The sequence below is a fragment of the Yoonia sp. genome, from assembly GCF_014859355.1.
GTDB lineage: Bacteria > Pseudomonadota > Alphaproteobacteria > Rhodobacterales > Rhodobacteraceae > Yoonia.
On the sequence record NZ_JACUUJ010000015.1, the window covers coordinates 1 to 57443 of the forward strand.

The 57443-nt window shown below is 58.9% G+C and carries 54 protein-coding genes and 1 pseudogene (1 of these 55 running past the window's edge); 26 read left to right on the plus strand and 29 right to left on the minus strand.

The features are described from left to right. Positions 1–238 (plus strand): annotated as a pseudogene (locus tag IBX59_RS07235) (hypothetical protein); the annotation flags it as partial. 10 nt (positions 239–248) lie between these two features. Here IBX59_RS07235 and IBX59_RS07240 read toward each other — a convergent pair. Continuing rightward, entirely contained in the window at positions 249–806 is a 558-nt protein-coding gene (locus IBX59_RS07240) for a YSC84-related protein (RefSeq protein ID WP_296373943.1), read from the minus strand. A 152-nt stretch (positions 807–958) separates the two neighbouring features. After that, positions 959–1957, minus strand: a complete 999-nt coding sequence (gene hemB, locus IBX59_RS07245; RefSeq protein WP_296373944.1) for a porphobilinogen synthase — start codon at positions 1955–1957, stop codon at positions 959–961. Positions 1958–2079: 122 nt separating this feature from the next. Here hemB and IBX59_RS07250 point away from each other — a divergent pair, with 122 nt between their 5' ends. Further along, complete coding sequence (locus IBX59_RS07250; protein WP_296373946.1) at positions 2080–2604, plus strand: hypothetical protein; 525 nt, start codon at positions 2080–2082, stop codon at positions 2602–2604. Between the two features lie 40 nt (positions 2605–2644). Next, entirely contained in the window at positions 2645–6091 is a 3447-nt protein-coding gene (gene mfd, locus IBX59_RS07255) for a transcription-repair coupling factor (protein ID WP_296373948.1), read from the plus strand. Between the two features lie 54 nt (positions 6092–6145). Here mfd and IBX59_RS07260 read toward each other — a convergent pair whose 3' ends face one another. The 3 genes from IBX59_RS07260 to IBX59_RS07270 are packed head-to-tail and all read right to left on the minus strand — an operon-like array spanning position 6146 to position 9514. Continuing rightward, positions 6146–7372: a multidrug effflux MFS transporter gene (locus tag IBX59_RS07260; RefSeq protein WP_296373950.1), complete on the minus strand. Its 1227-nt coding sequence runs from the start codon at positions 7370–7372 to the stop codon at positions 6146–6148. Further along, a complete protein-coding gene (locus tag IBX59_RS07265; RefSeq protein WP_296373952.1) occupies positions 7369–8013 on the minus strand; it encodes a DsbA family oxidoreductase in 645 nt (214 codons plus the stop codon). The genes IBX59_RS07260 and IBX59_RS07265 overlap by 4 nt, the downstream gene beginning before the upstream one ends. After that, positions 8000–9514: a class I adenylate-forming enzyme family protein gene (locus IBX59_RS07270; protein WP_296373954.1), complete on the minus strand. Its 1515-nt coding sequence runs from the start codon at positions 9512–9514 to the stop codon at positions 8000–8002. Before IBX59_RS07270 ends, IBX59_RS07265 begins: the two co-directional genes overlap by 14 nt. A 65-nt stretch (positions 9515–9579) precedes the next feature. Between IBX59_RS07270 and IBX59_RS07275 the strand changes: the two genes are divergently transcribed. Then, on the plus strand, positions 9580–10203 hold the full coding sequence (locus tag IBX59_RS07275; RefSeq protein WP_296373956.1) for an XRE family transcriptional regulator: 624 nt from the start codon (positions 9580–9582) through the stop codon (positions 10201–10203). A 49-nt stretch (positions 10204–10252) separates the two neighbouring features. On the opposite strand, the gene IBX59_RS07280 is transcribed toward IBX59_RS07275, so the two are convergent. After that, positions 10253–12061: an extracellular solute-binding protein gene (locus tag IBX59_RS07280; RefSeq protein ID WP_296373958.1), complete on the minus strand. Its 1809-nt coding sequence runs from the start codon at positions 12059–12061 to the stop codon at positions 10253–10255. Positions 12062–12334: 273 nt separating this feature from the next. Between IBX59_RS07280 and IBX59_RS07285 the strand changes: the two genes are divergently transcribed. Beyond that, positions 12335–13108, plus strand: a complete 774-nt coding sequence (locus IBX59_RS07285) for a 3-hydroxybutyrate dehydrogenase (protein WP_296373960.1) — start codon at positions 12335–12337, stop codon at positions 13106–13108. Here the strand turns inward: IBX59_RS07285 and IBX59_RS07290 are convergent, their stop codons facing one another. The 5 genes from IBX59_RS07290 to IBX59_RS07310 all read right to left on the minus strand — a co-directional run bounded on the left by IBX59_RS07290 (position 13109) and on the right by IBX59_RS07310 (position 17166). Further along, positions 13109–13711, minus strand: coding sequence for a LysE/ArgO family amino acid transporter (locus IBX59_RS07290; RefSeq protein WP_296374059.1), 603 nt, complete (start codon positions 13709–13711; stop codon positions 13109–13111). Positions 13712–13714: 3 nt separating this feature from the next. Continuing rightward, positions 13715–14437: a DUF502 domain-containing protein gene (locus tag IBX59_RS07295; RefSeq protein ID WP_296373962.1), complete on the minus strand. Its 723-nt coding sequence runs from the start codon at positions 14435–14437 to the stop codon at positions 13715–13717. A gap of 81 nt (positions 14438–14518) precedes the next feature. Further along, positions 14519–15424 (minus strand): pseudouridine-5'-phosphate glycosidase, encoded by a 906-nt coding sequence (locus IBX59_RS07300; RefSeq protein WP_296373964.1) that lies wholly within the window; start codon positions 15422–15424, stop codon positions 14519–14521. After that, positions 15421–16314: a PfkB family carbohydrate kinase gene (locus tag IBX59_RS07305; RefSeq protein WP_296373966.1), complete on the minus strand. Its 894-nt coding sequence runs from the start codon at positions 16312–16314 to the stop codon at positions 15421–15423. The genes IBX59_RS07300 and IBX59_RS07305 overlap by 4 nt, the downstream gene beginning before the upstream one ends. A gap of 51 nt (positions 16315–16365) precedes the next feature. After that, positions 16366–17166: a DUF4198 domain-containing protein gene (locus IBX59_RS07310; RefSeq protein WP_296373968.1), complete on the minus strand. Its 801-nt coding sequence runs from the start codon at positions 17164–17166 to the stop codon at positions 16366–16368. Here IBX59_RS07310 and IBX59_RS07315 point away from each other — a divergent pair. The 6 genes from IBX59_RS07315 (at position 17165) to IBX59_RS07340 (ending at position 23302) form a co-directional block, all read left to right on the plus strand. After that, positions 17165–18541 carry a HupE/UreJ family protein gene (locus IBX59_RS07315; protein WP_296373970.1) on the plus strand — a complete coding sequence of 459 codons (1377 nt, stop codon included), beginning with the start codon at positions 17165–17167 and terminating at the stop codon, positions 18539–18541. The genes IBX59_RS07310 and IBX59_RS07315 overlap by 2 nt on opposite strands. 217 nt (positions 18542–18758) lie before the next feature. Continuing rightward, on the plus strand, positions 18759–19535 hold the full coding sequence (gene rpsB, locus IBX59_RS07320) for a 30S ribosomal protein S2 (protein ID WP_296373971.1): 777 nt from the start codon (positions 18759–18761) through the stop codon (positions 19533–19535). A 67-nt stretch (positions 19536–19602) separates the two neighbouring features. Then, entirely contained in the window at positions 19603–20475 is an 873-nt protein-coding gene (gene tsf / locus IBX59_RS07325; RefSeq protein WP_296373973.1) for a translation elongation factor Ts, read from the plus strand. 201 nt (positions 20476–20676) lie between these two features. Beyond that, positions 20677–21126 (plus strand): type II 3-dehydroquinate dehydratase, encoded by a 450-nt coding sequence (gene aroQ, locus IBX59_RS07330; protein ID WP_296373975.1) that lies wholly within the window; start codon positions 20677–20679, stop codon positions 21124–21126. Further along, positions 21119–21880: a LuxR family transcriptional regulator gene (locus IBX59_RS07335; RefSeq protein WP_296373977.1), complete on the plus strand. Its 762-nt coding sequence runs from the start codon at positions 21119–21121 to the stop codon at positions 21878–21880. Before aroQ ends, IBX59_RS07335 begins: the two co-directional genes overlap by 8 nt. A 432-nt stretch (positions 21881–22312) precedes the next feature. Further along, positions 22313–23302, plus strand: coding sequence for a calcium/sodium antiporter (locus IBX59_RS07340; RefSeq protein ID WP_296373979.1), 990 nt, complete (start codon positions 22313–22315; stop codon positions 23300–23302). An 18-nt stretch (positions 23303–23320) separates the two neighbouring features. On the opposite strand, the gene IBX59_RS07345 is transcribed toward IBX59_RS07340, so the two are convergent. From IBX59_RS07345 to IBX59_RS07360, 4 genes are all read right to left on the minus strand, one after another. Further along, a complete protein-coding gene (locus IBX59_RS07345; protein ID WP_296373981.1) occupies positions 23321–24358 on the minus strand; it encodes an ATP-binding protein in 1038 nt (345 codons plus the stop codon). Between the two features lie 79 nt (positions 24359–24437). Next, positions 24438–24959: a gamma carbonic anhydrase family protein gene (locus IBX59_RS07350; protein WP_296373982.1), complete on the minus strand. Its 522-nt coding sequence runs from the start codon at positions 24957–24959 to the stop codon at positions 24438–24440. Continuing rightward, positions 24956–25594, minus strand: coding sequence for a guanylate kinase (gene gmk, locus IBX59_RS07355; protein ID WP_296373984.1), 639 nt, complete (start codon positions 25592–25594; stop codon positions 24956–24958). The genes IBX59_RS07350 and gmk overlap by 4 nt, the downstream gene beginning before the upstream one ends. Before the next feature lie 4 nt (positions 25595–25598). Continuing rightward, positions 25599–26489 carry a YicC/YloC family endoribonuclease gene (locus IBX59_RS07360; protein ID WP_296373986.1) on the minus strand — a complete coding sequence of 297 codons (891 nt, stop codon included), beginning with the start codon at positions 26487–26489 and terminating at the stop codon, positions 25599–25601. A gap of 187 nt (positions 26490–26676) precedes the next feature. Here IBX59_RS07360 and IBX59_RS07365 point away from each other — a divergent pair, with 187 nt between their 5' ends. Further along, positions 26677–27318: a PAS domain-containing protein gene (locus IBX59_RS07365; RefSeq protein WP_296373989.1), complete on the plus strand. Its 642-nt coding sequence runs from the start codon at positions 26677–26679 to the stop codon at positions 27316–27318. A gap of 1 nt (position 27319) precedes the next feature. On the opposite strand, the gene IBX59_RS07370 is transcribed toward IBX59_RS07365, so the two are convergent. Beyond that, complete coding sequence (locus IBX59_RS07370; RefSeq protein ID WP_296373990.1) at positions 27320–28690, minus strand: class II 3-deoxy-7-phosphoheptulonate synthase; 1371 nt, start codon at positions 28688–28690, stop codon at positions 27320–27322. Positions 28691–28872: 182 nt separating this feature from the next. Between IBX59_RS07370 and IBX59_RS07375 the strand changes: the two genes are divergently transcribed. From IBX59_RS07375 to IBX59_RS07410, 8 genes are all read left to right on the plus strand, one after another. Beyond that, the gene (locus IBX59_RS07375; RefSeq protein WP_296373992.1) at positions 28873–29874 is read left to right on the plus strand and encodes a GlxA family transcriptional regulator; all 1002 of its coding nucleotides are present in this window, start codon (positions 28873–28875) and stop codon (positions 29872–29874) included. A gap of 167 nt (positions 29875–30041) precedes the next feature. Then, entirely contained in the window at positions 30042–31238 is a 1197-nt protein-coding gene (locus IBX59_RS07380) for an ABC transporter substrate-binding protein (RefSeq protein ID WP_296373994.1), read from the plus strand. An 88-nt stretch (positions 31239–31326) separates the two neighbouring features. Further along, positions 31327–32109: an ABC transporter ATP-binding protein gene (locus IBX59_RS07385; protein ID WP_296373996.1), complete on the plus strand. Its 783-nt coding sequence runs from the start codon at positions 31327–31329 to the stop codon at positions 32107–32109. Next, positions 32106–32267 carry a hypothetical protein gene (locus IBX59_RS07390; RefSeq protein ID WP_296373998.1) on the plus strand — a complete coding sequence of 54 codons (162 nt, stop codon included), beginning with the start codon at positions 32106–32108 and terminating at the stop codon, positions 32265–32267. Before IBX59_RS07385 ends, IBX59_RS07390 begins: the two co-directional genes overlap by 4 nt. After that, a complete protein-coding gene (locus IBX59_RS07395; RefSeq protein ID WP_296374000.1) occupies positions 32264–32977 on the plus strand; it encodes an ABC transporter ATP-binding protein in 714 nt (237 codons plus the stop codon). Before IBX59_RS07390 ends, IBX59_RS07395 begins: the two co-directional genes overlap by 4 nt. A gap of 49 nt (positions 32978–33026) precedes the next feature. Next, complete coding sequence (locus tag IBX59_RS07400; RefSeq protein WP_296374002.1) at positions 33027–34037, plus strand: branched-chain amino acid ABC transporter permease; 1011 nt, start codon at positions 33027–33029, stop codon at positions 34035–34037. Beyond that, positions 34034–35335 (plus strand): branched-chain amino acid ABC transporter permease, encoded by a 1302-nt coding sequence (locus IBX59_RS07405; protein ID WP_296374004.1) that lies wholly within the window; start codon positions 34034–34036, stop codon positions 35333–35335. The genes IBX59_RS07400 and IBX59_RS07405 overlap by 4 nt, the downstream gene beginning before the upstream one ends. Positions 35336–35389: 54 nt before the next feature. Next, positions 35390–37852 carry a penicillin acylase family protein gene (locus IBX59_RS07410; protein WP_296374006.1) on the plus strand — a complete coding sequence of 821 codons (2463 nt, stop codon included), beginning with the start codon at positions 35390–35392 and terminating at the stop codon, positions 37850–37852. Between the two features lie 98 nt (positions 37853–37950). On the opposite strand, the gene hflX is transcribed toward IBX59_RS07410, so the two are convergent. The 9 genes from hflX to dusB form a co-directional block, all read right to left on the minus strand. Beyond that, on the minus strand, positions 37951–39225 hold the full coding sequence (gene hflX, locus IBX59_RS07415; protein WP_296374008.1) for a GTPase HflX: 1275 nt from the start codon (positions 39223–39225) through the stop codon (positions 37951–37953). A 2-nt stretch (positions 39226–39227) separates the two neighbouring features. After that, the gene (hfq, locus tag IBX59_RS07420; RefSeq protein ID WP_296374011.1) at positions 39228–39461 is read right to left on the minus strand and encodes an RNA chaperone Hfq; all 234 of its coding nucleotides are present in this window, start codon (positions 39459–39461) and stop codon (positions 39228–39230) included. Between the two features lie 102 nt (positions 39462–39563). Then, positions 39564–41084, minus strand: a complete 1521-nt coding sequence (locus tag IBX59_RS07425; RefSeq protein WP_296374013.1) for a TrkH family potassium uptake protein — start codon at positions 41082–41084, stop codon at positions 39564–39566. Then, positions 41084–42460 (minus strand): Trk system potassium transporter TrkA, encoded by a 1377-nt coding sequence (gene trkA, locus IBX59_RS07430; RefSeq protein ID WP_296374015.1) that lies wholly within the window; start codon positions 42458–42460, stop codon positions 41084–41086. The genes IBX59_RS07425 and trkA overlap by 1 nt, the downstream gene beginning before the upstream one ends. Beyond that, entirely contained in the window at positions 42457–43860 is a 1404-nt protein-coding gene (locus tag IBX59_RS07435) for a sigma-54 dependent transcriptional regulator (protein ID WP_296374017.1), read from the minus strand. The genes trkA and IBX59_RS07435 overlap by 4 nt, the downstream gene beginning before the upstream one ends. An 8-nt stretch (positions 43861–43868) precedes the next feature. Next, complete coding sequence (locus IBX59_RS07440; RefSeq protein ID WP_296374020.1) at positions 43869–46091, minus strand: PAS domain-containing sensor histidine kinase; 2223 nt, start codon at positions 46089–46091, stop codon at positions 43869–43871. A gap of 127 nt (positions 46092–46218) precedes the next feature. After that, positions 46219–47592: a sigma-54 dependent transcriptional regulator gene (locus IBX59_RS07445; RefSeq protein ID WP_296374022.1), complete on the minus strand. Its 1374-nt coding sequence runs from the start codon at positions 47590–47592 to the stop codon at positions 46219–46221. After that, complete coding sequence (locus IBX59_RS07450; RefSeq protein ID WP_296374024.1) at positions 47592–48668, minus strand: ATP-binding protein; 1077 nt, start codon at positions 48666–48668, stop codon at positions 47592–47594. The genes IBX59_RS07445 and IBX59_RS07450 overlap by 1 nt, the downstream gene beginning before the upstream one ends. Then, positions 48665–49666 carry a tRNA dihydrouridine synthase DusB gene (gene dusB, locus IBX59_RS07455; RefSeq protein WP_296374026.1) on the minus strand — a complete coding sequence of 334 codons (1002 nt, stop codon included), beginning with the start codon at positions 49664–49666 and terminating at the stop codon, positions 48665–48667. Before dusB ends, IBX59_RS07450 begins: the two co-directional genes overlap by 4 nt. Before the next feature lie 183 nt (positions 49667–49849). Here dusB and IBX59_RS07460 point away from each other — a divergent pair, with 183 nt between their 5' ends. From IBX59_RS07460 to IBX59_RS07470, 3 genes are read left to right on the plus strand one after another with little or no spacing between them, the layout of a single operon-like run. Further along, positions 49850–50983: a bifunctional 2-C-methyl-D-erythritol 4-phosphate cytidylyltransferase/2-C-methyl-D-erythritol 2,4-cyclodiphosphate synthase gene (locus tag IBX59_RS07460; protein ID WP_296374028.1), complete on the plus strand. Its 1134-nt coding sequence runs from the start codon at positions 49850–49852 to the stop codon at positions 50981–50983. Further along, positions 50980–51468, plus strand: coding sequence for a phosphatidylglycerophosphatase A (locus IBX59_RS07465; protein WP_296374030.1), 489 nt, complete (start codon positions 50980–50982; stop codon positions 51466–51468). The genes IBX59_RS07460 and IBX59_RS07465 overlap by 4 nt, the downstream gene beginning before the upstream one ends. Continuing rightward, on the plus strand, positions 51465–51947 hold the full coding sequence (locus IBX59_RS07470; protein WP_296374032.1) for a CinA family protein: 483 nt from the start codon (positions 51465–51467) through the stop codon (positions 51945–51947). Before IBX59_RS07465 ends, IBX59_RS07470 begins: the two co-directional genes overlap by 4 nt. Here the strand turns inward: IBX59_RS07470 and IBX59_RS07475 are convergent. Both IBX59_RS07475 and IBX59_RS07480 read right to left on the minus strand, forming a co-directional pair. Further along, the gene (locus IBX59_RS07475; RefSeq protein ID WP_296374035.1) at positions 51944–53188 is read right to left on the minus strand and encodes an MmgE/PrpD family protein; all 1245 of its coding nucleotides are present in this window, start codon (positions 53186–53188) and stop codon (positions 51944–51946) included. The genes IBX59_RS07470 and IBX59_RS07475 overlap by 4 nt on opposite strands. Beyond that, complete coding sequence (locus tag IBX59_RS07480) at positions 53185–53628, minus strand: type II toxin-antitoxin system RatA family toxin (protein WP_296374037.1); 444 nt, start codon at positions 53626–53628, stop codon at positions 53185–53187. Before IBX59_RS07480 ends, IBX59_RS07475 begins: the two co-directional genes overlap by 4 nt. A gap of 83 nt (positions 53629–53711) precedes the next feature. Between IBX59_RS07480 and hpt the strand changes: the two genes are divergently transcribed. The 3 genes from hpt to IBX59_RS07495 all read left to right on the plus strand — a co-directional run bounded on the left by hpt (position 53712) and on the right by IBX59_RS07495 (position 55733). Next, positions 53712–54260 (plus strand): hypoxanthine phosphoribosyltransferase, encoded by a 549-nt coding sequence (hpt, locus tag IBX59_RS07485; RefSeq protein WP_296374039.1) that lies wholly within the window; start codon positions 53712–53714, stop codon positions 54258–54260. 109 nt (positions 54261–54369) lie between these two features. Further along, positions 54370–54843: a cytochrome c gene (locus IBX59_RS07490; protein ID WP_296374041.1), complete on the plus strand. Its 474-nt coding sequence runs from the start codon at positions 54370–54372 to the stop codon at positions 54841–54843. A gap of 2 nt (positions 54844–54845) precedes the next feature. Continuing rightward, positions 54846–55733, plus strand: coding sequence for a cytochrome c (locus tag IBX59_RS07495; protein WP_296374043.1), 888 nt, complete (start codon positions 54846–54848; stop codon positions 55731–55733). A gap of 4 nt (positions 55734–55737) precedes the next feature. Here the strand turns inward: IBX59_RS07495 and lipA are convergent, their stop codons facing one another. Both lipA and IBX59_RS07505 read right to left on the minus strand, forming a co-directional pair. After that, positions 55738–56697, minus strand: coding sequence for a lipoyl synthase (lipA, locus tag IBX59_RS07500; RefSeq protein WP_296374045.1), 960 nt, complete (start codon positions 56695–56697; stop codon positions 55738–55740). Positions 56698–56803: 106 nt separating this feature from the next. Then, positions 56804–57443: the 3' portion of a DUF6456 domain-containing protein gene (locus IBX59_RS07505; RefSeq protein ID WP_296374048.1), read on the minus strand. The gene runs 482 nt beyond the window's last position; 640 of the gene's 1122 nt are visible here — the last part of the coding sequence; its start codon lies beyond the right edge, outside the window — the gene reads right to left on this strand; its stop codon occupies positions 56804–56806.

The window sequence follows — 57443 nt, forward strand, 5'->3', positions numbered from 1 at the left end:
TGACATGATCAAAGATGGTTTTACGCCGATTGCCCGCGACGGTGCTCATCTGATCGAAGTGCAACTGGCCTTGCAAAAATCGCTTTCGCATCTTGCCCGCCATTCCGACGGCCCATTGCCGCGGTCTGCGCCGAAACTGATGCAGGAAAGTTTTGAAAACGCCATGCAGGCGATGCAATTTGATATTAATCGAAACCGATTGCGTGCGGCGGTCCCGATGGTTGTCGTCATGGGCTGACGCGGCAGGTTTAGGGGATGATTCGCGTGTATTTTGTGCCTTCCAGCGTTGCACCAATCCGCAGACCTGTCTGCGCAAAAATCACAGCCAGCACAGGCGACAGGGATGTCGTGGTTTCTGCCCGCAAGGTTTCGCCCTGGTCGTTCAGCACATATTCAATATCGGCCCCGGCCGCCCAACCCTGCGACCTGCGGAATTCCATCAAGGCTTCGTTGGTCATGAAAAACAGCACATAGCTATACTGCTGCGCACCGATCTGTAATCCGGCACTGCCAGACGTGACCGAATAATAGTCTACCGTAGTCTGCCCGACCCGCAGCGCGCCGCGCCCGAACGACCCACCAAGCCCAAGGCCCGCCTTTGTCACCAAGGGCATGACGAACATACCCGCAGAACGTTCCGCCAGATCGCGCGTGCCGGGATAGGTCTGATACATGAAATTCAGGGTGCTATCGACACGCGCGTCGATCATTGCTGCACCCCCGCTGCCAATACCGTTACCGCACGCTGCAAGGGTCGTTGTGGCGCATGCACCAAGTGCAAAGTGACGCCGGGAAAGAATGCGCATGAAATTCTCCGCCTTATCTGCCTGATCGAGGCTTTGATGCCTCTTGTCGTCGGAAATATAGGCGAAAGCCTGTCGCCTGTCACGCGTTGGATTTTCTACACATATGACAGGGTTGGGGATATGGGCCGCCCACAGGGCAGTTGCCTTTGGCATCAACCCTGTAACAGCCGTGCAGCAGCCGGGGCAAAGTAGGTCAAAATCCCGTCACAGCCCGCCCGTTTGAAGCCTAGCAGACTTTCCAACATGACCTTGTCGCCATCCAGCCAGCCGTTTTGCGCGGCGGCTTGCAACATGGCGTATTCACCAGACACCTGATAGGCAAATGTTGGCACGCCAAAGGCGTCTTTCACCTGTCTGCAAATATCAAGATAGGGCATGCCCGGTTTGACCATCACCATATCCGCGCCTTCGGATAGATCCCGCGCGACCAGACGCAAGGCTTCATCAGCATTACCGGGATCCATCTGATAGGTTTTCTTGTCGCCCGTCAACGCCGCCGATGCGCCAACCGCATCGCGGAACGGCCCGTAAAACGCCGATGCATATTTCGCCGCATAGCTAAGGATGGTGACATTCTGATGCCCTTCGGATTCCAGCGCTGCGCGAATGGCCCCGATCCGCCCGTCCATCATGTCTGACGGGCCAAGAATATCGGCCCCCGCTGCGGCCTGCGCCAGCGCCATTTTGACCAGCGCATCAACAGTGCGGTCATTCACGATTTCACCGTTTTCGACAAATCCGTCGTGACCGTTGATATTATAAGGGTCCAGCGCGATATCGGTCATCACGGCAATGTCGGGTGCTGCGTCCTTGATTGCGCGGATCGTCTGGTTGGTCAGGTTGTCGGGGCTCCATGCCATGGCGCAGTCTTCGGTGCGCGCCGCCATCGCGGTGTAGGGAAAGATGCAGATCGCGGGAATGCCGAGGCTCTGCGCCTCGACAGCGGCCTTGGCCACGCGGTCGACCGTGCGGCGCACAACGCCGGGCATTGATGCAACGGGCGTTTCATCATCGCGCCCGTCCATTACGAAAACCGGCCAGATCAGGTCATCGACTGTCAGCGTATTTTGCCGCGCCAGCGCGCGCAGGGCAGGTGACTGGCGCATGCGGCGCTGGCGGCTGGCCGGAAAGGGGGCAAGGATCGGTGTCATAGTCTGGCCTTTCGCAAAAATCTTCGTCTTGGTCGCACTTATTTTCCCGCTTCACAAGTCTGGGCAAGGCAGGAACAGAACGCTAAGGTCCGCAGGCCATACCAACGCGAAAGATCCTGCCTGTGACATTGAATGCCACCATATTGCAAATTATTGATTTCGATACGTTTACCAACATTTGGTATTGGCTTGCTGTTGCCGTGGCATGGTCAACGGTCAGTCATTGGATCATCGGTGTCCCCTATGACATGATTCATCGTGCCAGACGACACGAGGGCGTTGCCGCGGCGGATCTTGATCTGCTGGTCGCCATCAATGTGCGCAGGCTTGGCGCGATCCATGCAGTGGCGAGCGTCTGGTTGACAGGCTTTGCGGGTTTCATCCTGGCCGGCTTGTTTACAATGGGTTTTTATTATGGGTTTGATCTGGCGCAAGGCATGTTTTTACTCGCCTTCCCGCTGACCTTTGTCGGGGTGCTGAACATGCGCGCAACGCAACGGTATGCGGACCAGCAACCAACCGGTGGCGCACTCGCCAAAGATTTGCTGCGGCTGCGATTCAGGATCCAGGCCATCGCGGTGGTGTCGATCTTTGTCACAGCGATGTATGGTATGTTTTTCAGCCTTTCCCGTTTGTTCATCTTTTGATAGCTTGACACGCCGATGCGGCGGGGTAGGTGACTGCCACATGTCTGATCCCAAACATATCACCGTCTGCGGCGCGCCCGAAGGGTTTGATGCCCGGCTGATCCTGGCCGAGGTTGCCAAGGGCGGCCCCGTCATGCACGTTGCCCGCGATGACAAGCGGCTGGCGGCGATGCAGGCCGCACTGGCATTTTTCGCGCCCGACATGCCTGTTTTCAGTTTTCCAGCGTGGGATTGCCTGCCCTATGACCGGGTGTCGCCCAATGCCGATATTTCGGCGGCGCGCATGGCAACGCTGGCGGCATTGACACATGGCATGCCCGACCGCTTTGTGCTGCTGACGACGCTATCTGCGGCAACCCAGCGCGTGCCCGCGCGCACCTTGCTGCGCGAGGCCGCCTTTACCGCGACGGTCGGCAGCCGCGTGGACGAGGGCGCGTTGCGCAATTTCCTTGTGCGCATGGGATTTACCCAAAGCCCCACAGTGATGGAACCGGGCGATTACGCCGTGCGCGGCGGGATCATCGACATTTACCCGCCGGGCGAAAGCGGGCCGGTGCGGCTGGACCTGTTCGGCGATGTGCTGGACGGGGCACGCCGGTTTGATCCTGCCACGCAGCGCACCACCGAAAAATTGGCACAGGTCGAACTGGCCCCCGTGTCCGAGGTGATCATGGATGAGGCCGCAATCACACGGTTTCGCCAGAATTACCGCATCGAATTCGGCGCCGCCGGCACCGATGATCCGCTGTACGAGGCCGTAAGCGCGGGGCGCAAACATGCCGGTGTGGAACATTGGCTGGGGTTCTTTCAGGATGATCTGGAAACCCTGTTCGATTATCTGCCGCAGGCCACTGTCACGTTGGACGACCAGATGACCCCGATGCGGATTGCCCGCTGGGAAAGTATCGCAGACCAATATGGCACACGGATGCACGCACTGTCGCAAAAGGGGCGGATGGATAGCGTGTATAAACCGGCGCCGCCCGGTTTGCTGTATCTGGATGATGGGGCCTGGAACGCGGCTGTTGCGGGCAAACGCGTGCTGCAATTTGCCCCGCTGAAACAGGCGACCGGGCCGGGGGTGGTTGACGCGGGCGGGCGGATCGGGCGCGATTTTGCGCCGGAACGCCAGCAGGAAAAAACCAACCTTTTCGGGTCTTTGGCGGATCATATTCGTGCCCAAATGGACAAGGGGCCTGTTGTCGTCGCGTCCTATTCCGATGGCGCGCGCGAACGCCTTGAAGGGCTGATCGAGGACGAAGGCATCGCCGAGGCGATCCCCGTCACAGATTTCACCCGCGTCGGCAAACGCGGGGTTCATCTGGCGGTCTGGCCGCTGGACCACGGGTTCGAGGCACCGGACCTGACGGTGATTTCCGAACAGGATGTGCTGGGTGACCGGCTGATCCGACAGACGAAACGCAAGCGGCGTGCGGAAAATTTCCTGTCTGAAGCAAACAGCCTGACCCCCGGTGATCTGGTGGTGCACGTGGATCACGGCGTCGGGCGTTTTGTCAGGCTGGAGGTGGTGAGCGCATTGGGCGCGGCCCATGAATGTCTGCTGCTGGAATATGCTGAAAACTCCAAACTTTACCTGCCTGTTGAAAACATCGAACTGCTGTCGAAATACGGCCATGAAACCGGCCTGTTGGACAAATTGGGCGGCGGCGCATGGCAGGCGAAAAAGGCCAAGCTCAAGGAACGGATCCGCCAGATCGCCGAACGGCTGATCCGGGTCGCTGCCGAACGCGCCCTGCGCACGGCACCAGTGCTGGAACCCCCCGATGGGTTGTGGGATCAGTTTCTTGCGCGGTTTCCTTATGTCGAAACCGATGACCAGCTTGCGGCGATCAAAGACGTGCTGCACGATCTGGCCAGTGGGCAGCCGATGGACAGGCTGATTTGCGGCGACGTTGGCTTTGGCAAGACCGAGGTGGCGATCCGCGCGGCATTCGTCGCGGCCCTATCTGGCGTGCAGGTGGCGATTATTGCGCCGACGACGTTGCTGGCGCGCCAGCACTATCAGGAATTTGCCGAACGGTTTCGGGGTTTTCCTGTCACGGTGCGGCCCTTGTCGAAATTCGTGTCGGCCCGTGATGCGGCGTTAACCCGTGACGGGATCACCAAGGGCACGGTGGATATCGTCGTGGGCACCCACGCGCTGCTGGCGAAAGCGGTGCGGTTCAAGAACCTTGGCCTGCTTGTTATTGATGAAGAACAGAAATTCGGCGTTCAGCACAAGGAACGGCTGAAACAGTTGCGCACGGACGTGCATGTGCTGACCCTGACCGCGACGCCAATTCCGCGCACGCTGCAACTGTCGCTGTCGGGAGTGCGCGATCTGTCGATCATCGGCACGCCACCCATCGACCGGCTGGCGATCCGCACCTACGTGTCGGAATTCGACACAATAACCGTGCGCGAGGCGCTGTTGCGCGAACATTATCGCGGCGGGCAAAGTTTTGTCGTGGTTCCGCGCATCAGCGACATGCCCGAGATGGAAGAATTTCTGAAACACGAGATCCCCGAGGTGACATATATCACCGCCACTGGCCAGATGGCGGCGGGCGAGCTTGATGACCGGATGAACGCCTTTTACGACGGCAAATACGATGTCTTGCTGGCCACAACGATTGTTGAATCCGGGCTGGATATTCCGACCGCCAACACGATGATCGTCTGGCGCGCGGATATGTTCGGATTGTCCCAGCTTTACCAGATCAGGGGCCGCGTGGGCCGGTCGAAAACCCGTGCCTATGCCTATCTTACGACGAAACCCCGCCAGAAACTGACCGATGCCGCGCAAAAACGCCTGCGCGTGCTGGGGTCGATTGATACGCTGGGCGCGGGGTTCACCCTGGCCAGTCAGGATCTGGATATTCGTGGCGCGGGCAATCTGCTGGGCGAGGAACAATCGGGCCAGATGCGCGAGGTCGGATACGAGTTGTATCAACAGATGCTGGAAGACCAGATCGCCGCGATCCGGTCGGGGCAGGCCGAAGGTATCGTGGATGATGGCCAATGGGCACCGCAGATCAACCTGGGCGTGCCTGTTCTGATCCCCGAAGATTACGTGCCCGATCTGGATGTGCGGTTGGGGCTATACCGCCGCCTGTCCGACCTGACCACCAAGGTCGAGTTGGAAGGGTTCGCCGCTGAACTGATCGACCGTTTCGGCAAATTGCCGAAAGAGGTGAATACCCTGATGCTGGTCGTGCGGATCAAGGCGATGTGCAAACGCGCGGGCATTTCGCATCTGGATGCGGGGCCAAAGGGGGCCACGATAAGGTTTCACAACGACAAATTCGCATCGCCGGCGGGGTTGGTGGATTTCATCAACGATCAGCGCGGTCTGGCAAAGGTCAAGGATAACAAGATCGTGGTACGCCGCGACTGGACCCGCGAACGCGACAAGATACAGGGCGCGTTCAACATCGCGCGCGATTTGGCCGCGAAGCTGGCCGATGAAAAGAAAAACGCGGGATAAACCCTGCGTTTTTCTTGCCTACGCCGGGGATAATGCTGCGCAGAAGAAGCGGGGCTATGCCTCTCCGGGGCGGCGGATGAGGCTTGTCAGCCAGAGCGCAAGGCTGGCGCAGATCAGCACGCCGATTGCCATGGGCATGGGTGTGCCATCGAACAGCAGGGCAACGGGGGCCGCGATCACAACCGCACCCACGGTCGCAACAGACGCAATGACAGATGCGGCAAGGCCCGCGATATGGCCCATTTCCTCCATCGCCAGCGCATTCAGGTTGCCAATGGTCAGCCCGGCCTGAAAGAAATTCGCCGTCACCCAGAACACATAGATGCCGAAGGCCAGCCAAAAGGGGCCGTTGGCAAGGGTGATCACGATCATCAGCAGGGTGATGCCGATCTGGGCGGTCAACATGCCCTTGATAATGGCCCGCATCCCGACCCGCACGACGATTCTGGCGTTCAGCAAGCTGGCCGAGGCCGCGATGATGGCGATCCCGCCGAACCACAGATGAAAATGCGCCCCTTGGCCAAAGGTCACGTCAAACACCTGCTGGGTGGATGACAGCACGGTAAACAGCATCCCGAAGGTCAGCATCTGGATGATGATCGAAAGCCGCGCCGTGTGGTGGGTGAACATTTCCACCACCGCCCGCCCCAGGGCGCTGATGCTAAGCGGGCGACGGTTTTCCGGGGTCAGCGTTTCGGGTTGGCGCAGCATCAGCCAGATCACGGATATGGCGGAAAAGACCATGAAAGCCGCAAAGATCGCCCGCCAGCCAAAGCCTGCGATGATGTAATAACCCAGCGTCGGCGCAAGTGCTGGCACCAGTGAAAATACAACCATGACAAAGGACATGATCCGCGCCATATCGCGCCCGGCATAAAGATCGCGCACCAGCGCCATGACCACCACGCGCGGCCCTGCGGCCCCAAGCCCTTGCAAGACCCGCGCCGCCAGCATCATCTCAAGGCTTTGCGCGGCCCATGCCAGCGTGCAGGCACAGATATAAAGCGCCGCACCGCCCACCATCACCGTCTTGCGCCCGAATGCATCGGACAAAGGCCCCGCAAACAGCGTGCCAAACCCCATCCCCAACACGAAACTGGTGATGATCAACTGCGCATTGTTCAGATTGGCGGGCGACAGGTCTTGCCCGATTTCAGGCAATGCAGGCAGCATTGCGTCGATGGAAAAGGCGACCGTCGCCATCAGCATCGCCAAAAGGGCAATGAATTCGGCCTGCGGCAATCGTTTGACCGGGTCGGCAACCGGGGCGGTATCGGTCATGTGTCGGGGGCGATCTGCGCCATGATGTCAGTGATCACTTTCGCCCACATTTCGGGCGGTTGCGCACCCGGCACGGCATGTTGACCGGCCACGATAAAGGTTGGCACGGAATTCACCCCCATTTTGCGGCTATGGGCGTCGCGGGCTCGGATGTCAGCGGTGTCGGCATCAGATCCCAGAAGTTTCGTAACCAAGGCGGCATCCATTTCGGCGGTGTCGGCGATATCGGCCAGCACCTCGTGGCTGCCGATGTCGCGGCCATCGACGAAATAGGCCTTGAAGATCAGATCGACGACAAGGTTTTGCCGCGCTTCGATCCCGGCCCAATGGATCAGGCGGTGTGCGTCGATGGTGTTGGGGGTTTTTTCGATCTTGTCGAAATTGATCAGCGCGCCGGCCTTTTCGGCTTGCTCCACCACAGGCGCATAGGCTTTGACGGCTGCGTCCTTGCCGCCGAACTTGGTTTCCAGATAGGTGCGGCGGTCCATGCCTGCTGCGGGCATGTCAGGGTTCAGCTGGAACGGGTGCCATTCGATCGTGAACGGATGATCGGGGATCTGATCCAATGCGCGGTCCAGATTGGTCTTGCCGATATAGCACCACGGGCAGATCGGGTCAGAAATAATATCAAGCTTGACCATTGGCTGTCTCCCATTCCTGACGCAAGACGCGCCGCAGAAGTTTGTTGTTCGCCCCGCGCGGCAGCGCATCGTGGGCCACATAGATGCGCGGGCATTTATAGCCTGCCAGACGGGCTGCCATGAAATTGCGCAATTCCTGTTCGTCTATCACATCGGTGGCGACGTAAAAGGCCGCAATCACCGACGTCCCTGTGCGGATCTGCACGGCGCAGGCGGCGGCCTCGGTGATGTGGGGGTGGGCGGTCAGCGCGTCTTCGACTTCGACCGGGCTGACGCGGTAGCCGCCGGCGTTCATCATATCGTCGGCGCGACCGGCATAGGTGATGGCGCCGTCATCGGCCATGATCCCGATATCGCCGGTCAGAAACCAATCGCCCTGAAAGCGCGCGGCGGTTTCATCGGGCGCGCCCAGATAGCCCAGCATCAGCCCCGGATCGCTGCGGTGGATAGCGATAGTGCCCGGCGTGCCGCGTTCCACAGGCCCATCCGGCCCGATCAGCGCAACCTTGCGCCCCGGTTGCGCATAGCCGGAACTGCCCACTGGCGCGGGGCGCGCCGGGCTGCCGGAAATAAAGGTGGAACATTCCGACATGCCAAAGGCCTCGAATATCGGGGTGCCGGTCTGGGTTTCCCAATCGCTGCGGTAATCTTCGGCCAGTTTTTCGCCCGCCGACAGCCCGTGGCGCAGATGGGGCAGGGGTGGCAGACCGGCGCGCAGCACACGGCGATAGACACCGGGAGCGGCGGCAAAGATCGTGGCCTTATGCGCGGCCAACAGGGCGGGCAATTGGTCGGCGCTAACCCCATCTGCCGGGATCAGGGCGGTTGCGCCAACCGACCATGGGTCCATCAGCCCGGTGCCCAGCGTATAGGTCCAGTTGAAGGCACCGGCATGCATCAGCCTGTCGTCCTCGCGCAGGCCATACCAGCCGTCCCACATCATCTGGCGTGCCCAGATCGCGCGGTGTGCGTGGACGACAGGGCGCGGTTTGCCCGAGGTGCCGGATGTATAGATAATATATGCGGGCCTGTCGGGATCGCCCATCGCGAACGGCGCCGGCGGCAAGGCCCTGAAATCATGCAAGATACTGGCATCTTCTGTGCGGCCTGTGGCTGCAGCCATGCCGGGCGCGCGGATCGTCAGCGCAGGCTGGATGGTGGCGACAATCGCTGCGACCTCTGGCGCGGTCAGTTGCGATGACACCGGCACGGGGATGATCCCTGCGGCAATGGCACCCAGATAGGTGATGGGAAATTCTGCCGTGTTGCCCAGTTGCAAAAGCAGGTGGTCACCGGGCACCAGCCCCATGCCCAAAAGACCGGCTGCCGTCCCGCGCACCGCGGTGGCGATATCGGCATAGCGATAGGTTTCGACCATATCCCCCACGATTTGCAGGGCCGGTTTATCGGCCAGACGGTCGGCATGGGCCAGCACATGGGCGGCCATGTTGAACCCGGCAGGCGCGGGCGGAAAGGCAGAGGGGTGCGTAATTGACAACATAACAAACCGCTAATCTGCGTTGCGATCAGTTGCAAGAGCAGGTGCGGCTGCTTATGAAAAGCGTCATGACAGACAATGACCCGATGAACCTGATCCGCGTGGCCCGTGAAAACGGCGCAAGCGCTGTGGCCGAACCGCTGGATCTGGGCGCGCGGGTGCGCGAATTGCGCAAGGCCCGCGACTGGACGTTGGAACAGGCAGCCAAACAGGCGGGGCTGGCCCGGTCTACCCTGTCCAAGATCGAAAACGGGCAGATGTCGCCCACCTATGACGCGCTGAGAAAGCTGGCGGTGGGGCTGAATATTTCGGTGCCGCAATTGTTCACGCCGCCATCCAAGGCGCAGGTCAATGGGCGCATGGCCGTGGCCCGCAACGGCCATGAACCGGTGCAGATCACCACCACCTATGAACATGCCCTGCTGGCCGAGGCGCTGACCACGAAAAAGATGCTGCCGTATCGCGCGCGCATCCGGGCGCGCAGCATGGACGAATTCGATGGCTGGGTGCGCCACGACGGCGAAGAATTTCTATATGTGCTGACCGGGCAGATCCGGCTTTATACCGAATTTTACGAACCCCTAGAGATGAAGCGCGGCGACAGCGCCTATTACGACGCCACGATGGGCCACAACGTGGTGTCGGTCAGCGCCGAGGATGCAACGATCCTTTGGGTGACGTCGCTGACCTGACGTTCATGCCTCCTGCGGTGATATTGATATTTGGAACAAGCGGGCAGGCTTATTGTTCTGCATACCACCACACATCGGGCTGCCAGCCGGGCCAGTCGCCAAAGATGGGGATGTCCTGCGGGTATTGCAGGTTTTTGCTGTGCGCTATGCGGCTGATGTTCCACTGGTAAATCGGGATGACATAGCGCCCGGTCGTCAGCACCCGGTCCAGCGCCTTGACCGCCGCCACGAAATCATCCTGGCTTTCCGAGGTCAGCAAACGGGCGATCATCGCATCCGCGGCGGCTGATTTCACACCCATCAGGTTGCGCCCGCCGGGCTGGTCGGCGGTTTCGGACCCGAAATAGTTGTATTGCTCGTTGCCCGGCGACAGCGATACGCCGACGCGGTAATAGGTCATGTCGAAATTATAGGTGTCGGTGCGTTCCTTGAACTGGGCACTGTCGGCCACGGTGACGGATGGCGTCACCCCGATCCGTGCCAGCGATTCCACGTAGATATCAATGATCGCCTGATTTTCAGATGCCCCCTGCGCCAGCAGGATGTCAAAGGTAAATGGTTTGCCGGACGCGTCTTTCATCGCGCCGTCCTGCACGGTCCAGCCTGCGGCCGCCATCTGGGCCAAGGCCGCGGCGGTGCCGGCGCGGTTGCGCACGGTGCCATCGCCCACAGGCAGGCTGTAACCATCCAGCGCGCCGGGCAACAGATCATCGGCGAAAGGTTCCAGAAACGCGCGCACGCGGTCTGTCGCGGGGCCATCGGACATGCCAAGGGGCGAATTGGACCAATAGGATGTGATACGCGGCTGCGCTGATCCGGTCATCGCCTCGTTGATGAAGGCAAAGTTGAAGATATGCAGCATCGCATCACGCACGCGCCAATCGGCAAACTGGTCACGGCGGGTGTTCATTACAAAACCCGTCATGCCTGAAGGGCGTTCGTGTGGCAGGATCGACAGCACCACATCGCCATTCTGCACGGCGGGGAAATTATACTGGCTTTCCCAGCGGGCCACGTTGAATTCGCGGTTGGTGTTCACCTCGCCCACTTTGAACGCCTCGAAGGCGGCGGTTTCATCGCCAAAGAATTCCAGCCGCACCTCGTCGATGTTGTTGGTGCCGACGCGGAACGGCACGGCATTGCCCCAGTAATCGGGGTCGCGGCGCAGGGATACATAGCGCCCTGCCTCGAACCGGTCGATGACATAGGGGGCAGATGTGATCGGCACGATCTGCGTGGTGGTTTCGGCGAAATCCACGCCATCCCACTGCGCCTTTTTCAGGATCGGGCGCAGGCCGGCCAGCAGCGCCAGTTCGCGGTCTTCGGTGTTGAAGGTCAACCGGACAGAGCGTGGGCCGGTCTGTTCCATAACCTCGACCTTGGTCCAGAATCCCAGATAGCGGGGGTGGCCCACGGTACCCAGCGTTTCGTAGGACCACAGCACGTCTTCCACCGTAACGGGCGATCCGTCGGAGAATTCCGCACCCTCGCGCAGGGTGAACTCGACCCATTTCCGGTTCGGCCCGGTCTCGACCGATTCGGCCAGAAGTCCGTAAAGCGTGAAAGGTTCGTCCAACGAGCGCCCCATCATGCTTTCGCCCAGAAAAAATCTGAGCTGCCACGGCACCGATCCTTTGCGGATAAACGGGTTGAGACTGTCAAAGCTGCCGACCTCGGCGGTGGCGATGCGCCCGCCGGGGGGGGCATCGGGGTTCACATAGGGCAAAGACACAAAATCAGGTGGCAGGGCAGGGTCGCCATACATAGCTATGCCATGCTGGGGTTCGGCGTGGCCGATGCTGGCAATTGCGATCAGTGCGATTACGCCGCTGATTGCGCGGCGAATGTGCGGTCTCATCTGATGGGGTTCCCTGTTTTTGTCATTGCCCGTTTAATGTGATGGTAAAGAGGCTTGTAAGTCTTTTCAAACTTTTAGCTTGGATACGGGCGATAGATTGCTTATAACAGCTTTACTGCTCGATAGGTTTCTTGCCTGTATGAAACCTGCCTCAATAACTTCACGCCCGCCTTGTGCGGGCGTTTTTTTTTCGGGTCATCGTGCCCTTCGGGTGGCATTTGCAGATGCAGCATATAAGGTGAGTCGCAAAGCAACCTATCGGAGCCACTGATCATGTCACTTGCAGGAAAAACCGCCGTTATCACAGGATCGAATTCTGGCATCGGGCTGGGGATTGCCCGTGCCTTGGCACAAGAGGGTGTGAATGTGGTGCTGAACTCTTTCAGCGACACGCCTGAAGATCACGCGCTGGCTGCTGAAATCGCCGATGTGACGGGGGTAGAGGCGAAATATGTGCAGGCAGATATGTCCAAGGCGGATGACTGCCGCCGCCTGATCGTCGCGGCCGGGGGGTGTGATATTCTGATCAATAACGCAGGCATCCAGCATGTGGCCCCGATTCAGGATTTTCCCGCCGAAAAATGGGACGCGATCATCGCGATCAACATGACATCGGCGTTTCATACCACAGCAGCGGCCCTGACGGGGATGCGCGAACGCGGCTGGGGCCGGATCATCAACATCGCCAGCGCCCACGGGTTGCGCGCCAGCCCGTTCAAATCGGCCTATGTGACGGCCAAGCATGGCGTTGTCGGCATGACCAAGGTCGTCGCGCTGGAAACCGCAAAAGAGCCGATCACCGCCAACGCGATCTGCCCCGGCTATGTGCTGACCCCGCTGGTCGAGGCGCAGATCCCTGCGACCGCCAAGGAATACGGCATTTCCGAAGATCAGGCGATCGAAAAGGTGATTCTGGCCAAGCAACCATCAAAGGAATTTGTGACGGTCGAACAGCTGGGCGGCATGGTGGTGTTCCTGTGTTCGGATGCCGCGGCACAAATCACTGGCACAACCCTGTCCGCCGATGGCGGCTGGACGGCGGCGTGATCAGCTGATCAGCTTGATCGCCAGCGCCCACATGACCAGCCCGATCAGCACATCCAGCACCCGCCACGCCCGCGCCGATTGCATCACCGGCGTCAGCAGCCGCGCGCCATAGCCAAGCCCAAAGAAAAAGACGAAAGACGCGATGACCGCCCCGGCCCCAAAGGCCGCTTTGGGGGCCGTTTGCAGGTATTGCGTCGACACCGCACCGACCAGCCCCAGCGTGTCAAGATAGACATGCGGGTTCAGCCATGTAAACGCGGCCCCTGTGGCCAGCGTGGGCCAAAGCCCAGCCGACTGTCCTGCGATTTGCATGTCATATTTGCCTTGCCACGCGGCCTGCAGGCGCATCGCGCCATAGACGATCAGGAACGCCGCACCGCCCCATGCCATGATCTGCGGCAACATCGGATAGAGCGTGACAATCGCGCCAAACCCCAGCACGCCGGCCGTGATCAGCAGCGCATCGGATGTCGCGCATAGCAGGCACAGCCAGAACACATGCGCCCGCGCCAGCCCTTGCCGTAGCACAAAGGCGTTTTGCGCGCCAATGGCAAGGATCAGCGAAAACCCGGTGGCAAAGCCGGTCAGGGCAGGGATGATCAGCATCTATTTCGATGTCAGGGCGTCTGCCGGTTTGCCGTTAGGATAGACAAGCCCGGCTGAAATCACCAGTTTTGCCGCATCCTCAACCGACATATCCAGCACCTTGACGTCACTTTTCGGCAGAAACAGCAGAAAGCCCGATGTCGGGTTGGGTGTCGTGGGCAGAAACACGGTGACGACAGGTTCGCCATCGGTCAGCTTTGCGTGAATTTCGCCTTTGGCATTGGTGGAAATGAACGCGATAGCCCATGCCCCACGGCGCGGATATTCCACCAGACAGGCCTTGTCAAAGGATGTGTCGCGTTGGGAAAATACCGTTTCAGCGATCTGTTTGGCCGCGTTGTAGATGGACCGCACCACGGGCATCCGGTCAACAATACGTTCACCAATGCCAAGAAAAGACCGCCCGATCAAACCCTTACCGATCCAACCGACAAGCACGGTAAAGACCAGAAAGATAACAACGCCAATGCCGCGCACGTTGATCACGATCTGATTGTCGGCACCACGGCCCAGAATGCGGTTGATCAGTTCCTCGGGGTGGTAGGCGCCGGGCACGAATGGCCAGACCCAACTATCGACCCAGCCAACAACCGTCCAGATCAGCCAAAATGTCAGGCCAATGGGCGCAACAATGATCAGCCCGGCTAAAAAGTTGCTGCGCAGCCGGGCAAAAATACCCGGACGACCGCGGCGTTTCGACTCTTCGTGGTCAGGGCTAATCATCTTGTTGTTCCCAAAAACAGCTCTTCGCCTATCTAGGCAACGCGCGCTCAACCGGCAAGCTGGGCCGCATCCGCGCGGGCGCTATTTCTGCATTGCAACCGCTATTTGTGCCGCCAGCCGCGCGTTGTTGCGTACAAGAGCGATATTCGCCACCAACGACTGCCCAGCGGTCAATTCGAAAATCCGGCCCAGCAAGAAGGGCGTGACCTGCTTGGCGGTGATGCCTTTGGCGTCTGCCTCTGACAGGGCCTGCGCGATGATGGGCGCCAGCACATCGGCGGGAATTTCGGCATCGCGTGGGATCGGATTTGCCACCAGTTGCCCGCCTTTCAACCCCATCGCGGTGCGCATCTGCTGGGCGCGGGCGATAGCGGCGGGGCTGTCCATGCGCAGCGGCGCGCGCAGGTCGGACTGTGCCGACCAGAATGCAGGCAGCATGTCCTGACCATAGGCAATCACCGGCACGCCCAGCGTTTCCAGCACTTCGAACGTCTTGGGCAGATCAAGGATTGCCTTGGCGCCCGCGCCCACGACCGTCACGGGCGTCTGCGCCAGTTCCTGCAAATCAGCCGATATATCGAAACTGTGTTCAGCGCCGCGATGCACCCCGCCGATCCCGCCGGTGGCGAAAACATGAATATCGGCCAGATGTGCCGCAATCATCGTGGCCGCAACCGTGGTCGCCCCGGTCTCGCCGGTGGCGATGCAAGCGGCGATATCGGCACGCGACAGTTTGGCAACCCCGCGGGCCTGCCCCAGCGCATCCAACTGGTTGGGTTCCAGCCCGATGTGCAGCGTGCCATCCAGCACCGCGATGGTCGCAGGGGTCGCACCTGCGGCGCGCACATCATCCTCGACCAGCCGAGCTGTTTCCACATTCTGTGGAAATGGCATACCATGCGTAATGATTGTGCTTTCAAGCGCAACAATCGCGCCGCCACTTGCACGGGCATTGGCGACTTCGGCGCTATAGGACATGGGGATCATAGGGGGGTTTCTCCAGAAACATAGGTGGCGGCGGCGTGCAAGGCGCGGGTCAGGGCGGTGGCGCGGTCCAGCCCTTGCGCCTCGGATGCGATATGGGCGGCCATGAATGTGTCGCCCGCGCCAGTCACACGCGTGACCATGACAGCGGGCGGCGTTTGGGTGATGATATCACCTGCGGTGCCTTCGGATGCGGATTTGCCGCCGTCTGTGACCAGCACGCGATGCGCGCCACGTTTGAGCATTCCGGCGGCGGCATCGGCAGAATTTTCAAACACCGTCTGGCACAGCAACCCGGCCTCTTCCAGATTCACGTAGAACGTGGCTGACGGGTGATGGATCAGCGCCAGCAGGCGTTCTGCCTTGCCGGGTGATGCCGGTGCCACGCGCAGATTGGCGGCGCGAAACAGTGGCGATGTGGCGATGTGCTGCAACAGATCAGTGGTAAGATTGCCATCAAGCGCGATACAGCCCGCAAATGGAACCTCTGGCGTGCCCAGCCTGCCATTGGCCAGCGGGCGCAAGATCTTGTCGCCCGCTGCCTCCAGCGAATGGGCATCGGCGATGGCGGCGATCAGCCCGTTTGCCCCTTCGATGGCCATATAAACATCGGTGGGCAGATCGTCCGACCGATAGATATGATCACAGTTCAGCCCCATGCGCGTGGCCTCTGCAACCAGTTCATCACCTTCGGCATCGCGGCCTATGGTCGTCAGCAGGGCGGGCGTCATGTCGAAACGGCGCAGCGTCATGGCAATATTCATCGCCACGCCGCCGGGCAGGCGGGTGATCCGCCCCGGTACATCGGATCCAACGCGCATATGGCTGGCCGCGCGCCCGATCACATCCCACAGGACCGATCCGATGCAAAGAATATCAACTGGTGTGTTCATGCCACGGGTTTTGACCGCGCCAGCGGCCCAAGGCAAGCCTTTCCAGCCGCCTTATTCCGGCACGGCAAAAGTCAGATTGGCCCACAGCGTTTCCCACACCGCTCCGGTCTCATCCATCAATGCATCATTGGGGATGCGCACTACGACCGCATCGACCATATATTCATGGCCGGGCTTGACCTGTATCGTCGCAATCCCCTGATCGTCGGTGCGGTAGCGCGTGATCGCCACGGCGCCATCAGGGGCCTTTTCAAAAACCTCGACCTGTTCGTCCGCACGCAGGTTTTCGCGGTAGTAAAGCTGCACCTGCACCCCGTTTGACAGATCGTCAGTATAGGGATTGGTCAGCGCCACCAGTTCTGTTTCCAGCCCGACACGGCGGTCAGCCCCCACGGCGTCACCCACCGCGAAAAGGGTCTTGGAATAACGTGAATAAACTTCCTTGAAATCCTCCTCGGGCAGGCTGCGGGCACGGTGAACAGCGATGACATCGCCCAGATCCTTGTGATCGACGAAGGTTTCGAATTTTCCGAGCGTTTCATAATCGACCGTCGCATTCTGCGCCTGATAGGCCGCGATATTCAGGCCGGGCGCCAAAGGGGGCTGGTTCAACGCCGGGCGATCGCCGGGGCGGCCCTGCACACGGGCGGCCTGATCGTTAGCGAAAATGACAAAATTCACGATGCGCTGGGGCAGCAACGGCAGGATAATCCCGTCAAAATTCTCGCCGTTGACAATATCGGCCTGCAAACTACCTTCCGCCGGCACCTGATAGGCATGTGGCTCCAGCCAGAGTTCATGGGCCGCGGCAGGTGCAGCGGCGACGGCAAGAATGAAAGTGACAACGCGCATGAAAAAACCCTCTTTTGTTGCTGCAAAAGTGGCTTTGTTGCGGGTGATGTCAAGCGTGGTGCTGATCTGGCTTGCAGGGCTGTCACCCGCAGGGGCGCATGAGGTGCTGCCGTCAATCACCGATATGACCCAAGTGGACGGGCGCATCGTTTTCGAAATGCGCGCCAATCTGGAAAGTTTCGTGGCTGGCATCGACCTGACAGCGGTGGACGACACCAACGCGGCCCCTCAGGCCGAGACTTACGACAGCCTGCGCGTGCTGGAACCTGCGCAGCTGGAACAGCGGTTTCGCGCCTTCTGGCCCGAAATGGCGGCGCGCCTGACGCTGACGGCAGACGCGATCACGCTAACGCCCGAACTGGATCGTGTCGCCGTTGCCCCTGTCGGCAACCCCGCCCTTGTGCGGCCATCGGAATTCACTTTCAGTGCCGCCCTGCCGGACGGGGCGCAAACCCTGACATTTGGCTGGGACAGGGCATTTGGCACCCTTGTGGTGCGCCAGATGGGGGTAGACGCCCCTTATGACGGTTATCTTGAGGCAGGCGCGGTCAGCCCCCCGATCCGGCTGGCGGGCGGGGATCAGGCGACCGCATGGCAAAGTTTTTTCAACTACATCCCGATCGGTTTCGACCATATCGTGCCCAAAGGACTGGATCATATCCTGTTCGTGCTGGGGCTGTTCTTTCTGGCCGCCCGGTTGCGCCCGCTGATTTTGCAGGTGTCGCTGTTTACAGTGGCGCACACTATCACGCTAGCGCTGGCGGCACTCGGGCACACTTCGTTTCTCGAAGATTTCTTTGAGGAAAATCTCGGGGTGGCATTCATCGACGTGGTCGAACCGCTGATCGCATTGTCGATCGTCTATGTCGCGGTCGAGAATATTTTCATGAAAGGGATCAGCCCATGGCGGCCCTTCGTGATCTTTTTCTTCGGCTTGCTGCACGGGCTGGGCTTTGCGTCGGTGCTGGCGGAATTCGGCCTGCCCGAAACCACCTTCGTGCCTGCGCTGATCGGGTTCAACGTGGGCGTCGAGGTCGGGCAATTGTTCGTGATTGCGACAATGCTGCTTTGTGTCTGGCAGGCGCTGCGGATAGATCGCGGCCGCAATGAAGCGACACAGGGCCTTGTGATTTATGCAGTGCTGCTGGTCGCGGCTCTGGCGCTGATCACCGTGAACCCGCCCGCCTTGGAAACCGCATTCGAGGCGCCTGTCTGGGTCTTTGCCGGGCCAATTGCCGCTATTTTTGTGCTATCAGCCGTGTCGATCCAGATGCGCGATCAGATCGATGCCTATCGCCGTCTGGTGGCTGTGCCTGCCTCTGTGGCGATTGCGGCGGTCGGGGCCTATTGGGTGATCGAACGGGTGATCTTGTAAACCGCGCGCCGGGCAAGGCCGCTCCTGTCTTCATCTTGGCCAAAAAACTCCCGCCGGAGGCGACACACCACTTGCCACGCCGCACAACGCCGACTATGAAGCGCGCACTTAATCCCGCAGGCGGGGGCGGGTCGGTTGGGGAGAAATCCCAAACGATCCACCGGTTGGGCAAACGCCTGATCCCCCGCCGAGGCTGAAACCGGAAAAGGAAAAACACATGGCTCTTCCCGAGTTCTCCATGCGCCAGTTGCTTGAAGCTGGCGTTCACTTTGGCCACCAGACCGCACGCTGGAACCCCAAGATGGGTCGCTACATCTATGGGTCACGCAACGGCATCCACATCATGGACCTGACGCAGACTGTTCCGATGCTGGATCAGGCGCTGCAAGTCATCCGCGACACCGTCGCCAAAGGCGGTCGTGTGCTGTTTGTCGGCACGAAACGTCAGGCGGCAAAGCCGATCATGGACGCCGCTGAAAAATCCGCGCAATTCTACATGAACCACCGCTGGCTGGGCGGCACGCTGACGAACTGGCAGACCGTGTCGCAGTCGATCAATCGTCTCAAGCAGATCGACGAAGCCGCCGGAAACGGCTTTGCTGGCCTGACCAAGAAAGAACGCCTTGGCATGGAACGCGAGCAGGGCAAACTGCAAGCATCGCTGGGCGGCATCCGCGAAATGGGCGGCGTGCCTGACCTGCTGTTCATCATCGACGTGAACAAGGAAGATCTGGCAATCGCAGAAGCCAAGAAACTGGGCATTCCTGTTGTGGCCGTGGTGGATACCAACTGTTCGCCCGACGGCGTTGATTACGTCATTCCCGGCAACGATGACGCAGCCCGCGCGATCGCGCTTTATACCGATCTGGCAGCACGCGCCGCACTTGACGGCATGACAGCACAATTGGGTGCTGCTGGTGTTGACATGGGCGCCATGGAAGACCTGGCCGAAGAAGTGCTGGCCGAAGAAGCTGCCGCAGCGCAAGCGTCATAAAACAGACGGGTAGGGGGCCTATGCCCCCATCCGCAAACCACACGCATTCCGCACGAGGAGAGACAATATGGCAATCACCGCTGCAATGGTGAAAGAACTGCGCGACAGCACTGGCGCAGGCATGATGGATGCCAAAAAGGCATTGACCGAAAGCAATGGCGACATGGACGCTGCGGTTGACTGGCTGCGCACCAAAGGTCTGGCCAAGGCCGCCAAGAAATCCGGCCGCACGGCCGCCGAAGGTCTGGTCGCTGTGGCTGTTGACGGTGGCAAGGGTGTCGCGGTCGAGGTGAATTCGGAAACTGATTTTGTCGCCAAAAACGCCGATTTCCAGAAAATGGTCGCCGGGATCGCGCAGGTTGCATTGGGCGCGGCTGATCTGGACGCGCTGAAAGCGGCTGACATGGGCGGCAAATCTGTCGAACAGACCGTGACAGATGCGGTTGCCGTGATCGGTGAAAACATGTCCGTGCGCCGTATGGTAACCTTGAGCGGTGGCAAGGTTGTCAGCTATGTCCATAATGCTGCAGCACCCGGCATGGGCAGCATCGGCGTGTTGGTCGCAATCAACGGCGACAACGAAGATTTTGCGCGTCAGGTCGCCATGCACGTGGCCGCTGCAAACCCTGCATCCTTGTCCGAAGCGGATCTTGATCCGGCTGTGGTCGAAAAAGAAAAACACATCCAGATGGATATTGCGCGCGAAAGCGGCAAGCCAGAAGCGGTGATCGAAAAGATGATCGTAGGCCGGATGAAGAAGTACATGGCCGAGGTCACGCTTCTGAACCAGCAGTTCGTGGTAAACCCCGATCTGACTGTAGCAGAAGCCGCAAAGGAAGCTGGCGTTGAAATTACCGGTTACGCGCGCCTGGAAGTTGGTGAAGGCATTGACAAAGTCGCAGAAGACTTTGCTGCCGAAGTCGCAAAGATGCACGGCTAAGAACAAAGCCTTGTTTTGAACAAACGGCCCGTGCGCGATGCGTGCGGGCTTTTTTGTTGCCCGGGGATGGTCGGCTGAAGGCTGCCCGATAATTCACAGTTAAATCGCATAATCAGTATTATGTAATATAAACTCCCAAACTATACTTTGGTTGATGAATAAATTATTTGTGTATGACGACTGAACTGTTACAGGACACTCATGAAACGCTCACTTCTCATTCTCAACGGTCCGAATTTGAACTTGCTAGGCACCCGCCAGCCCGAAGTTTATGGCACAACAACCTTGCAAGATATCGAAAATCTGTGTGTCAAACACGCAGTTGCCCTTGGGGTGTCAGTCGTGTTCCGCCAGTCCAATCATGAAGGTGAATTGATCGATGCGTTACATGCCGCGCGCGGAACGCATAACGGTGTGATTTTGAATGCCGGTGCTTATACACACACGTCGGTTGCCTTGATGGATGCGATCGCATCGATCCAGCTTCCTGTTGTCGAACTTCATCTGTCGAATATCCACGCCCGCGAAGCGTTCCGGCAAAAATCCTATATTGCGCCGGTTGCTGTCGGTCAGATTTGCGGGTTCGGTGCTGCGGGTTATCCGTTGGCGATGGACGCGTTGCTGTCTTGGCTTGGCGGAGACGATGCCTGATTTGATCCGCCATCTTGTCGATCTGACCAATGCGCAAAGCGTTGAAGAACTGTGGAGCTTGCAAACCAGCAAGATGAACAGCTTTGGATTTGACAGGTTGATCTATGGGTTTACCCAGTATCGCACAACGAAATCGCTTGGCGATCCGCAGGACTGGATACTGCTTTCAACGCAAACACCTGCATATATGCGAGTATTCATCGATTGTGGGCTTTATTTTGACGCCCCGATGATAAGATGGGCGCTGGCCAACAGCGGTGCTTGCAGTTGGTCGTGGCTTAAGGAAATGAGCGATGCCAACAAGCTGTCGGACCGCGAACGGCGCGTCTTAGAATTCAATCGCAAGATGAATGTGATTGCAGGCTATACCATCAGCTTTAAATCAATTTCTCCGCGGGCAAAGGGTGCAATTGCGCTGACAGCAAAACCCGGCCTGACCCAAGATATGGTGGATGAAATGTGGGCCGAACATGGTGATGCTATTGTCGTCATGAATAATGTGATGCATCTGAAATTACTGACCCTGCCCTATTTCGGCAATCGACGTTTGACCAAGCGGCAGCGCGAGGTGCTGGAATGGGTCGCAGATGGCAAGACGACACAGGATATTGCGGTTTTATTGGGCTTGACCGCTGCGACCGTTGAAAAACACCTTCGACTCGCGCGTCGGGCCTTAGGCGTAGAGACAACAGCACAGGCAGTCTTGAAGCTAGCCTTGCACAATCAAATGTTCATCATGGACGATGCGGCCTGACGCAATTAAGTTCCAAATGACATGCTGAAATGGTCATTTACAGATCAAAGGTCAGGTTTCCCTGACTTTCATTTTCACCGTTAATTCCGCATAAACATAGTGTCCTGTGAGTGGTGGCCTAAGGCCCGTGGACTGCTGGTGCGCAGACTTGCAATTACAAGATCCTGCGCCCAGCGTTTTCACCTGATACCAGACCGTTTGGTGTCAGGTTGAAAAGGTGTTTTTCCAGGTAAGCGCCACTTTAAAATTCGTCCGCTCCATCCTACATGGAAAAAATGTGTAGGAAAAAATGACGTGAATGGACGTATCTATGCCGGACAAAAGATTTTCGGGACACGTGGAAACGCTGTTAATGTCTGGCGTTATTTTATCGCATGTATGATCGGTCTTCGGTCGCAACACGATTCATCTTTTTGATCAGAAGGCCGCCCCTTGTTTGAATTAACGTCCTACCAGTTGTTCGTGCTGGCCACCGGGGCCATGCTGTTTGGGCTGTATCTGCTGATAAAAGGCGGGGATTATACCGTTGATGCGGCCGTTTTCGTCGCTCAACGCACGGGGCTTTCGCCACTGTTTATCGGCGCGACGATCATTTCTTTCGGCACATCGGTGCCAGAGCTTTTTACATCTGTGAACGCCAACTTGTCGGGTTTCCCGGGGCTTTCGCTGGGGAATGTTCTGGGCTCGAATGTGGCGAATATTCTGCTTGTGCTGGGGGTAACGGCGGTTTTTCTGACTGTGACCGGCACGCCGCGCGCATTGTTCAAGGATTTGGCGATGATGTTGCTGGCCACGGCGATCGTGGCCGTGGGCATGATCACCGATCACCTGACCAGCCTTTTTGGCTTGGGCATGTTCATCTTGCTTGTTGCGTTCGTCTTTTACCAATACCGCACAGACACGCTGCCGATACAGAATGACGACGATGATGTTGATGACAGTGAACCCGTCATTATCGAAACCATGCAGGCTGCCATTCTCATTTTGCTGATGGGGCTAGTGGCACTGGCAGTCGGGTCAGAACTGCTTGTGCAGGGGGCTGTGGCAACGGGCACTGCGATGCGGGTTCCAGAGGCGGTGATCGGCATGACAGTCGTGGCTTTTGGCACCTCTTTGCCCGAACTTTCAACCTGTATCGCTGCAGCGCGCAAACAGTCCTTGGGGCTGATCTTGGGCAATATCATCGGGTCAAACACCTTTAATATCTTGTCGATCGTTGGTCTGACGGCCATGATCAAGCCGATCGGGGTTGATCCGGTGCTGTTGGGTCTGGAACTTTGGGTGACAGTCGGTGTGGCTGTGGTGTTTTCAGCCTGGATGCTGACCGTTGGCCGGCTGACCAGACCGATTGGGGCCGTGATGGTCTTCGGCTATGTCGTCTTTATTGTCGTGCAGTATCTGTTTTCCGAAACCATCGCCTGACGGGGTTGCGTCGTTGCGTCAGGCTTTCGATTCTATCGGCAATAGAACGCGCACCGTGGTGCCCTGCCCTACGATGCTTTCAATCGAAATGCGGCCTCTGTGGCGGTTGATGATATGTTTCACGATCGCAAGCCCCAGTCCCGTGCCACCGACTGCACGCGACCGATGGCTATCGACCCGATAGAAACGTTCGGTCAAACGGGGGATGTGGTGCGCGGAAATGCCTTCGCCATGATCGATCACTTCGATTTGCACACCTTCGCTACGCAGCCTTGGCTGATTCGCCGCCGGCGACAAACGCACGACGACCCTGCCGCCAGAAGCACCATATTTGATGGCGTTTTCAACCAGATTGGTAAAGACCTGCACCAACTGTCCGGTGTCGCCCGGCAACGTCACCTGTTGCGTGGGCCGGTCCAACGTGACTGTGACATCAGCGGCTGCCGCCTGCGGCTCCAACCCTTTGATGACCGAGGCCAACACATCCCCGATATTCACATTTTCACGGGGCCGCACCCTTTCGTCATCTTCCACACGGCTTAGCGACAACAGATCGTCGACCAGCCGCGTCATGCGATTGGCTTCGTTGGTCATGATTTCAAGAAACCGGTCGCGTGCGGCAGCATCGTTGCGCGCCGCACCACCCAGAGTTTCAATAAACCCCAAAAGTGCGGTCAGCGGGGTGCGCAATTCGTGGCTGACATTGGCCACGAAATCGCGGCGCATCTGGCCGGCATATTCAGCGGCGGTCTGGTCTTCAAAAGACACCACAACATCGCGCCCGGCCAAGGCTGCGACAACGCGGTAGGTTGTGTCGCGGTCCCCGTCGCGTCCCAGATATTGGGCGGTGGTCGGGGCACCGCCTTGGCGCGCCATCATGATGGCATCCAGCACGGCAGGTTGACGCAGCGCCGCGACGTGATGTTTGCCCAAAAGATCAGGGCCCAACATCGCGACAAGCGGGGCATTGACCGCGCGCACCCGTTCATCTTCGCCAACGGCCATGATCGGCAAGGGCAACGCGTTGATCAGCGTGGTCATGTCACACGTTATCATCAGCTTTTCTTTCGCGGCTGCGGCCCTGTGGTTTCGCCATCACCGGGCATACCCGTCTGGTTGTGTCAGCACGCGACACCTACAGCGCGCGCAGGTCGGCGCGGAAACGGGCCGCGTTCTGTTGGTAATTCAGTGCTGATGCCTTCAGCCCGTCGATGGTCTGCGGGTCAAGTTCGCGCACAACCCGCCCCGGGGCCCCCATGACAAGTGATCCATCAGGGATCACCTTGCCTTCGGTCACCAGGGCCCCTGCCCCGATCAGGCAGTTCCTGCCAATCCGGGCACCGTTCAGCACCGTGGCCCCCATGCCGATCAGGCAATTGTCTCCGATGGTGCAGCCGTGCAAGATTGCCTTGTGGCCAATGGTGCAGCCTGCCCCGATGTGCAGGGGAAACCCCAGGTCTGTGTGCAGCACGCAATTTTCCTGCACATTGCTGCCCGCACTGACCGTGATCTGCTCGTTATCGCCGCGCAGCGTACTGCCGAACCAGACCGACGCCCTAGCACCAAGCCGCACCTTGCCGATAATATAACATCCCGGCGCGACCCATGCGTCATCGGCGATGTCGGGGCTGATGTCATCCAATGCATAAAGTGTCATGTCATATCTCCAAATTCCGCTTGCAGGGCGCGGACGTGGCCCACCAGATCAGGTTGCTGCGACCGGCGCAGCCGTTCGGCGCTGATGATGGTTTTCAGCCGCTCTTGCGTTGTCGCCAGATCGTCATTGATCAAAACATAATCATAACCATCCCAATGGCTAATTTCATCCCAGCTTTTTTGCATCCGCTTTTCGATGATTTCGGGGGCATCCTGCCCCCTGCTGACCAGACGGCGGTGCAATTCCTTGATCGACGGTGGCAGGATAAAGATCGACAGCACATGTTCCTGAAGGCTGGAGTTCTTGATCTGCTGGGCGCCCTGCCAGTCAATATCGAACAGCACGTCGCGTCCCGCGTCGATTGCCGCCTTTACCGGTGCTTTGGGCGATCCATAGTAATTGCCAAAGACCAACGCGTGTTCCAGCATGTCACCATCGGACACCTGCTTTTGGAATTCTGGCGCGGTGACAAAAAAGTAATCCTTGCCGTTGACCTCGCCAGCGCGCGGCGCACGGGTTGTGGCAGAGACCGAAAACGCCAGTGTCGCGTCCCAAGTGCGCAACAGACCCGCCAGCGTGGATTTTCCAGCGCCCGACGGGGATGACAGGATGATCAATAGGCCGCGTCGTGACATTTGGTTACTCCACATTCTGAATTTGTTCGCGCATCTGGTCGATCACCGTCTTCAGGTCCAGGCCGATCGCCGTTAACGCCGCAGACCCCGCCTTGGCGCAAAGCGTATTCGCCTCTCGATTGAATTCTTGCGACAGAAAATCGAATTTCCGCCCCACAGGACCAGGGTGATCCAACAGATCGCGGGCAGCGGCCACATGCGCCCGAAGCCGGTCGATTTCTTCGGTGACATCGGCTTTGACGGCCAGCATGGCAAGTTCCTGCGCAATGCGGGTGGGGTCGATGTTGTCCACATCATCCAGAACGCGTTGCAAGGCTGCGGTCAGGTTTGCACGCACAACGGGCGCGCGCGCGGCGGCGGCGCTTGCGGCAGCTTTTGTCAGGGTATCAATGCGGTCCAGCTGTTGGGCAATCACGACGTGCAAGGCGGTGCCTTCCTGCGCGCGCATCTGTTGAAATGCAGCAATCAGCGGCGCAATATCGGCCACTAACGCAAGGGTCAGCGCGCCATCGTCCTGTTCGGGCTTTGCAGAAATGACAACCCCGCGCTGCGCCAGCACATCGGCCGCCGTTGGCTGCCCCAACGTTACACCCATCGCAAAGGCCCGTTCCTGCACAGTGTCCAACGCCTGTAACACGCGGTCCAGTTGCGCCTGATCAATCACAAGGGGCGCTTCGCTTTCGCCACGTTGCAAGCGCAGGTTGACGGCCACATTGCCGCGCCCCAACCCTTTTGTCAGGGCCGCGCGCAGCGGGGCCTCCAACCCTTCGATGCTGTCAGGCAGGCGCAAGCGCAGATCAAGCCCCCGCGCATTTACCCCGCGCATGTCCCAATGCCACGATGTCGTGCCAAGCTGCCCTGTCAGGCTGGCAAAAGCTGTCATCGAATGGATCATGCCCGTTGTCCCCTTTCATGTTCTGTGGCGCACCTAACGGCAAAGGCGCATCCTGGGCAACCCTGAGCCGCTGCCGAGTTAACCCATTAATAATTTGTTAAGTGAAAAGTGGGTGAATCTTTGGTATCTTGCCACCACAGCATCACCGGATGTCGGCAGGTCAGACGTCCCAGATTTGAGGTCAAGGATGAAACGCACCGATGACAGCCCCAGCCAGAAACGACAGTGCCTGCCGGGGGCCGATCATCCGGTTCTGCGCGGGCTGGAAACCTATTGGCACAGTTTGCGCCGTGCAAGGCGGCTGCCCCAGCGCACCGATATCGCACCCGACCAGATTGACCTGGCATTGCCCTATGCATTCATCTTGCAACGCGTTGCCCCTGGGATCGCCCGGATGCGCGTGGCTGGTCGGCATTTGCACGACCTTCTCAAGATGGATGCGCGAGGCATGCCTATCAGCACGTTCTTTGAACCGGCAGCACGCGCGCTGATCGCGGATCTGGTCGAAGCGGCCTTTCAGGAACCGGCCATTATTGCTGTCCCGTTGCTGTCGCATGGCCGGTTGCTGCGGCCCAATATGACCGGAACCATGCTGCTGCTGCCCATGAGCGACGAAAAAGGTAACACGACCCGAATTCTGGGCGCGCTTGTCACCGACGGGATACCCGGCAACCGGCCTCGCCGCTTTTGTGTGCCTGACGGGGCGCTGATCCGGCATGAAACATTTTGCCTGCATCTGGCAAGTTCACAGGCCATCCCAAGACCGCACCAGAAAAAAGGGCCAGACGCGCAGCGCCCGGCCCTTTCGCTGGTCATTGATAATACGTAATTCAGCCGGCTTTGGCCGGTTGCAGCTTGTCACGACGCGCCGACAATTCTTCGGCAACCAGAAATGCCAGTTCCAGTGACTGCGATGCGTTCAAACGCGGATCGCAAGCCGTGTGATAGCGGCTGGACAGGTCCTCGTCGGTGACAGCGCGCACGCCGCCGGTGCATTCGGTCACGTCTTTCCCGGTCATTTCGAAATGCACACCACCGGGGATCGTGCCTTCGGCGTTGTGGATCGCAAAGAATTCATTGACCTCGCGCAGCACCGAATCAAACGGCCGGGTCTTGTAGCCGCTGGTCGATTTGATCGTGTTGCCGTGCATCGCGTCACAGGTCCAGACCACGTTTGCGCCTTCTTCTTCGACTGCGCGGATCAGGCGCGGCAGATGGTCGGCAACAGCCCCGGCCCCAAACCGGGCGATCAGCGTCAGACGGCCCGGTTCATTGTCAGGGTTCAAAGAGGCCATCAGCGCCTTGAGGTGCCCCGATGTCATGCTGGGGCCGCATTTGAGCCCGATCGGGTTCAGCACGCCCTTGCAGAATTCGACATGTGCGCCGTCGGGCTGGCGGGTGCGATCCCCGATCCAGATCATGTGGCCCGACCCTGCCAGCCATTTGCCAGAGGTGGAATCGAGACGACACAGCGCCTCTTCGTATTCCAAGAGTAAGGCTTCGTGGCTGGTGTAGAAATCCACGGTCTGCAATTCGTGGTTCGTGTCTGTCGTCAAACCCGCGGCCTGCATGAAATCCAGCGTATCGCTGATCCGGCTGGCCATGTCGGAATATTTCTTGACCTCGTTGCCATCAGTGAACCCGAGCGTCCATTTGTGAACCTCGTGGACATTGGCGAAACCGCCTGTCGAGAAGGCGCGCAGCAGGTTCAGCGTCGCCGCTGCCTGCAAATAGGCCTGCAACATGCGGTCGGGGTCGGGGTTACGCGCTTCGGGCGTGAAGTCAAACCCGTTGATGATATCGCCGCGATAGCTGGGCAATTCCACGCCGCCGATGGTTTCGGTCGGGGCCGACCGGGGTTTGGCCATCTGGCCGGCCATGCGGCCCACCTTGACCACCGGCACCTTGGCACCATAGGTCAGCACCATTGCCATTTGCAGCATCACCTTGAACGTGTCACGGATGCCATCGGCAGAAAATTCCGCAAAACTTTCGGCACAATCGCCGCCTTGCAGCAAAAACGCCTCTCCACGGCTGACGGCGGCCAGCTGCGACTTTAGCTTGCGTGCCTCACCAGCGAAAACCAGTGGCGGATAACTGGCAAGACGTTTCTCGACAGCACGCAGGGCTGCGCCATCGGTATAGTCAGGCATCTGCACCCGGGGCTTGTTGCGCCAGTCAGATTTTTGCCAGTCAGTCATTGGTTCGCTCCGTTCGTGGGTGGTTAGCGGTATCAAATGCGTCGTATAACGCGGGTGCGCCGCGGGGCCAATGGTTAACTTTACCTTCAGGGCTGGCCTTGCCTGGGCATTTGAGGGTTCACACTTGAACGCGGGCCGCAAAACTGATCAAGTCGTGAGACAAAAATTGGAAAATCGGGCGCATGTCAATCGAACCGCAGATCGTAGACGTTGAAACCACAGGCAAACCGCGCCGTTTTGTCTTTGTCTTGATGCGCAACTTTACCATGCTGTGCTTTGCCAGCGCGATCGAAAGCCTGCGGTTGGCAAACCGGACGGCAGGCAAACAGCTTTATAGCTGGAAGATCGTCAGCGAGAACGGCGAAGATGTGGCCTGCTCAAACGGCTGTGCCTTTCGTGTGGACAGCGATCTGATTGACCTCGATCGCGATGACATGATCATGATGTGTGGTGGTCTTGACGTGCAGGCGGCCACCACGAAACGCACGCTCAATTGGCTGCGCCGCGAAGCCCGGCGCGGGGCGACCATCGCGGGGCTTTGCACAGCGGCTTACACATTGGCCAAAGCCGGGCTGCTGGATGGCAAACGTGCGACGATCCACTGGGAAAATCAGGATAGTTTCGCCGAAGAATTCGAAGACGTGACCCTGACGAAATCTGTCTTTGTGGTCGATGGCAACCGGATCACCACAGCCGGCGGCACCGCGTCGATTGACCTGATGTTGAAAATCATTGCCGATGATTTTGGCGAAGACCTGGCCAATGCTGTCGCGGATACCCTGATTTATTCCGCCATCAGGACCGATCAGGATACGCAACGCCTGTCGATTCCCACCCGCATCGGCGTGCGCCACCCAAAGCTCAGCCGGGTCATTCAGATGATGGAAGCCAACATCGAAGACCCGATCAGCCCGGCCATCCTGGCCAAGGATGTGGGGATGTCCACGCGACAGTTAGAGCGGCTGTTTCGCCGCTATCTCGTGCGCAGTCCAAAGCGATATTATATGGAATTGCGCCTGCAAAAAGCGCGCAATCTGCTGATGCAGACCGATATGACGGTGATCAACGTGGCGCTGGCCTGTGGTTTTGCGTCGCCATCGCATTTTTCGAAATGCTATCGGTCGCATTATGACACAACGCCCTATCGCGAACGCGGCAGCCATGCAGCGCGGATTCTTGGCTGATTGGCCCTGACAGCAACTGCGATGGCCGCTTTCACCCTGCGATTGCAGGACAGATGCCTGAAATTTTGTGTGTTGCAGGCGAATTGTCTTTTGGTTCGACCTTTTCTTTTGGAAACATGCTGTTAATCTGTGCCCTAGGATAACGAAATCCGATAGGGAGACGACGCATGAAAAAACTATTGATGGCTACAAGCGCCATTGCGATGATGACAAGCAGCGCATTTGCCGCTGGCCACGCAGAAGAGGTAAAGATCGGTGTCATCCTTGGCTTTACGGGGCCTTTGGAATCGATCACCCCGGCAATGGGTGCCGCAGCTGAAATGGCGATGGCCGAAGTCACAGAATCCGGTGCGCTGCTGGGTGGCGCAACCGTCACATCGGTGCGTGCTGATAGCACATGTATCGATTCAGGTGCGGCAGCCAGTGCGGCTGAACGTCTGGTCACATCTGATGGCGTCAACGCGATCATGGGGGCCGATTGTTCCGGTGTGACCGGATCTATCTTGCAGAACGTTGCGCGCCCGAACGGCATCGTGATGATTTCGCCATCGGCAACATCGCCGGGCCTGTCCACGGTCGAAAGCGACGGGCTGTTTTTCCGCACCGCCCCCTCTGATGCGCGTCAGGGCGTGATCATCACTGAGATTTTGCAAGATCGCGGCGTTAGCGAAGTCGCGCTGACTTATACAAACAACGACTATGGCAAGGGTCTGGCCGATGCCTTCCAAGCTGCCTTCGAGGCCGCGGGCGGCAAGGTGACGATTTCGGCCGCGCATGAAGACGGCAAGGCTGATTATTCTGCTGAAGTCGGCGCGCTGGCATCCGCCGGGGGCGATGTGCTGGTCGTTGCCGGCTACGTTGACCAAGGCGGGTCCGGTGTTGTCCGGTCTGCATTGGACAGTGGTGCATTTGACACCTTCTATTTCCCTGACGGCATGGTCGGTGTGCGACTGAACGAAAACTTTGGCGATGAATTGAACGGGTCATTCGGCGCTTATCCCGGCACCGACAGCCCGGGCGCGACCCTGTTCGAGGGCCTTGCCGAAGGTGCCGGTTTTGACGGAACCGGGGCGTTTGCACCAGAATCATATGATGCGGCAGCGCTGATTATGCTGGCGATGCAGGCGGCCGGGTCTTCGGCCTCGGGTGATTTCAAAAACCACATCTTTGACGTGGCAAACGCACCGGGCATCGAAATCTTTCCCGGTGAACTGGGCAAGGGGCTTGAGCTGATCGCCGCCGGCGAACAGATCGACTATGTTGGTGCATCTGCGGTCGAACTGATCGTGCCGGGCGAATCTGCCGGCAACTATCAGGAAATCGAATTTGCGGATGGTGTCTATTCCACCATCGGTTATCGCTGACCGGCGCTGAAAGAACAGGAACGGCGCGGGGCAGCCTGCGCCGTTTCCCAAAAATCAGACGCAAGCCATTGCGCGCGAAGGGATGGATATGATCGTTGTCGAAAACCTTGTGAAAACCTTTGGTGGTTTTCGCGCTGTCGACGGGGCATCGCTCAAGATTGAAACGGGCACTATCACCGGCTTGATCGGTCCGAACGGTGCCGGAAAAACAACGCTTTTCAATGTGATTGCGGGCGTTCTTAAACCAACGTCCGGGCGCGTTCTGATGCAGGGTGAAGACATCACCGGCCTGCCGCCGCATGCTTTGTTTCACAAGGGCTTGTTGCGCACCTTTCAGATTGCGCATGAATTTTCATCCATGACCGTGCGGGAAAATTTGATGATGGTTCCGGCAAACCAGTCAGGTGAAACGCTGTGGAATACATGGTTTGGCCGCAAACGAATTGCCGATGAAGAACGTGCGTTAATGGCCAAGGCGGACGAGGTGATTGAATTTCTGACGATTGATCACCTGAAAGAGGAAAAGGCGGGCAACCTGTCCGGCGGGCAGAAAAAGCTGTTGGAACTGGGGCGGACCATGATGGTTGACGCCAAGGTTGTTTTTCTGGACGAGGTCGGCGCAGGCGTGAACCGCACGTTGCTGAACACGATCGGCGATGCCATCATCCGCCTGAACAAGGAACGCAACTATACCTTCGTCGTGATCGAACACGATATGGATTTTATCGGCCGCTTGTGTGATCCGGTCATTTGCATGGCCGAAGGGCACGTTCTTGCCGAAGGCACATTGGATGAAATCAAGGCCAACGAACAGGTGATCGAGGCCTATCTTGGCACCGGATTGAAAAACAAGGACAAGGTGACGGCATGATCAGGTTCATTCTTACCGTGCTGTTAGGCATGGTTCTGGGCGCAGGCGCGACGCTTTATTATATCTATGAAAACCATGCTGATGCGTCCGAACGGGCCATGATGCGCAGCACGCTTTTGGACTATGCCCCCTTTCTAGAAGAGTATGTAACCCCGTGAGCGCGCCATTTCTGATTGGTGATTCCATGACCGGTGGTTATGGAAAAGGCCCTGATATCCTGCACGGTTGCACCATCGCCGCTGAAAAGGGCGAAATAGCTGTTATCGTCGGCCCCAATGGGGCGGGCAAATCGACAGCGATGAAGGCGCTGTTCGGAATGTTGAACGTCAACAAAGGGTCGGTGCGGCTGGACGGTGAAGACATCACACACCTGACCCCACAACAGCGCGTCGTCAAAGGCATGGGGTTCGTGCCGCAGGTGCGCAATATTTTCACGTCGATGACGGTGGAAGAAAACCTCGAAATGGGGGCATTTATCCGCCACGATGATTTCCGCGATACGATGACCCAAGTCTATGACCTGTTTCCCGTCCTTAAGGAAAAGCGCAATCAGGCGGCGGGCGAATTATCGGGCGGGCAACGCCAACAGGTCGCGGTGGGGCGCGCGCTGATGACAAAGCCAAAGGTGCTGATGCTGGATGAGCCAACCGCCGGGGTCAGTCCGATCGTGATGGATGAATTGTTTGACCGCATCATCGAGGTCGCGCGCACCGGAATCCCGATCTTGATGGTGGAACAAAACGCCCGGCAAGCACTTGAAATTGCAGATAAAGCGTATGTTCTTGTACAGGGCCGCAATGCCCATACAGGCACAGGCAAGGAATTGCTGGCCGACCCCGAGGTCCGGCAAAGCTTTCTGGGCGGATGACCAAGACAATGGATCACAATATGAACACATCTTTCCCGGGGGCCGATCAATGGATGTCTTGAACGCCCTTGTCGCATTTGCCAATTTCGTTTTCGTGCCTGGGCTGGCCTATGGCGCTCAGTTGGCGCTGGGCGCGCTGGGGGTCACGCTGATCTATGGCATCTTGCGGTTTTCAAACTTTGCCCACGGCGACACCATGGCCTTTGGCACTGCGTTGACCATCATCGGCACCAATGTTCTGTTGGGGTTGGGGATTACATTCGGCCCCTTGCCAACCGCACTGCTTGCGCTGCCCTTTGGGATCGGCGCAACTGTCCTGCTTGTGCTGTTGATAGACTGGCTGGTCTATAAGTTCTATCGCGATCAGAAGGCCGCGCCGGTGATCCTTGTCATCGTGTCGATGGGCGTGATGTTTGTCATGAACGGGATCGTGCGTTTCGTGATCGGGGTTGATGACATCCGCTTTGCCGACGGGGAACGGTTTATCATCACGGCGCGCGATTTCAGAAACATGACCGGGCTGGACGAAGGCCTTGCCATCAAGACCACGCAGGCCATTACCGTTGTTGTCGCCTTTGTTGTTGTGGCGATCTTGTTCTGGTTTCTTAACAAGACCCGCACCGGCAAATCAATGCGCGCCTTTTCCGACAACGAAGATCTGGCGCTGTTGTCGGGCATCAATCCTGACTGGGTGGTCAAGGTGACATGGATGATTGTCGCCGCATTGGCAACGACGGCAGGTGTGCTTTACGGGCTGGATAAATCGTTCAAGGCGTTCACCTATTTCCAACTGCTGCTGCCGATCTTTGCCGCATCGATCGTGGGCGGGCTTGGCAACCCCTTGGGGGCGATTGCGGGGGGGTTCGTCATTGCATTTTCCGAAGTAACAATCACCTACGCATGGAAAAAAGTGCTGACCTATCTGCTGCCTGACAGCCTTGCGCCGGATGGATTGGTGCAGCTTATGTCAACCGATTATAAATTTGCGGTCAGTTTTGCGATATTGATCGTTGTTTTGCTGTTCAAACCGACCGGCCTGTTCAAGGGGCAATCCGTATGAACCCTCTCGTCAAAAATTCCCTTCTGTTTGCCCTTGTTGGCGTGCTGATCCTTGGCACCGGCATTGTGCAGGGCTGGAACTCGGCACTGTTGATCCTGAATATGGGGCTGGTTTCGGCTGTGATGGCACTGGGGGTCAACCTGCAATGGGGGTTTGCAGGTTTGTTCAATATTGGGGTCATGGGCTTTGTTGCCCTTGGCGGGCTTGCGACGGTCTTGGTGGCCATGCCCCCCGTGACCGAGGCTTGGGCCGTCGGCGGTTTGCGTGTTGTGGGCGGGTTGCTGTTGGGTGCAGCCACCATCGTGGCGGCTGTCATGGCACAAAAACGGTTGCGCGGGCGCAACAAGATTATCGGCACGCTGGCAATTATGATTGGCGGCTTTTTTCTGTTTCGTGCCGTATTTGATGGCGGCGTGCAGGCGATCGAGGCCGTGAACCCGGCGGTGTCGGGTAACATCGGCGGGCTTGGTCTGCCTATTTTGCTTAGTTGGCCCGTGGGCGGCTTACTGGCCGCCGGTGCCGCATGGATCATCGGCAAAACAGCGCTGGGTCTGCGGTCGGATTACCTTGCCATTGCCACGCTGGGGATCGCCGAGATCATTATTGCCGTTTTGAAAAACGAAGACTGGCTGGCGCGTGGCGTGAAAAACGTGATCGGCCTGCCCCGCCCTGTGCCTTACGAAGTTGATCTGCAACGCGACCCCGGTTTCGTCGAACGCGCCGCCAGCATCGGGCTGGACCCTGTGACAGCATCGACGCTTTATACAAAAATAGGCTATGCAATCCTGTTCACCATCGTGTTGCTGATCCTGTTGTGGATGGCGCAGATGGCGCTCAAAAGCCCGTGGGGCCGGATGATGCGCGCAATCCGCGACAACGAAGTCGCCGCCGAGGCAATGGGCAAAGACGTGACAGCACGGCATTTGCAGATTTTTATCCTCGGGTCCGCCATTTGCGGCATTGCAGGCGCGATGATGACAACGCTCGACGGGCAATTAACGCCCGGCACCTATCAGCCACTTCGCTTTACCTTTCTTGTCTGGGTGATGGTGATTGTGGGGGGATCGGGCAATAATTTTGGCGCTGTGCTGGGCGGGTTTCTTATCTGGTGGCTATGGGTTCAGGTTGAACCGCTGGGTCTGGGCTTGATGAATATTCTGGCCTCTGGGCTTGAGGACGGCAGCGCCACAAAAGACGCGATGATCGCTTCTGCCGCGCATATGCGCCTGCTGACGATGGGTCTGGTGTTGTTGTTCGTGCTTCGGTTCAGCCCAAAAGGCCTGATCCCTGAACGCTGACTTGTTCTTGCCGCCTGCCTTGTTACAAGCAGGTCAGGCAAACACGAGGATCTGATGATACGCATCTTTCGCTGGCTGGTCCGTTTGGCTGCGGGCCTGATCGTGCTGATGGTCGCCGGTATTGCACTGGTGTATTATTTCGCATCGCGATCCTTGCCCGACTATAACGCCCGCGTGGCCGTTGCCAAAATCAGCGCCCCCGTCGAGGTCGTGCGCGACAATGCCAATGTGCCGCATATCTTTGGTGCGACAGATAACGATGTGTATTTCGCGCTTGGCTATGCCCATGCGCAGGATCGTCTGTGGCAGATGACCATGCTGCGCCGCACCGCCCAAGGGCGCCTGTCAGAGCTTTTTGGCAAGCGCACTGTCGGCATTGACGAAGTGCTGCGCCGGTTTGATATTTACAATCTCGCGGCGGCGTCGGTGGCTGTGCAGGATGCGCGTACCACTGCGGCGTTGACGGCCTATGCTGCGGGTGTGAACGCATGGCTGGCGCAGATCAATGAAGGTGCCTTGGGACGTGGCGCACCGGAAATGTGGCTGTTCAACCATGCCATTGCCCCATGGCAGCCTGCTGATTCGTTGGCGATTCTGAAACTGATGGCATTGCAACTGACGTCGCAACTGGAAGACGAGGTGCTGCGCGCCCGCACGTCACTGATCATTGATAATGACAGGTTGCGCGACATTTTGCCCGATGACCCCACCACCGGGGTTGCTGCCTTGCCCGACTATGCCAGCCTGATGCCCGATGTCCCGGCTTTCGCGCCAAATACGCGCATGGCCTTTGACCCTTTGTCGCCGTTGAAACCCCGCGAATTGGCCGGAGCATCAAACGCATGGGCGGCCAACGCAAGCCGGTCCGCCACCGGCTCCACTCTTTTGGCGAATGATCCGCATCTTGGCCTGACAGCGCCAACTGTCTGGTATCTGGCGCGGCTGGAATTACAGTCGGGTGGCGTGATTGGCGCGACAATTCCAGGGATGCCGGTAATCCTGAGCGGGCGCAGTACCGATCTGGGCTGGGGGCTGACCAGCGCCTATGTCGATGATCAGGATATCCTGATCGAAGAAGTGAACCCCGAAAACCCGGATGAATACCGCGGGCTTGACGGTTGGGTGCCCTTTCGCAAACGCGACAGCATTGTCACCATCAAGGATGCCCCTGCAATCACCCTGCGCCTGCGTTGGACTGAAAACGGACCGGTGATGCCGCGGTCACAGTTCGATCTGAGCACGATCACGCCACCGGGTCATGTCGCCGCGATCGCCTGGACCGCACTTTCTGATCGCGACACATCCATGTCGGCGGCTGTCGCCATCATGTATGCCCGCACAGCCGAGGCTGCGATAGCCGCTGGTGAAGGTCTGATCGCGCCAGCACAAAACCTGATACTCGCTGATCGCAACCGCATTGCGCTGAAAACCATGGGGGCATTGCCCGCGCGTGACGCCGCCCACCAGACACAGGGGCGGATGCCGGCCTTTGGCTATTTGCCGCAAAACCGCTGGAAGGGGCGCTTTGCCTATGCGGAAAATCCGGAATTTCTGAACCCTGATGGCGGGATCATCGGCAATACCAACAACAAGACCGTTGATCGCGACTTCCCCTATCATATCGCGCATCGCTGGGGCGACACCCAACGGATCAACCGCTGGCAGCGGTTGATGCAGGCCCGCGGCGTTCACACCCGCGACAGCTTTATCGAAGCGCAACTTGATCCCGTCAGCTTTACCGCGCGTAGCCTGTTAACGCTGATGGGGGCCGATCTGTGGTACACAGGTGAAGCCGCCCCCGACGGCACGCCCGAACGCCGCCGGCAGATCGCGCTTGATCTTCTGTCTGCCTGGAACGGCGAGATGAACGAACATTTGCCAGAACCAATGATATATGCCGCGTGGGTCCGCGAATTTCAGCGCCGCCTGATCCGGGACGAATTAGGGCCTTTGGCAGCCGAATATACCCACCCTGACCCGGTTTTTCTGGAACGCGTCCTGCGTGACATCGACGGTGCCGCGATCTGGTGCAATGTGATTCAGTCCGCCGCACAGGAAACCTGCACCGATATTGCCCGGCAATCGCTGGATGATGCTTTGGTCTGGATCACCGAAAACCACGGCACTGCGATCGAGGCAGTACGTTGGGGTGATGCCCATAAGGCGATGCATGACCACCCCGTGCTGGGCAGCACACCGATTTTGAACTGGTTGGTCAACATTCGCCAATCCACCAGCGGCGGCGATCATACGCTGCAACGCGGCAAGACCATTGGCACCGGCCCTGCCCCGTTTCGGAATGTTCACGCTGCAGGATATAGGGGCGTTTATGATTTCGCGGATCCTGACAGTTCGGTATTCGTCACGGCAACAGGACAGTCGGGGCATCCATTATCGCGCTATTACGACAACCTGAGCACACTGTGGCGCCGCGGCGAATATATCCCCATGTCGCTGGATGCCGACCTGGCGCGCGCGGCGGCTGTCGGGGTGACACAACTGGTTCCAGATGACTAAGGCGTCGTGCCTTCAACTTGGGGCATGGCACACCTGAAATCGCGCGAACCCGGCATAAAGACACTGCGAATCGTGATGACAGATAAAGCCGATACGCACTAAAACAGACCGAACCGCGCTTTTTGCAAGGCCGTCCACAGAACCGTGATCCGATAACCGGTTTCTGTCTGGGTTTCGTCAGTGACGATACCGGCATCAAAAAGCCATGCGCGCTTGCGCCCGTCCGAAAACCCAAGGGTCAGCGTTTCTTCGGTCTTTGGATCGCTTAGCTTGTCCGGTATGGTTGACAGCAACTCGTTCAGGCCTTCACCCGTTATCGCCGAAACGGCGAAAATATTGGCGTTGCGCGCCGCCTGGGTCAAGATCGCATCGCGTGTGTCGGCATCCAGCAGATCGATCTTGTTCCAGACTTCGATCAGGGGCGCATCATCTGTGACCCCAAGACTGTGCAAGATCGTCATCACGTCGGCGGCTTGTTCTTCGGACTGGGGGTGGCTGATGTCGCGGACATGCACAATCAGATCGGCGTCAAGCACTTCTTCCAGTGTGGCGCGAAAGGCGGCGACCAGTTCGGTTGGGAGATTACTGATAAAACCCACCGTGTCGGACATGATGATCTCGTCCCCGGCGGGCAGGACAATCTTGCGCATGGTTGGATCGAGTGTGGCGAACAACATGTCTTTTGCAAAGACATCGGCCCCTGTCAGACGGTTGAACAGGGTCGATTTTCCCGCGTTGGTATAGCCGACAAGCGCAACAACGGGAAACGGCACCTTGGCCCGAGATGCGCGATGCAATTCGCGTGTTTTCACAACCTTAGCCAGCTGACGACGCAGGCGGTTCAACTGGTCGTCGATGGCACGGCGGTCTGCCTCGATCTGGGTTTCACCCGGTCCGCCCACAAACCCCAATCCGCCGCGCTGGCGTTCAAGGTGCGTCCATGCCCGCACCAGTCGCGTGCGCTGATAGGACAAGGCGGCCATTTCGACCTGCAACACACCTTCGGACGTGCGGGCGCGGTCACTGAAAATTTCAAGTATCAGGCCCGTGCGATCAAGCAGTTTGACGTCCCACGCCTTTTCCAGGTTACGTTGCTGCACAGGCGTCACTGGTCCGTCGATCAGAACCAGTTCCACCTCGGCTTGGGTGAATTTTTCTTTTAGTTCCTGAATTTTACCTTTGCCAAACAACATTCCGGGATGAATTTTGGGTAGCCTGACGCTATCGGCCCCAAGAACATCAAGATCAGGTAAAGCGGCAGCCAGCGCTACGGCTTCCTCTAATGCTGGGCCAGCGGCACGGCGGTCAAAGTCAGATTTCAGGTCAGGGTGAAGCACCCAAGCGCGGGTGACGCGCCTGTCATGTTCTAACAAAGTTATTCTTCACCTTCATAAAGGCTGATGGGTTGTGCAGGCATGATCGTGGAAATCGCGCTTTTGTAGACCAACTGCGATTGCCCGTCACGGCGCAAGAGCACACAAAAACTGTCAAACCACGTGATGACGCCCTGTAATTTGACACCATTCACAAGAAAGATTGTGACCGGCACTTTCGTCTTGCGGACGTGATTTAAAAAAGCATCCTGAAGATTGGCCCTGTCGGCAGCCATAGTGAACCCCTTTTATTTTTATTACGGCCGCATCGCGGCCCCCTTCGTTCAGGTTGTAGTATGTCTTGGCCACTGAAAAGTTTCCAGCCCAAAAGATTGCCTCTAGCGCCGCCAGATTTCTGGATTGAAAAGCACGATGATCGCCAGTGTTTCCAAGCGCCCCAAAATCATTGCGGCGGCCAGGATGATCTTGGCGGCGTCTGGAATTCCCGCGTAGGAAATCGGCGCCTCGGCGGCGACGGCCGCCAGCGGCCCTGTGGTGGACAAGGCCGACACAGCAAGCACCATTGCCACCTCAAACTGGACGCCCGTCAGCGACAAAAGCAGCATCACCGCAGAAACGCTTAGCACGAAAAGCATGAAGAAAACCCACGAAATACGCGCGCCCTGCGTGCGGATGCGCCGCGCATCCGGCCCGCCGCCCCCCACCGAGGACGGATGTAAAAGAACGTCTTGTTCGCGTTCCCCGTGCCGGTAAAGCGCGTAAATGCGCAGCAATTTGACCCCGCCAGCCGTTGTGGCAACCCCGCCACCGATCAGCGCCATGCCAATCAGTAGCAACCCCGGTGTATCAAGTCCCGACCAGCCTTGCGCGCCGCCCCAATAGTGCGATTCAAATCCTGTCGTTGTCAGAAATGACGTGACCGTAAACAATATGCCCCAAAACGCGCGCCAACCGTCTCCGCCGCTGCCAGTTGCCTCTGATCCGGTCGCGCCGACAAAATGTCGTAAAAACAAAAGCCCTGTCACCACACTGATCAGGACCACCGCAGTCCGAATTTCTGGATCACGCAGCAGGCCCTGATTAACATCGCGATTCATATTGCGGCTGAAGGTCAGGCGCGACAGGGCAAAAACGAAAAAGCAGAACACCAACAGTTCGCCCCAAAACCGCGAGGCGGCGTAATAGAGCCCGCCAATCGGTGATATGCCCGATGTCGAAAGCGTTGACATCGCATGGCAAAGCGCAATGTAGGGAAATTCGCCCGCAATCACGAGCCCGACCCACAGCATCAACGTCAATCCGATGTAAATGGGCGTCAGCACCAAGGTAAAGCGCACCAGTCTGACCGAAGGATCGGCTATTTCGGAAATCTGTGTAAAAGACGGTGCTGGCCCTTTTCCGGCGGTGCCGATGGCACGCACCTCGAAACCGCCAAGGTTCATGGGGGCAAAGATTGAAACTGCGGTGATCCATACCAGCAGTCCGCCCAGCCAGCCAACCAACGCCCGCCACAGGTGCAGTGACGGGCTCAAACGACCGGGGTTGTCATAAACGGTGGCCCCTGTCGTGGTAAAACTGGATACCATTTCAAACCATGCATTTAAAAATGGCGTGTTCCCCACAGCTTCGTAGAAAGGGACCGCAAGCATCACGGGCAGCAAGGCGAATGCTGACAAAAGCCCGACAAGCTGACTGCGGGCGACGCTGGCCGGTTTATAACCCACTGTCGCCAGACCAATGACCAGCGTCAGGATTGAAAACAGAACGAAACCATAAAAGAACACCCGCATGGTGTTAAAGTCTTGCATCATAGCGCCGTGCATTGCCGGCACCAACATCGCCAAGGCGCCAAGGCCCATCAAAACCACAAAAAATGGCAGCCGCTGGATCCAGGTCATCAGAAAAAGTCGATCGAGACCTGCAAAAGCCGTTCGACCTCTGGCACGTCCTCAGCCATTGCAAAGATGGCGATGACATCGCCCTCTTCAATGCGTGTGTCACCCATGGGGCGCACCATCTTGTCGCCCTTCATCACCCCACCGATCAACGCGCCTTCGGGAAAGGCCACGTTCTTGATCAGCTCGCCTGCAATGGGCGATGTGCCCAAAACCTGCGCCTCAATGATTTCCGCTTCGGCATCGCCGATTGAATAAACGCCGCGCACCCTTCCGTGCCGGATATGGCGCAGAATCGAACTGACAGTCGTCGCCCTCGGGTTGATGTAGGCGTCAATGTTCAGCGGTTCCATCAGCGGCACCAATGACGGATCATTGATCAGGCTGATCGCCATTTTGCAGCCCATTTCCTTGGCCCTGACCGACACCAACAGGTTGGTTTTGTCATCGTCGGTGACGGCCAGCACAGCATCCGCTGACCCGACCTGCGCCTCGGCCAGCAGCGCGCTTTCCAACCCGTCCCCGTGTAGAACGATCGTCCGGTCCAACGCATCTGCCGCACGTTCGGCAAACGCCCGGTTCTTTTCGATCACCTTGACGCGCACGCGGTCTGTGCGTTCTTCCAGCGCGCGCGCCACCGCAAGCCCTACGTTGCCACCGCCGATAATAATGATACGTTCCTGTTTCGATTGGGTTTTACCGAAAATTTCCAACGTGCGGGCCATGTCCTGCGTGTCGGTGAAAACATAACAGGAATCGCCCGTGAAAATCTGATCCCCCGGCGCAGGTGCAAAAAGCACGCCATCGCGGCGAATCCCCACGACAATAGCGCGCAGGGTGGAAAACAGGTCTGTCAATTGGCGCAGCGGGGTGTTGATTACCGGGCAATCATCGTCAATCGTGATGCCCAAAAGCTGTGACCGCCCTTGAAAAAAGCTTTCCGTGTCAAATGCCGCAGGGGCTGAAAGCCGTTGCAACGCGGCTTCGGCCACTTCTTTTTCGGGGGAAATCACGACGTCAATGGGCAGATGGTCGCGGCGGTAAAGGCCGGAATAAATTGCATCAAGATAGCTTTGTGCGCGCAGTCGCGCAATTTTGCGACGGATGCCAAAGACCGAATGGGCAACCTGACAGGTCACCATGTTCACCTCGTCTGAATGGGTGGCGGCAATGATCATGTCAGCGTCGCGCGCGCCCGCACGTTCCAGCACATCAGGGTAACTGGCAAACCCCGATATGCCTTGAACATCCAGCGTATCCGTCGCCCGGCGCACCAGTTCGGGGTTATTGTCCACCACCGTCACATCGTTTTTTTCGCCCGAAAGGTGGCGCGCAATCTGCCAGCCAACCTGGCCCGCGCCGCAGATAATCACCTTCATGATGCATCTTCTTCCACATATGCGATACGGCCACCAGCCTTGCTTGATGTAACAACACCAAGCGATTTCAGCTTGCGATGCAAGGCGGACCGTTCCATCCCGACAAACGACGCGGTGCGGCTGATGTTTCCGCCAAAGCGGTTGATCTGCGTCAACAGGTATTCGCGCTCAAACAGTTCGCGCGCCTCTCGCAGCGGCAGCGTCGCCAGCCCCCCGGCCAGAATAATACGCCCTTCCTCACCGTCACCGTCTTGCGACGCGGGCATTTCCTTTGCCGTGATTGCACCGGTATTTTCACCAAGAATAAGAACACGTTCCATGACGTTTTTCAACTGCCGCACATTGCCGGGCCACAGCATTGTCTGCAACAAGGCGCGCGCGTCGTCTGCAAGATCGCGCAGCGGCAAGCCCTGCAACTTGTTAAAGGCGGATATAAAATGTTCCGCCAGCAATGGAATGTCTTCGCGGCGTTCCTCAAGCGACGGCACAGCGATCGGCACCACGTTCAACCGGTGGTAAAGTTCTTCGCGGAATGTCCCAGCACCAATCGCGACAGACAAGTCGCGGTTGGTGCTGGAAATCACGCGCAGATCCACCTGCACCTTATCGGTGCCGCCCACGCGCTGGAACCGTTGTTCAACCAGAACCCGCAGGATTTTGGATTGCGTCCCGATCGGCATGTCAGCCACTTCATCAAAGTAAATGACGCCGCCGTTGGCTTCCTCCAGCAATCCCGGCTCGATCCCGCGCGTGCCGTCTTCGCGGCCGAATAACACTTCTTCCATCCGCTCGGGGGCGATCGAGGCCGAGTTCACAGTGACAAAGGGCGCAGCGGACCGGCTGGAATTGGCATGGATATAGCGCGCAGCAGTTTCCTTGCCTGCACCTGCTGGCCCTGTCAGCATGACCCGCCCGTTTGATTTTGTCACCTTGTCCAGATTGGACTTCAAAACCTTGAACGCGGCACTTTCGCCCAGCATATCGGCGCTGAGCGCATCGCCACGCCTTAGTTCGATATTTTCCCGCCGCAACCGCGATGTTTCCATTGCGCGCCTGATCACGACAAGCAACTGGTCAATGTTAAAAGGCTTTTCGATGAAATCATAAGCCCCCTGCTTGATCGCCGCGACCGCGATTTCGATATTGCCATGGCCCGAGATGATCACGATGGGAATATCGGGATGGTCCCGCTTGACCGATTTCAGAATGTCGATCCCGTCCATGTTGCTGTCTTTGAGCCAGATATCGAGGATCATCAGCGCGGGCGGCTTCGCCGCAATTTCGGCCATGCAGTCGTCTGATGTGCCGGCCAGTCGCGTGGTGTAACCTTCGTCCTGCAAGATGTCGGAAATCAGTTCCCGGATATCGCGTTCGTCATCGGTGATCAGAATATCGCCCATCTGTGCCCTCATGCTGGAATTTTTGTGTCCTGTGCGCATACCGGCAACACAGGCAGTTTAATGATTGCGCAGGCACCCGCGTGGTCCTGCCCTTCAAATATGTCGGCGTCGGTCAGCGTCAGCGTCCCGGCATGTTCCTCGATGATCTTTTTCACGATCGGCAATCCCAGCCCGGTCCCCTTGACGCGCGTTGTCACATAAGGTTCGAACAGGCGGGCACGGTCTTCGGGCAGGCCAACGCCGTTGTCCTGTATGGTGATCGTCACATCGTTGTCAGAGGCTGTCATCCGCACCAGAATTTGCGGCTGATAGCCCGACAAACTGTGCGTGTCGCGATAGGTTTCCGTTGCCTCGCCGGCGTTCTTGATCAGGTTGGTCAGCGCCTGCGTAATCATCGTGGCATCCAGTTCCGCAAGAACAGGCTGTAACGGCACGTCGGCGTGGATCAGCACATCAGGCTGGCCGACTTGTTGCAATGCCACTGCATCACGCACCAGCACCGTCAGATCGCTGGTTTTCAATTCAGGTTCGGGCATGCGTGCAAATTTTGAAAACTCATCAACAATGCGCCGCAAGTCATTGGTTTGCCTTATAATAACACCTGTCATCTGATCCAGCTTATCAGCGTCTTCACCAACCTGCGCGCTGAATTTTCGTTTGATACGTTCGGCAGACAGTTGGATGGGGGTCAGCGGATTCTTGATTTCATGCGCAATGCGGCGGGCCACGTCGCCCCAAGCGGCCATGCGTTGCGCACTGACCAGATCGGTCACATCGTCAAAGGCCACAACGTAACCTTCCAGCGCCCCATCGGCGTTGCGCCGGGGGGACATGCGCACCAGCAGGCTTTCTTGCTTGCCTTGACGGATCATGTTGATCTGATCCTGAACGCTGTCGCTATGGGCGCTGCGCACCCGATCGAACAATGCGGCAAATTCAGGAATGGCAACAGCCAGCGCAGAGTCGGCTGTTTCATATCCCACCGACAACAGACGCCGCGCCGACGGGTTGACAAAGGTGATCCGGCCGTCTTCATCCAGCCCCACAACACCGGATGTGACCGAACTCAGCACGCTGTCAAATAACCGCCGCCGGCGTTCGGTCAGGCGGTTCGTTTCCAGCAATTCGTCACGTTGCCCTTTCAGGCGGCTTGTCATCTGGTTGAAATAAAGACCCAGCTGCGAAATTTCGTCGTCACCCTCATCCTCGATCACGCGCACGTCCAGATCACCGGACCCGACCCGCTGTGACGCCGACACAAGCCGCCCGACAGGACGCGACAACCGTTCGGCAAACCAAAGGCCCATCCAGATCGCAACCAGAATAAGGACCATCGCAAAGCCAAGGTAAAGCAAACCAAACTGGAACAGGATTTGCCCGCGTTCGGTGGCCAGCTCTTCGTATTGCGCGACTGTTTCGGTCGTATCATCCAGCAAAGACAAGACATTGCCGTCAACCTGCCGCGTGACGTAAAGATAGCGGTCGCGAAAGGCATTCAGCGGGATCAACGCGCGAAATTCGTTATTTTCCAGATCTTCGATGATCACGAGCCCCGTATCATCGGCAGCACCGAACGCCGCGGGCGCGGGGCGTTCATAGGCAAATTCATACGATCGGGCCCCGCGCGCGGCAATGTTGCCCTGACCATCCAGCACAAAGGCTTCGCTCAACCCGCGCTCGATCTGGGCTTGCACGTCGCCCAAGGCGCGCCTGATCTCGCCGTCGTCCATGAACAGGTTCTGCTGGCGTTCACTGTTCAGATACGCGGCCAAAGCCCGGCCATCGCGCGTCAGCTCTTGGCGATGCTCTTCCTCATAGGCCTGCGCGGTGGTCAGCGATGTGCGCAAGACATTGCCGACTGGCTCTGAAAACAGACCATCCAGCGCCACTGAAATCAAAAGCACCGAAAACACGGCCACAAGAACCGTCGGGATCAGCGCCGACAGCGCAAAGACGCCGGTCAGCCGCAAGTGTAGCCGCGATCCAGCGGATTTGGCCCTTCGGGCGGCAATCATGCGCGCCACCTGCCCCATGACCAAGGCTGCGACGATCAGCACATAAACAAGGTCCAGCAGCAGGACCAGCCGCAACCGCGGCGAAGACGCACCCTGCCCCAGCGGCCCGACGATCACATAAGTTGCTGCGGCCAGAACCGGCCCGAGGATGACCAGAAACACCGTGACAGCATTGCGCACGTGCCGCTGGCGCTGCCAACGGCTGAACCGCGTCAAATTCAATCCCTTGAGGGTCCGCCGCACGCGCTATGACCTGTTTTGGGGTGGGGTCACCCCCACGGCATCGCATTTTCCTGTGATCCTGCCACTGCTGAAGCAGCGGGGCCACGGTTCTGTTGCGGTTTTACATCAATTTGCGGCGACGTGTCACGCGGATATCGAGGTCCGTAATCTTCTTTCGCAAGGTATTTCGGTTAATTCCAAGCAAATCGGCGCATTTCGCCTGATTGCCACCTGTGGCGTCCAGCGCTATTTCGATCAGCGGGCCTTCAACTTCAGCCAGGATGCGGTTGTAAAGCCCCGGTGGAGGCAGCACCCCGCCATGCAGATCGAAATAGCGCCGCAGATGCTTTGCCACGCTGGCAGACAGTTTTTCGCCTTCGCCACCGGCGCGTAAAGGTTCGATGGCGGGTTGGTTACCCAAAACGACCTCAACCTCGGTGCGGGTGATTTCTTCTTCGGCGGACGTAAAGACCAGCCGCCGCACCGCGTTCTGAAGTTGGCGGACGTTACCCGGCCAGCTATAGGCGCGGACCAGATCAAGTGCAGCATCCCCGAACCGCCGCACCGGCGCGCCGTCACGTTCAGAGCGGGCCAGAAAATGCACCGCCAGCAGCGGGATGTCATCGACACGTTCGCGCAAGCTGGGCACATCCACCGTAACGCCGCTCAGCCGATAAAACAGGTCTTCGCGAAACTTGCCTTCTTCCATGCGCGCCATCAGGTCAGATTGCGATGTCGCCATCATGCGCGGCGCATTGTCGCCCAGCGTGTCCAGCATCCGCACGATGCGGCCCTGCGCCTCTTGGGTCAGATCTCCGACCTCATCAAACAGGATCGTTCCGCCCTTGGCGCGGCTCAACACCGTCGAGGGGCCATCCATGCCTTCAAGGTCGCTGGCGGACACCACCACAAAAGGCAGGCTGCGCCGATCGGAAAAATCATGCACCGCACGCGCAATCAGCGATTTTCCGGTGCCGCTTTCACCGATGATCAACACGGGCAGTTGCGTGTTCATCACCCGCGCCACAAGCCGGTAAAGGGCCTGCATCACCGGCGTGCGCCCCACCAAGGGCAAATCACCGCCTTTTTCGGCTGGCGCCATGTCCGGTGCGCGCGTGAGCGGTGCGCGGCGCTTGACCTCCAGCGCGCGGGCGGCGCGTTTCATCAGGTCCGGCAGATCAAACGGTTTGGGCAGGTAATCGTAGGCTTCCGCCTCGGCGGCCTGAATGGCGGTCATGATGGTGTTCTGCGCCGAAATCACGATCACAGGCAAACCGGGGCGCGCGGCTGCAATCTTGGGCAGTTGTTCCAGCCCGTTGCCATCGGGCATGACCACATCGGAAATCACTAGATCGCCCTTGCCTTCATCCACCCAGCGCATCAGCGTGACCAGCGACGATGTGGCATGCACCTTGCAGCCCGCCCTTGTCAGGGCTTGGGTCAACACGGTCCTGATCGTTCGATCGTCATCAGCGACAAGAACGGTCCCGTCCATTATATTTCTCCTGTGTCAATTTCTTTCGGGGCTAATGGCAATGAAATGCGGAAAACAGTGCGCCCGGGCACGCTTTCAACCGAAATCCAACCGCCGGCGTCACCAATCAGCTTGGACACCAGCGCAAGACCCAGCCCGGTGCCGTTGTCCCTGCCTGACACGAAGGGTTCGAAAATATCGTCGGCAATTGCGGGCGGCAAGCCGGGGCCATCGTCAATGATTTCGATCTGCAAGGGTAAACGCGCCTGTGTCCCGTCGGACCGGCGAACGCGCAGGGACGTGTCGTAAAACGTATGCAGACGGATTGCGCCACCGTCCTTGTTGGCTTCGGATGCATTTTTGATCAGGTTCAGGAAAACCTGCAACAACTGGTCACCATCCGCCAGTGTTTGCGGCAAGGACGGGTCGTAATCTTCGATGAACAGCATATGCGCGCCAAAACCAACGGCCGCCGATTGTCGGGCGCGGTCAAGAATATCATGGATATTCACCGGTTTCAAAAGCGGCGGCCGCAGGTTTCCAAATTGCTCGACCTGTTCAAGAAGCTTCACGATCCGGCGGCTTTCGGCGACAATAAGATCCGTCAGTTCCTGATCGGCAGGTGTCAGCCCCATGGATAAAAGCTGCGCTGCACCTGTGATCCCGGCCAGCGGGTTCTTGATTTCATGGGCCAGCATTTCGGCCATCCCAATCGCAGATTTCGCCGCTTTGCCGGTGCTGTGGTTCTGGTTGATCCGGCTGGCAATCTCGCGCGGGCTGATCATCACGATCATGGCGCCTGCGGCCCCCTGCAAAGGCGCAAACTGCAGATTGCACAAGCGTGGGGCGCGTTCGCCGCTGCCGACATCCACGTCGTTGACAAACAGCGATGTGCGGTTTTCGCGCGCGCGGGTGAACGGCGCTTCCAAAGGTGCGTCGATCATGACCTTTTCCCAAAGGGATTGCCCTGCCAGTGACTTGGCTGACATGTTCAGGAAATCCTCGGCCGCGGGGTTGCTGGCAACGATCAAATCCGCGTTGTCCAACAACAGTGCAGGCACCGGAAGCGATGACCAAAGTGCGGAATCAACGATCATGCGACCATTCTTTCATTCAGGGCCTGTGGCAAATCCCGCAGCACCGCGCGCGGTTCACTTTGGGTCAAAATTGCCCGGCGCAGTGACGGCCCTGTTCCGACTTCATCCATATACCACCCCAGATGTTTGCGGGCGACCTTGCGACCCATTTCAGAGCCATAAAACGACAGCATCGCCTCGAAGTGGCGGGCCACCATTTCGACCAAATCAGCCCCTTGGGGGATGCGCGGCGGCGTCTGCCCGTGCAAGGCCGCCGCAACACTGGCCAAGATCCAAGGGCGCCCCTGCGCCCCCCGCCCTATCATGACACCTGCCGCCCCTGACGCATCGCGCGCCCGGCGCGCTGACGCGGCATCAACAATGTCGCCGTTGGCGATCACCGGAATGCTGACCGCGTCCTTGACCGCGCGGATCGCGGCCCAATCAGCAGCGCCTTTATAAAACTGGCACCGCGTGCGCCCGTGGATCGTGACCAGTTTAATGCCCGCGTCCTGCGCCCGGCGCGCCACATCAGCGGCATTCAGGCTGTCGTCATCCCATCCCAGACGGGTTTTCAGCGTCACAGGGATATCGACGGCGCGCACCACGGCTTCGATCAGGCGCAGGGCGTGATCGGGGGTGCGCAGCAAGGCAGACCCCGAATAGCCGTTTGTGACCTTCTTGGCGGGGCACCCCATGTTGATGTCAATCATCGCAGCGCCATTGGCCGCCACCATGCGCGCCGCTTCGGCCATCCAATAGGCCTCGCGGCCTGCGATTTGCACGGCGGTATTCGCCTGATCAAACCCCAGTTCCGCGCGTTCGCGCACCCCCGGCTTTGCCTGCACCATTTCCTGGCTGGCAACCATTTCACTGACAACCCACCCTGCACCAAAAGACGCGACAAGCTGGCGAAAGGGCAAGTCTGTGATCCCTGCCAAGGGCGCAAGCGCAATGGGGGGCTGCAACACCACATCATCCAGCTGCAATGTGTCCGTCTTGTGCAAGGGTGTGTTCATTTCATTTCTGCCTAAGTCCTTGACCAGATACGGTGCGACAGGACATTTCACAACGCAGAGCGGTGCATTATCTCCGCAAAAAATGGCGTTTGCTTAATTTTTAAGCAACGAAAGCTACAAACTGACGAATTGCACCTTTGCCAGTCGCCGCCTAAACCTGTGCCGTGATACGAAGGATCCGCCATGACCACAGCCGCCATCATCGTCGCCGCCGGACGCGGCACACGCGCCGGAGGTGACCTGCCCAAGCAATGGCAGCGCCTTGGGGATCGTTGCGTAGCCGCCCATGCGATGCAAGCCTTTGCCGCCCACCCGGGAATCGACCAACTGATCCTTGTGCTGCATCCCGATGATGTTGACAGCGATCTTTGGCCGCGTGATCCGGTGGCGTCCATCGTGACCGGCGGCGCGACGCGGCGCATGTCTGTGCTGGCAGGGCTGCACGCTGCCGCAGGCAGGGCGGACCGGGTGTTGATCCACGATGCCGCACGCCCCTTGGTCACGGCCGCGATCATCGACAGGGTTCTGGCAGCCCTTGACAGCCATGCCGGCGCCGCCCCTGCGGTGGCGGTGACAGATACGCTGTGGCACGGGCAAAACGACCACGTAACCGGCCTGCAAGACCGCAGCGGGCTTTACCGGGCGCAGACACCGCAGGGGTTTCATCTGGTGCCGCTTTTGGCGGCGCATCGCGCAAATACCGATGACGCGACCGACGATGTGGCCGTCGCCCGCGCGGCAGGGCTGGACGTGGCCATCGTGGCGGGCGATGAAGAGAATATAAAAATCACCACGCCCGGCGATTTCGCCCGCGCAAGCAAACTGATGGGACTGCAAATGGATATCCGCTGTGGCAATGGTTATGACGTGCACCGGTTCGGCCCCGGCGACCATGTGTGGCTGTGCGGGGTTAAACTGCCCCATGACCGCAGCCTGCAGGGCCATTCCGACGCCGATGTGGGCATGCACGCCATCACCGACGCGATTTATGGCGCGCTGGGCATGGGGGATATCGGTCAGCATTTTCCTCCGTCTGATCCACAATGGAAAGGCGCCGCCAGCCATATTTTTCTGGAACATGCCGTGGCACTGGCCACCGAACAGGGCTACCGGATCAGCAATACTGATTGCACGCTGATCTGCGAAACCCCCAAGATCGGGCCGCATCAGGCAGCGATGAAAACCGCCTTGGCGCAGATCATGGGGTTGGCCGCAGACCGCATCAGCGTCAAGGCGACAACCTCGGAACGGCTCGGCTTTACCGGGCGCGGCGAAGGCATCGCAGCACAAGCAACCGTAACATTGGTGAAACCATGACCCATCTGATCGCAACCTTCTTTTATGCAGGCCACCTGCGCCCTGCCCCCGGCACCTGGGGGTCGCTGGCCGCCCTGCCCGCTGCGTGGGTGATTTATGTGCTGGCGGGGCCTTGGGGGCTGCTGGCGGGGGTTATCCTGTCTTACGGGCTGGGGTTGTGGGCCACGGGCGTGGAAACCCGCGGCAAAGCCGACCACGACCCAAGCGAAATCGTGATAGACGAGGTCTGCGGCCAATGGATCGCGCTGCTGCCGCTGGCATTTGGTGCCGCCAATAATGGCGTGCCGATCACGGCGCTTTGGCCCGGCTGGATTGCTGCCTTTGTGCTGTTCCGGCTGTTCGACATCACCAAATGGGGGCCAATCGGTTGGGCCGACCGGATGCACGGGCCGACAGGCGTGATGCTGGATGATGTGTTCGCGGGCGTCTTTGCGGCCATCGGGGTTATCGCTTTGGCGGCGCTTTATCATGTGGTGCTGATATGACCGCGCTGGCCTTGCTGCAAGCGGCCAAGGCACGCGGCATCATGATCACCACCGCCGAAAGCTGCACCGGCGGCTTGGTCGCGGCGGCCATCACCGAAATACCGGGCAGTTCGGCGATCTTTGACCGGGGGTTTGTGACCTATACCAACGCCGCCAAAGTGCAGATGCTGGGCGTCGCGCCCGCAACATTGGCCGCGCATGGTGCCGTGTCGGAAGAGGTCGCGCGCGACATGGCCCAAGGCGCGCTGGCCCATGCAGATGCGCAGCTTGCCGTGGCGATCACCGGAATCGCAGGCCCCGGCGGGTCAGATCACAAACCCGAAGGCCGGGTCTGTTTCGCTGTCGCCACCCCTGAGACCTGCCAGACCGAAACCGTCGAATTTGGCGCATTGGGCCGCGACAATGTGCGACATGCGGCGCGCGATCATGCACTGTCGCTGCTGATGGCGCTGATCGACACCTTTCCGCCGGTGAATTAGCCAATCAGGTTGGACAAGGCGCGCGTGTCATCCGCCTGCACCGCGGCCCACAGATCGTCGGCCAATGCGCCCCCCACGACAGCGCGCGCCTTTTGTGTCAGCCGGTCAACCCGCGTCGCCAGATCAAGCGGTGCGTTCAGATCGTGGAACAACTGCGCCTTGCGGCCATCGCGATAGGTCACATCAACGCGCGCCTGCATTTCTGTCAGACCGGCATCTTCGCGCACCGCAACCCGGTCGCGCAGCGCAGCCAAGGCCGGATCAGCTGCCGCCGCATCGGTATAGCTGTCAATCGCCGCCGTGCTGATCCCGGCCAGATGCATCGCAGCCACCATGCGGTAGGAAAACTTGCATTCCAGCCCGCTGCGCGGGGTCACGATATTGCAGACGGTCATCCAGCGCGGATGCGTCGTGATGGTCAGTTGCGCGACATCGCCATCCAGCCCCTTCAACGCCTCAAGCGTGGCGTGCAGACCATGGCAGCAAGCGTGGAATTTATGGCTGATCGCGCGCATCAACCAATCCTCGCCCATACGATCAAAGCCGGCCATATCCCCGGCCCCGTGATGGGTCGCGCCAAAGCCCAATGGCCCGCTTAGCCCCGCATCGGCCGATGTCATGCCCGCCTGCGCCCATTGCGCGGCCAGCACACCGCATTCAGCGGCCAGCCCTGCATTCAAAGGCTTGCCCATGGTCCCGAACTGCGATTTCAGGCCCGCCGCCTTGGTCGATGCCAACCCAAGGGCGGCGATGATCTGGCCCTGCGTCAGGCCCAGCAAGCGCGCTGCGGCCATCGCAGCCCCAAAGGCCCCCGCAGTCGCTGTCTGGTGAAACCCGACCTGATAATGCCCGCGCCCCAGCCACAAGCCCACACGCACCGCAACTTCGGACCCGATCAGGGCGGCTTGCAGCGCATCATCCAGCGTCCGCCCCTGCGACAGCGCCAGCACAGCGGGCATGACCGCCACACTGGTGTGGCCGATATGGGCAAAATGCGTGTCGTCGTAATCCAGCGCATGGCTGGTCGCGCCGTTGATCAGCGCCGCGCGGGCGGGTGGCAGGCGGTCACCGACCGGGCCTTCGGCGACGGCCAGATCACGCAGGATGCGCGCGACGGGTTCACCCCGCCCCGCAACGGCACAGACCGCCCAATCAAACAGCGCCAGCCGGATGATTGCCAGCGCATCTTCTGGCGGGGTGGCGGTGGCGATGAACTGCGCGATCCGCGCCTCGGGTGTCATGCGTAAAGCTCGGCGGCGCGGCGTTCAAATGACCGGACAACGCGTTGCATCGCTTCGTTGAAAAACATACCTGCCGCCCCTTGCAGCAACCGGCTGCGAAATTCAAAATCAACGTGAAACGACACTTCGCACCCACCATCTACGTCTTTGAAACGCCACGTGCTTTCCAGATGCCGCACCGGACCATCCAGATATTCGGTCTCGATCCGTTTTTCGTCCGGCCAGAGCGTGACGCGGCTGCCAAATTTTTCCCGGAATACCTTGAACGAAATCACGAGGTCGGCCAGCATGACATCATGATCACCATGCGACGTGACACTGCGCACACGTGCGGCGGCGGTCCATGGCAAAAACTTGGGGTAATTGGCCACATCAGCGACCAGATCATACATTTTCTGGGCTGTATAGGGCACAAACTTTGTTTCGGAATGGGTGGTCATAATGGGCTTTCGCGGGTGACTTCGCCGTCGGATGTCGTAAACTTGGGCGGGAAAATCAACCCTTTCCTTTTTTAGGGGGCTCAATGCCGCAGACGCCTTATGTCATCGACGAAATGATCAGTGCCAAATCCATCGCTGCAAGGATCGAAGTGCTGGCCCGCGAAATCGCGACAGAGTTCCACGGCACCGACCAGTTGGTCGTGATCGGGCTATTGCGCGGGTCATTCGTGTTTATTGCCGATCTGGTGCGCGAACTGGACCTGCCGGTCGAGGTCGATTTCCTTGAGGCATCAAGCTATGGCAACGCGATGGAAAGCAGCCGCGAGGTGCGGATCCTCAAGGATATTCGCGGCCAGATCGAAGGCCGTGATGTGCTGGTGGTCGAGGATATCGTCGACACCGGGCATACACTGTCGCAAGTCATTCAATTTCTGTCCACCCGGCACCCGGCGCGTCTGCGCACCATTGCCCTGCTGGATAAACCTGCCCGCCGCGAGGTCGACATCGTTGCGGATTGGACAGGTTTTGAGATCCCCGATGAATTTGTGGTGGGCTACGGGATCGACTTTGCGCAACGCAACCGCAACCTGCCCTACATCGGCAAAGTCAGCTTTACCGACAACGCGGGCTAGATCGGATCACGCGGAAAATTGCCAATCACGCATAGTTGACCAACAGGACCATCGGACCATTTGAAAGATATGCAATGTTTTGCTGAACGCACCGCTAGGGAGAACTGACATGAAAAAACGCCATTTTGCGACGTCTTTGGGGCTTGCCGTTATCTTGACGGGCACTGCCTTTGCTGCAGGTCACATCAGTGAAGACGTGACGAAAGCCATGGAGGCGCGGCAGGCGCACATGACGCTTTACAGTTTCAATATGGCCACGCTTGGCGGCATGGCGCAGGATCGGACCCCCTATGATGCGGCAGCGGCAACAGCGGCGGCAAACAATCTGGCCGCAATAGCCAATATGGACCAAAGCGCGTATTGGGTTGAAGGCTCTGACAGCAGCGTTGAGGGGAGCCGCGCCAAAGCTGAAATCTGGTCCAACGCCGATGATTACGCCGAAAAAATCGCGGCACTTGCCAGTGCCAGCACGGCGTTGGCCGCTGTTGCCGGTAACGATCTGGATGCGTTGAAAGGTGCCTTTGGTCCGGTTGGCGGATCATGTGCGGCGTGTCACCGGGCCTATCGCGTATCGGATAACTGATCGTGCGAGTCCGGCGGAGGCTGACGCTGTTGGTTGTCGTGGGTATTGTGGCAGGCGTGGCGCTGACCCGGCCCCAGCCCCTGCCTGACGATGCACTGGCGGGCATGACCGCCGACCCTGAACGCGGCGCGGTAATTTTTGCCGCCGCCGGTTGTGCCGCGTGCCACCGTGCGCCAGGGGTTGATGATGGCCCACTGGCGGGCGGGCGGCCCTTTGCCAGCGATTTCGGCACATTCTACGCCCCCAACATCAGCCCCGATCCGGTGCAGGGCATCGGCCGCTGGACCGATGTGCAACTGGCCAGCGCAATCCAGCGCGGGGTCAGCCCCGATGGCGGGCATTATTACCCCGCCTTTCCCTATACCGCCTATGCCAAGGCCAGCCGACAGGATATCGCCGACCTGATTGCGCATCTGCGGACCCTGCCCCCGGACGCCACGCCAAACCAGCCGCATCAGGTGGGCTTTCCCTTCAATATTCGGCGCAGTGTCGGCGCATGGAAATTGCTATTCGCCAATGATGACTGGGTGTTGGGCGGCGATCTGACGGCGGAACAGGAACGCGGGCGTTATCTGGTCGAGGCGCTGGGCCACTGCGCCGAATGCCATACCCCGCGCGGGGCGCTGGGCGGGCTGGACCGGGGCAACTGGTTGGCCGGTGCGCCAAACCCGTCAGGCGACGGGCGGATCCCGAATATCACGCCCGGCGCGCTGAATTGGTCAATTCAGGATATCGCGATTTATCTGGAAAGCGGGTTCACACCTGATTTCGACACGGCGGGCGGCACAATGGCCGATGTGGTGCTGAACACCGCGCAACTGTCCGATGCAGACCGCACCGCGATCGCCACCTATCTGAAAGCCGTGCCAGCGGTGCCCAACCCGCAATAACGGATCAGACAGCGCCCAGTTTCTGCATCCGTGCCGCGCGCAGGCGGGCGAAATCGTCGCCTGCGTGATAGGATGACCGTGTCAGCGGCGTGGCCGACACCATCAGGAACCCCTTGCCATAAGCGGCCTTTTCATAGGCGGCAAATTCGTCCGGTGTCACGAAACGATCTACCTTGTGGTGCTTTGGCGTCGGTTGCAGATACTGCCCGATCGTCAGAAAGTCGATGTCGGCGGCGCGCATGTCTTCCATCACCTGCATCACCGCCTGCCGATCCTCGCCCAGACCAACCATAATGCCGGATTTGGTGAACATGCTCGGGTCCAGTTCCTTGACCCGCTGCAACAGCCGCAGGCTGTGGAAATAGCGCGCGCCTGGGCGCACCTCTGGGTAAAGGCCCGGCACGGTTTCAAGGTTGTGGTTGAACACATCCGGTTTTGCATCAACAACGATTCGCAGCACATCGGGATCGCAGCGAATAAAATCAGGCGTCAGAATTTCAATGGTCGTGCCCGGCGACTGGCGGCGGATCGCGCGGATCGTCTGGGCGAAATGTTCGGCACCGCCGTCTTCTACATCGTCGCGGTCCACGGATGTGATGACCACGTGTTTCAGCCCCAGTTTTTTCACCGCATCGGCCACGCGCCCTGGTTCGAACACATCCAGTGCCTCGGGCGGTTTCCCGGTGGCGATGTTGCAAAAGGTGCAGGCGCGGGTGCAAACCTCGCCCATGATCATCATCGTGGCGTGGCCTTGCGACCAGCATTCGCCCACATTGGGGCACCCTGCCTCTTCGCAGACAGTGACAAGCTTGTGTTCGCGCATGATATCGCGCGTCGCCTTATAGCCGTCCGACGTAGGGGCCTTGACACGGATCCAATCGGGTTTTTGGGGCTGCGCACTGTCAGGCCGCCGCTGTTTTTCAGGGTGGCGCTGGGCAGGGATTTTCAGATCGCGTGGGGACATCACAGGCTCCGTTTCGACTGTTCCAAGACTTAGCCCGCTTATCCGGCTTTGTCCAATACCACAGCGGGCCACATGGCGGCCCTGCAGTGGGTGCATGATCCTGCACCTAGCCGATCAGCGGGGCAAATTGGCCTTGGGTCTGCCGATAATGCAGCTCCAGCCGTTCCAAGGCGATCCGCAAGACAATCTTGCCTGACCGCGCCGACCAGCCCATCGTTTTTTCGGTCTGTTCCAGACCCTCCAGCAGGCAGCAGCAGCGAAAGACAACTTCGCCCAATCCGGGGCCAAGATCGCACAGTGCCGCGCGCAACCGCGCGCGGGCCGACATGGCACCAAGAAAGCCACCCGCAGAGTCAGGCGCGGGGGTATCCGCCATCAAGGCATCCCAGCTTTCAATCCTGCCCATGCCAACCTGTGCCAGTTCAAAATCTTCGCGCAGCCGTTCGCCCGCCGTAACCTGCGTGCGTGTGATGAACGGATCACCGTTGCGATCCTTTCTGCGGGCCAGTCCTGCAAGCGGGCTTTCGGTCGCATGATAACGTGGCTGCGCCCCGGCCAGGCCAGCGATGGCATCCATATCCCACCCGGTATCAGCGTCTTTGCGGGCGCGGCGTTCGCCAAATCCGCCGGCGCGGTTTTCGTCTTCTGCGATCAGCCGGCGCAATGCTGCACGTCCGGTATTCGTGATGAAATAGCGGGCAATGCGCGCGTCGGGCTGTGGGCAGCTGATCCAGTCCTTCAGCGCC

Excerpts from the sequence above, each read along its gene's own strand:
- IBX59_RS07425 (WP_296374013.1), bottom strand. The coding sequence starts at position 41,084 with ATGACCTGGATCCAGCGGCTGCCATTTTTTGTGGTTTTGATGGGCCTT.
- IBX59_RS07475 (WP_296374035.1), bottom strand. The coding sequence starts at position 53,188 with ATGACACCCGAGGCGCGGATCGCGCAGTTCATCGCCACCGCCACCCCG.
- hfq (WP_296374011.1), bottom strand. The coding sequence starts at position 39,461 with ATGGCTGCCGACAGGGCCAATCTTCAGGATGCTTTTTTAAATCACGTC.
- hpt (WP_296374039.1), top strand. The coding sequence starts at position 53,712 with ATGCCGCAGACGCCTTATGTCATCGACGAAATGATCAGTGCCAAATCC.
- IBX59_RS07470 (WP_296374032.1), top strand. The coding sequence starts at position 51,465 with ATGACCGCGCTGGCCTTGCTGCAAGCGGCCAAGGCACGCGGCATCATG.
- IBX59_RS07465 (WP_296374030.1), top strand. The coding sequence starts at position 50,980 with ATGACCCATCTGATCGCAACCTTCTTTTATGCAGGCCACCTGCGCCCT.
- IBX59_RS07305 (WP_296373966.1), bottom strand. The coding sequence starts at position 16,314 with ATGAACACACCAGTTGATATTCTTTGCATCGGATCGGTCCTGTGGGAT.
- gmk (WP_296373984.1), bottom strand. The coding sequence starts at position 25,594 with ATGTCACGACGCGGCCTATTGATCATCCTGTCATCCCCGTCGGGCGCT.
- trkA (WP_296374015.1), bottom strand. The coding sequence starts at position 42,460 with ATGAAGGTGATTATCTGCGGCGCGGGCCAGGTTGGCTGGCAGATTGCG.
- hemB (WP_296373944.1), bottom strand. The coding sequence starts at position 1,957 with ATGACACCGATCCTTGCCCCCTTTCCGGCCAGCCGCCAGCGCCGCATG.
- IBX59_RS07450 (WP_296374024.1), bottom strand. The coding sequence starts at position 48,668 with ATGATCGTTGATTCCGCACTTTGGTCATCGCTTCCGGTGCCTGCACTG.
- mfd (WP_296373948.1), top strand. The coding sequence starts at position 2,645 with ATGTCTGATCCCAAACATATCACCGTCTGCGGCGCGCCCGAAGGGTTT.
- IBX59_RS07435 (WP_296374017.1), bottom strand. The coding sequence starts at position 43,860 with ATGGGCGATATTCTGATCACCGATGACGAACGCGATATCCGGGAACTG.
- aroQ (WP_296373975.1), top strand. The coding sequence starts at position 20,677 with ATGAAACGCTCACTTCTCATTCTCAACGGTCCGAATTTGAACTTGCTA.
- IBX59_RS07360 (WP_296373986.1), bottom strand. The coding sequence starts at position 26,489 with ATGATCCATTCGATGACAGCTTTTGCCAGCCTGACAGGGCAGCTTGGC.
- IBX59_RS07460 (WP_296374028.1), top strand. The coding sequence starts at position 49,850 with ATGACCACAGCCGCCATCATCGTCGCCGCCGGACGCGGCACACGCGCC.
- IBX59_RS07400 (WP_296374002.1), top strand. The coding sequence starts at position 33,027 with ATGGATGTCTTGAACGCCCTTGTCGCATTTGCCAATTTCGTTTTCGTG.
- IBX59_RS07240 (WP_296373943.1), bottom strand. The coding sequence starts at position 806 with ATGCGCATTCTTTCCCGGCGTCACTTTGCACTTGGTGCATGCGCCACA.
- IBX59_RS07270 (WP_296373954.1), bottom strand. The coding sequence starts at position 9,514 with ATGTTGTCAATTACGCACCCCTCTGCCTTTCCGCCCGCGCCTGCCGGG.
- IBX59_RS07280 (WP_296373958.1), bottom strand. The coding sequence starts at position 12,061 with ATGAGACCGCACATTCGCCGCGCAATCAGCGGCGTAATCGCACTGATC.
- IBX59_RS07295 (WP_296373962.1), bottom strand. The coding sequence starts at position 14,437 with ATGATTAGCCCTGACCACGAAGAGTCGAAACGCCGCGGTCGTCCGGGT.
- IBX59_RS07315 (WP_296373970.1), top strand. The coding sequence starts at position 17,165 with ATGAAAAAACCCTCTTTTGTTGCTGCAAAAGTGGCTTTGTTGCGGGTG.
- IBX59_RS07300 (WP_296373964.1), bottom strand. The coding sequence starts at position 15,424 with ATGATCCCCATGTCCTATAGCGCCGAAGTCGCCAATGCCCGTGCAAGT.
- IBX59_RS07365 (WP_296373989.1), top strand. The coding sequence starts at position 26,677 with ATGAAACGCACCGATGACAGCCCCAGCCAGAAACGACAGTGCCTGCCG.
- IBX59_RS07380 (WP_296373994.1), top strand. The coding sequence starts at position 30,042 with ATGAAAAAACTATTGATGGCTACAAGCGCCATTGCGATGATGACAAGC.
- dusB (WP_296374026.1), bottom strand. The coding sequence starts at position 49,666 with ATGAACACACCCTTGCACAAGACGGACACATTGCAGCTGGATGATGTG.
- IBX59_RS07385 (WP_296373996.1), top strand. The coding sequence starts at position 31,327 with ATGATCGTTGTCGAAAACCTTGTGAAAACCTTTGGTGGTTTTCGCGCT.
- IBX59_RS07490 (WP_296374041.1), top strand. The coding sequence starts at position 54,370 with ATGAAAAAACGCCATTTTGCGACGTCTTTGGGGCTTGCCGTTATCTTG.
- IBX59_RS07265 (WP_296373952.1), bottom strand. The coding sequence starts at position 8,013 with ATGGTCAAGCTTGATATTATTTCTGACCCGATCTGCCCGTGGTGCTAT.
- lipA (WP_296374045.1), bottom strand. The coding sequence starts at position 56,697 with ATGTCCCCACGCGATCTGAAAATCCCTGCCCAGCGCCACCCTGAAAAA.
- IBX59_RS07350 (WP_296373982.1), bottom strand. The coding sequence starts at position 24,959 with ATGACACTTTATGCATTGGATGACATCAGCCCCGACATCGCCGATGAC.
- IBX59_RS07410 (WP_296374006.1), top strand. The coding sequence starts at position 35,390 with ATGATACGCATCTTTCGCTGGCTGGTCCGTTTGGCTGCGGGCCTGATC.
- IBX59_RS07310 (WP_296373968.1), bottom strand. The coding sequence starts at position 17,166 with ATGCGCGTTGTCACTTTCATTCTTGCCGTCGCCGCTGCACCTGCCGCG.
- tsf (WP_296373973.1), top strand. The coding sequence starts at position 19,603 with ATGGCAATCACCGCTGCAATGGTGAAAGAACTGCGCGACAGCACTGGC.
- IBX59_RS07445 (WP_296374022.1), bottom strand. The coding sequence starts at position 47,592 with ATGGACGGGACCGTTCTTGTCGCTGATGACGATCGAACGATCAGGACC.
- IBX59_RS07480 (WP_296374037.1), bottom strand. The coding sequence starts at position 53,628 with ATGACCACCCATTCCGAAACAAAGTTTGTGCCCTATACAGCCCAGAAA.
- IBX59_RS07390 (WP_296373998.1), top strand. The coding sequence starts at position 32,106 with ATGATCAGGTTCATTCTTACCGTGCTGTTAGGCATGGTTCTGGGCGCA.
- IBX59_RS07375 (WP_296373992.1), top strand. The coding sequence starts at position 28,873 with ATGTCAATCGAACCGCAGATCGTAGACGTTGAAACCACAGGCAAACCG.
- IBX59_RS07345 (WP_296373981.1), bottom strand. The coding sequence starts at position 24,358 with ATGATAACGTGTGACATGACCACGCTGATCAACGCGTTGCCCTTGCCG.
- rpsB (WP_296373971.1), top strand. The coding sequence starts at position 18,759 with ATGGCTCTTCCCGAGTTCTCCATGCGCCAGTTGCTTGAAGCTGGCGTT.
- IBX59_RS07370 (WP_296373990.1), bottom strand. The coding sequence starts at position 28,690 with ATGACTGACTGGCAAAAATCTGACTGGCGCAACAAGCCCCGGGTGCAG.
- IBX59_RS07405 (WP_296374004.1), top strand. The coding sequence starts at position 34,034 with ATGAACCCTCTCGTCAAAAATTCCCTTCTGTTTGCCCTTGTTGGCGTG.
- IBX59_RS07335 (WP_296373977.1), top strand. The coding sequence starts at position 21,119 with ATGCCTGATTTGATCCGCCATCTTGTCGATCTGACCAATGCGCAAAGC.
- IBX59_RS07260 (WP_296373950.1), bottom strand. The coding sequence starts at position 7,372 with ATGACCGATACCGCCCCGGTTGCCGACCCGGTCAAACGATTGCCGCAG.
- IBX59_RS07285 (WP_296373960.1), top strand. The coding sequence starts at position 12,335 with ATGTCACTTGCAGGAAAAACCGCCGTTATCACAGGATCGAATTCTGGC.
- IBX59_RS07275 (WP_296373956.1), top strand. The coding sequence starts at position 9,580 with ATGACAGACAATGACCCGATGAACCTGATCCGCGTGGCCCGTGAAAAC.